The sequence below is a fragment of the Shewanella xiamenensis genome (genome assembly GCF_014647135.1).
GTDB lineage: Bacteria > Pseudomonadota > Gammaproteobacteria > Enterobacterales > Shewanellaceae > Shewanella > Shewanella xiamenensis.
In genome coordinates this window covers 57,672-115,342 of sequence record NZ_BMOP01000010.1, presented here as the reverse complement: position 1 = coordinate 115,342, position 57,671 = coordinate 57,672, and the positions used below count along the sequence as shown (strand labels likewise).

The following is a 57,671-nucleotide window of genomic DNA, read 5'->3' as shown; positions in this document are numbered from 1 at the left end:
TTTATTGCCGTAAACCACCACTTGCTCATTTAACACTAATTGCAGCGCCTTGCTGAGAACACTTTTTTCAACGTCTCGCCCCGCTTTGGCCATTTCGAGTGCGCTGTAACTATGATCAACGGGGATCACATCCTGTTTGATAATCGGCCCTTCATCGAGGCAGTTGTTCACAAAATGCGCCGTCGCACCGATAATTTTCACCCCACGTTCCCAGGCTTGGCGATAAGGAGCTGCACCAATAAAGGCTGGTAAGAAAGAGTGATGGATATTGATGATACGGTTTGGATATTCGGCAACAAAATCCGGCGTCAGCACCCGCATATACTTGGCAAGCACCAGATAGTCTGGCGCGTATTGCGACACCGCGGCCAATAACGCCTGCTCATGTTGAATTCTGTCGAGTCCTTCATGACTGACGAGATGAAAAGGAATGTCAAACTTTTCAACAAGTTCTCTAAGTACATCGTGGTTGCCCACTACGGCGGCAATCTCAACATTTAAACCGCCATAATACGCTTTCATCAAGAGGTCGCCGAGACAATGTGCTTCTTTAGTGACTAATATAACAATGCGTTTCTTACCCGCACTCACTAAGGTCATATGATTTGGAACGGGTAATACTTGACGCAGATCCTGCAATAATTGCTCGCTGTTAAAGTGCCCCTCAAGCTCAGTGCGCATAAAAAATCGTCCCTGCGCATTATCCACAAATTCACTGTTTTTGATGATGTTAAGCTGATGGTTAAAGCAAACACTGGTGATTTTGGCGATAAGCCCTTGGGCATCGGCGCAATCTGTCATCAGGATTTTACGTGCTAAGGCGGGTTGTGCGTTGGATACTACATGCTGTGACTGCAAAATCTGATCTCCTCTATGGTCCCTCACTTGAGTGTGCCATAGCCAATTCGCTGATACAGCATGAAAAGCTAACTTTTTGTGTTAAAAAGTGAATTTATTGTGAGTTAACTTTATTAAACACAATAAATCAGTGATTAATTTTAATAAGCTGCAATGCTAACGCCGTGTATCTAAATAACGCTGCAACACTTTACGCAGAGTTTCAGCCTTAGTGCCATAGACCACTTGCACACCTTTCCCCATCACAATCACTCCCTTTGCACCTAGCTGACTGAGTCGAACTTTATTAACTAACTCAGGGCTATGCACACTCAAACGTAATCGCGTTAAACAGGCATTGAGTTCAACGATGTTATCGCGACCACCTAATGCCGCAATAATTGCTCTTAAGCTCTCTTTGGAGCGATTAGCGTCATAGGATTCAAGCCGCCCTGGCGTTTTTAAATTAAATGCCAGAATACTTCCCCTAAACAAAATGTAATAAATCACCGCCGTAAGCGGCCCCAAGACTGCAAACCATCCCGTATTGCGGGACAGGGAAAATAGCAAAGTGAAGTCAACCAGTCCGTGGGAAAATACAATACTATGGTGAATATCAAGCATAATGCAGACAGAGTAAGCCAAGCCCGCCAGCATGACATGGATAAGAAACAAGATCGGCGCCACAAACATAAAGGCAAACTCAATTGGCTCAGTCACACCCGTCAACCAACTGGCTGCCGCAGCGGAAAGCATAATACCCGCAACACGATTTCGCTCCGAGGCATCAGCGCAGCGCCAAATGGCCAGCGCCGCTGCTGGTAATCCCCACATTTTAATCAGGTAGCCCCCCGCTAAATTCCCTGCTTGCGGATCACCCGCTAAATAACGCGCCACTTCACCGCGTACCACTTCGGCGTCCTGCAACTGATATTGGCCAACTTCTAAATAAAATGGTGCATTCCAAATATGATGTAGCCCTAAGGGAATGAGTAAACGCTCAAGCGCACCATAAACACCAAACGCAATTGCAGGCTTTTGGTAAACAGCCCAATCAGAGACTCGCTCAATCAATAAGGAGATTGATGGCCATACATGGGCGAGTACATAACCTAACCCCATTGCCAACGGAATGATCAATAAAGAGGCGCTACGCCGCCCTTCGAAAAAGGAAAAAATCGCTGGCAGGCGAATATATTGGCTCCAACGCACCGCAAAGCAAGTCACGCCGCCAATCAGCATGCCGCCAGCAATCCCAGTATCTAAGGTATCCATGCCAAGAACTGACTGAGTTGGCAATTGGTATAGGTCAGCTAAAGCAGCCAAGGTTGCTGTCAACACCCCATAGCCAAACACAGCGGTAAATGCAGCAATCCCTTGATCTCGACAAAAACCAATCGCCACTGCCACCGCAAACAAAATCGGCATAATCGCGAAGATCAGCTTACCCACAGCCAGCATTAATACATTAAGTACTTCAGGCATAAAGGGGATTGGGCTTACCGTCAACCCCAGCATAACCCCAGCCGCGGGTAAAATGGCAATAGGGATTAACAGCGCTTGGCTTAAGCGCTGAGCAAATTTAAACCACTGCTGAGTGACCAAATGGCCTAAGCGGCGCGCTCGGATTTGACGACTTGGTTCCAGCTTTGCAGCCATTTTATCGCTTCGACCTCAGGTTCCATGGTTTCACAGGCGTCAATATCGAGACGCTCCACAACGGCTTTTGCGCCTAATTCACTCAGCAATGCATCCACTGACTTGCCTGCACCACAAAAGGTATCGTAACTTGAATCTCCCAGCGCAATAACACTGTATTTCAGCTCTGGCAAATAGGGAGCTGTTGTTTGGAGATGATAAAACCAGGGCTGGATATCATCGGGTAAATCGCCCTGCCCGGTGGTTGAGGTGACAACCACTAACAGCTCATCTTGTGGTGGTGTAAATTGGCTAATTTCATTCGGTTGCCACAATCTGGCTTCATAACCAAGTTCTGTCAGCGCTTTTTCTAAGGTTTCGGCGGTAAATTGTGCGCTACCATACACAGTGCCAAAGATCAGATTAACTTTTTTCATGATATACTCCGTCCCACATGCGTAAACGCAACTCAGCTGAAGTTACTTTATTGTTATGCTTTAGGGCAAGCGACAAGGTAAAAATTTTATAAATCAAGTTATTGAGCATGAGGAACTAAACTGATGCGACAGAGCAATAGGCAAAAACACCTCAAGCACCAACATAAAAGCACTCAAATTAGACGTAAACATTACTTTCATGCCGCACAGCAAAACCTGCAAACGCCACTTAAGCCCACCACGGGATTTTCAAGCTTAGTCACCTTAATGCAAGAACTAAAGCTAGCGAGTAGCTAAGCTGTTAACATCAGGGCCAACAGCAAGTGAACAGACCACACTATCTTAGTCACGCAAATAAACACGTGGCGACCTAATACATTTCAGCTTAACCCGCAATCAATATGCTCGGTGTGGAAGATAATGCGCTGTCATCCCAACCAAGGCGAGCAAAAACGGTTTCCCATTCTGGCTCAAGCTCTGTTTCAATGCTTAAGCGCTCATGGGTTATCGGGTGAGTGAAGGTTAATTTTTTCGCAATCAGCCATAGTCGATTGATGTCAAAATGGGTTCTAAAAAATGCATTTTGCTTACCATCACCATGGGTGGTATCACCAATAATCGGATGACGTAAGTGCGCCATATGGCGTCTTAGTTGATGCTTGCGCCCCGTTTTAGGACTCAGTTTAACTAAAGCAAATCGACTCGTTGCATAACGTCCTGACGGATAGGGGATTTCAGCATTGAGTAGCGGTTCATATTGAGTCACCGCTTCTTGGGCTGCTTTATCTTGATTTGAGAACTTATCCGCCACTTCATCCAATTCAACCTTGAGCGCATAATCCAATACACCACTCTCGTGCATATTGCCACGCACCAACGCTAGGTACTGTTTTTCGATACTATGGTCGGCAAATTGTTCGCAAAGCGCGTTAGCCACTTCACTATTTTTGGCAAATAACAACACGCCAGAGGTCGGCCTATCTAAACGATGTACCGGAAACACATGACACCCCACCAGATCACGCGTTAATTGCATCGCAAAAAAACGTTCACGGCGTGCCAAATAACTGCGATGCACCAGCAATCCCGCAGGTTTGTGGATAGCAACGAGATGCTCATCTTGATATAAAATGTGCAGTTCAGGCGCGGCTTCTACATCATCACTATCGGTATTCAATTGCTTACTCTCTGGCATATCTAACCAGATATCATCTTGGTTCATTTAACAATATATCCAATTCATTTAAGACACCGATTAAGGGTGCTAATGTCGCCTGCTCAGACCACACATGTTCAGCCATAGGCGCAATGGCAATTTGGCTAGGCAAGGGTTGTCCAGCATCGATCAATACTTGCATTCGCGGGATAAAGATAAACTGCAGCCATTGTTCAAACGGCATATGATCGCAGGCAAACGGCGCTGTACTGGCCATCGCTTTATCACTTGGCGCATTGGCCGACCAAAGTCCAACACCTTGGAGCTCGTGAATAATTTGGGCTAATTTTATTTGAGTTTGGCTGTAAAGCATCAATGTAACGTCCTTTAGCTCGCTGTCACTAGAAGATAACGCTCAGCGACAGGGGGCGATAAAAGTGTGGCAATCATACCATCGTGAACAACTTCCCCCTATAATGTCGCCAATTTATTGAGCCTTTTTGATTGATATAGCAGCCAAATGACTGAAATTACTACGCTTAGCCAATTTTTAACGACAGCCAAAACCCAATTCCAAGTCTATGAACTGGGTCGAAGGGTACAGCACATCGATATGTTGGCCTTCCATCAAATCGAATCTCTAGCCACACCTTATCCCTACCCTATTCAAGGCCATGCACAGTTTGCCATTGTTTTTTGGAATGAAAGCCAGCAGCATTTTATTTGGTTCCTCAAGCTTCCTTTAGATGAGCAAGGCCTGCTCTCGCCTGCACCCCGTTCACAATTTATTGAAATGGTACTCACGGCACTGGGACAAGATCCAACTCAGCCATTAACCGATGAACAGCAGGATCGCCTCGCCAATAATCCATTTAGTTTTAAACCTAGCCAAGAGAAACTAGCGTTATTCAACGCCTTAGTGCGTAAGCAATTAGGGTTAAAGGCATCAATCCAATATGAATTTGCCATGCAATACTTATCAGGCCAAATTGCTCCGAGTGAATGGCAACATATTGGCCTGCAAGGTTTGAGCGATGTTTGTGTCCGTCTCAATGAATTAGATCATGAGCAACATATCCTTGCCAGTTTTGACCATGCCGCCATTGAAGTACAAATCGCTCTATGCCAGTGCCTCGAACATCTACAGTTGACTGAGGCTATTGCGGAGAAGATCTTTAGTAAGTTCATCAAGGCACCTAATGAGTACCAATCCTATTACATGCGAGCATTAGCATCACAGTCTGAATTAAGCCAACAAGCCTTAGCCCACTTACAGCATACAGACCAGCTTGATGCAAACGCCCTCATCAGTATTGCAGGTCGAAATTGGTCGATACTAAAGCAAGAGCTGAGTCGCAGTATTTACTTAGAAGCACTTGCACTTCAGCCGCAAGCCTTTTTTAATCAGGTCTTTGCTGATATTGTGGCTATTCCTAATTTACGCAATCACTTACTGCGTGAATTACGAAATCCCAATCGTAGTGTTCAACTATCACAAGCCATTGGTGGCTTGTTTAAGGCTGCAAGTAAATGATGTCAGATCTTCTGTTAATTATTGCGCTGATTGTCGTTGCCGCTTTCTTTTGGCAACTTCGTCAAATGGCAGAATTAAGCCGTATTTTTGCTGAAAAAGAATGCTGTAGACAAAAAGTACAACTATTGGCGATCGCAATGGAAACCGCTCGTCCTAGCCTTGGCGGCACTACCGGGATCTGTTGGAAGGCAAAGTATCTGTTCGAGTTCAGCACAGATGGTATAAATCAATATCGTGGCCATATATGGATGCTAGGTAAAAAAATTCAAAAGATTGAATGGCCTATATTCCCAGAACCCGAATGGCAAGAAGCACCGACGACGAAAGGTAAATTTGGTGGCTGTGGGAGCCAAAGTAGTTGTAGCTCGGGCAAGTGTCATTAAGTCACTGCCGTTGACCTTTGAGCTGAATTGATAACGCCAAGCCATATTGATAACACTCAGCCATAGCGCGGCTCAACATCTGCATCATCTGTATGAATACCAAAAAGAAAGGGCGTGATCCTAAGATCACGCCCTTCTGTTCTTTGTTAAGCTATCCCGCTATTTTCGTGCTCCCTGCACCATCCATGCGTCAACTTGCATCCTGCATCATCCCTGTTCAATCCTTGATATCTCCCTGTACTCAAGTACATCCCTATTTCTTGGCGTTCCTTTTACCAAGCTTGCTCTTTCCTGAGCGGTTCCAGCATCATCCATGAAATAGGTTAAGTTGCTTCCTTTCTGCTGCACTCCTTGTGCCATCGCAATCCTGTGCAACTAGGCTATCTATCCGTGATAGTCTATCCTTCCGTGGTTCGTAACGCTTTCATCCTGAAAGTCTTTCCTTACCATTCCGTGAGTGTTAATCCGTTAAACACTGTCCGGCCATCCTGACCGCTAACATCCTGTTGTCTCTCGCTCCCTCTGCAAATGAATCTTAGGATAGTCATGATGAAATTTGCGCTAGTTAAAATAAAAAGATAAACCGCAATAATAACGACATAATTAAAAGCAAAACCTAACACACTGATTAAACTATATTTGATGGAATATGACGGTTTTTATCAGTCAAAAAACTTACAAATTACTTACATGCTTGTGAGACATATCTCACAAAGAAACTGGCAATTTTAATCCTCTCAACTAATTTAGCTTGCTTGCCAAGAAAGACTCAGAACCAACCAAGCCGTAAATCGCCGCATAAAGGAGCAATAATCGACAATCTCTTTTATCCCACTACCGTTAAAATTATAAAAATGGACATTTTGACACAGAATTATGAACAGCCTCTAAGCGACGCCAAGTTCCATATACTTTGGTTAGTATCAACCTCTAGAACCAAGCAACTCAAAAGTATCATTGCGCATTGTTATCAATGTATAAGCGGGTTGATATTACAATCTTGATGAGCTGTGAACTGGGTGATTGGACGGATTTGCAATTCAATATTTATAAGATGCCTAGATACAAGCTGCAGCTTCAAAAGACAAAAAAGAAAAGGGCGTACTGTGTACGCCCCATTTATTCTCTGTAAGCCATCCTGCTTATTTGTGCTCCCTGCACCATCCATGCGTTTACGTGCATCCTACAGCATCCCTGTATCCCTAATCCTCCCTGTGTTATGGCTTAACCATAACACTCAATCCTTTGACCCGGAAATCCTATTCCGGCACCAGTCACATCCTATGACTCATTCCATAATGCATCCTGCTCAATGCCTTCCATAGACGAGTACAAGCTGTTCACCCTTATACTTATCCCTTAACTCGATACATCCTGCACCGAGTACATGCTTAATCCTTAAGCTTGTCCTTTATCATCCTGAAACCTGTCGTCCTAACAAGTATTATATCCTGTATCATCCTTGACAAAGCTATCCTGCTTTTCCTTAGCCTATCCTTGGTTTATGACAGTTTTCCTACCGCCAGAGGTTCAAATCCAAGAACCTAAATTAGTTGCTTCTTGCGTCCGTTTCGCCCGTATTGCAATCCGTGCTATCCATGTGTTTTGGCGACAAATAAATTCTACGTGAATTCTGTCTTTGTTGTTCCCCCATAAGAACAACAACCCGGGAAAATCTCATTCAACCAGCAAAATGGAATTTATAACAAATTGAAATTAAATAACTTTTAAAACTACAGATTATAAAGCAATCAAAAAGAAAACATATTGTCTTACAGGCTTTGTAAGCGATCTCTCACACGCTTGTCAGCTTCTTACCGGAATATCAGATTCAATACTTTACTTTTCCCAAAAGAATTTGGACAAACATCACCCAATCCCCCATCAAGCTGTACAAAGGATATTGAAAGGTCGCAGGTCGATTACGCTCAAAGACAAAATGACCAACCCAAGCAAATCCATATCCCACTAGCGGGATCAGCATCAACAACCACCATGCGGCAGTGATAAATGCAGCCCCTAATAATAACAATACCAGAATACTTCCAATAAAATGTAGCCGCCGACAACGACTGTCTTGATGCTGGGAGAGATAGAAAGGATAAAACTCAGCGAAAGAGCGATAACGTTCATTCATCTTGTTGGCCTGTATAAAAAAGTAATTGCCCAACCACACTACCAATAGTCAATTCACCCAAGAAAACAAAATCATGTTGTTTAAATAAATGCATATGAGCTTCCTGCGAGGTGAATACCCCAATACCTTCAAGATTTGGCTGCTCATCGCACCAACTCACTACCGCTTGAACAAGTTGATGGCCCAGCCCTTTACCTTGCTCGTTTGGCGCTAAGGCAATAAATTGCAAAATCCCACAACGCTGGCTGGGTAACAGTTCCAAAATAATCGATTCCTTTTTCATCATAGCTTGGGTCGATTGCCACCCCGTACCCAGCAACATTTTGAGCCGCCAGTGCCAATAGCGACCTTCTCCGAGTGGCACTTCTTGGGTGACAACGCAAGCAACCCCCACTAAATGAGCACCATCGAAGAGTCCGATTAAGGCCTGCTTTTGTTGCCATAGAGTATTGAGTTCTTCGCGAATTGCGGCGCGTAATTTTTGTTCGTAGGCAAATTTATCCGCGGTGGATAACGCATTAATGAAAAAGGGATCATCATGATACGCATTGTAGATAATTGAAGCGGCCAAGCGTAAATCTTCTGCGGTGAGATAAACGGCACGATACTCATCCAAGGTTTTATTGTCCATTGTTAGAATTCCTTGATTTAGATCACACTCTTATGAGTCTTTATCAATGTATCAAGGAAACAAAAAAGTGCAAATTTTAATCATCGATTGCATTTCCTAAAGAGATGCATAACCTAGATAAAAAGCTAACCAAGGGAGAGATCGAATGGATACTACGCCAATTGATTTAAGCCATCTATTTGAACAACTGGGATTAGAGAGCCAACCCAATGCTATTGCGCAATTTATTGCGACTCACAAGCTGGCAGCACAAATACACTTAACTGAAGCGCCTTTTTGGACACAAGCGCAAAAGAGTTTTCTCACCGAAGCGTTAGAGGCTGATGCACAATGGACCGAACTGATTGAGCAGCTTGATGCTCAGTTAAGAAAGCCCTAATTTTTTAGGGCTTTCAAGTATATTTTGGGGCAGTTGGGGTTAAATCTTTTGATACGCAGTGTCGCCCCAACCGACTAAAACATGGTTACTCAACACTACAGGCGTACATTCATCCTTAGTGGTTTTACCATCGCTATGGGAGTGCTGAGTGCGATAAAAGAGGACCAACACTTCTTTGTCTGCTTGTCCTGCGCTTTGTTGTAAATAGGACTCGCTAAAGTCTGCTGCTCCCATTAGCGTCATCACTTGGTCTTTGCTCATGCCAAGGCTGAGCTTAGTCAGATTAGTGCGGTTTTTATCCTGTGTTTTTTCCCAAGATTCGCTGCTATCCCACTTAGATTCACCATCGCCGACATTGACCACACAACCGCTAAGACCTAAGCTTGCTAACCCTAAAAACGTGACCGCGATGAGTTTGCGATTAATATTTGCGTTCATATTATGACTTCCTGTGTACTTGTTATAAAAATTGTTAAAAAGCAAAATCAATGCCAAACAGCAATACATTGATTTATAAAAACTAAAATAACCACATCACAGTAAGTTAGTGAAAAACACGATATACATTAAGGAATTTCACTTATTATGAGTCCCATTGACCAAGTGTTAGCAGCAGCCTGCGCACTCGAAGCCAGCGGTAAAACACCAAGCCTTGCCCTGATAAAAAGCCGTGTCGGTAACAAAATCCCTATGCCGATATTAATCCAAGGATTACAGCAATTTAAATCGATACCTAAAGCCGAGCGGGAACGTTTAGCGGCCCAATCACAGCCCGTGATTGAAGAAACACATACCACCGATGCTTCGCCACTCACAGTCGCCACATTGGCGCAACAGTTAGCCCAGTTGCAACAAGGCATTGAACAGGCCCTCGCGTTAAAAAACAACGAGATCATGCAACTCAGAAATGAACTTATCGAGCTGAAACAACGTGTCAGTCAACTCGAATCCCAAGGAAAATCCGCTTAATGTTTGTCACCGAATTGCGCTTTGAATGCTTTGCCGATACCACCATCAGTGCGGCAGAACGTGCCATCAATCAATTACTCGAAGCCTATCGCGCTAATGGCCAAATCCTCGGCCGCGAATTTGCCGTAGCCTTTAATGAGGGCGAATTTCGAGTACGCCTACTCACGCCGGAAAAAAACAGTTTGGCCCATCGTTACCACAGCCCTTGGGTGAAAAAAGCGCTGGCGGAATTAACCGAGGCTAAACTACTGGCGCCACGTGAAAAGTTTATCGGTCAGGATATTAATTCTGAGGTCAGTAACACTGAGCCACCCAGCTGGCAGTTGCTCTACACTAGCTATGTGCATATGTGTTCCCCCCTGCGTAGTGGTGATAACTTATTGCCTATTCCGCTGTATCAAATCCCTGCGACCTTTAATGGCGATCATAAGCGAGTTATCCGCTGGCAAACCGAGTGGCAAGCCTGTGATGAGTTACAAATGGCGGCCGCCACTAAGGCAGAGTTTGCAGCGCTAGAAGAATTATCGAGCCCAAACAGTGATTTATTTAGACGAGGTTGGGATTTACGCGGTCGAATCGAATACCTTACTAAAATTCCCACTTACTATTATTTGTATCGTGTCGGGGGGCAGGATCTGCAATCTGAGCTGGCACGCCCCTGCCCGCGTTGTGGCAGTCACACCTGGAAGCTCGATGAGCCATTATTGGATATGTTTCACTTTCGCTGCGAACCTTGCCGCATAGTGTCTAACTTGTCTTGGGACCATCAATAGCCTTGCCTTATTGAAGCGTAAACTCGACAGGCTAGATATGCATGTCGAGTTTACTATGTTTAGGCCTTGCTGCATTTCAACGCGCTTAACGCTTACCAATCAGGTTGTGCCACATACGTTTAAAGCTGGCAAAAATCCCAGGATGCTCGAGCGCTGGCATAGGCAATTCTTCATGTTTCACGGGCGGCGCGATACGTGGCGATAACGCCTCAATAAACGCCGCTAAACTCGGCGCCAATTGGGTAGAGGGAAGCTCGCCGGGGATTTCCACCCATACACTACCATCGGCATTATCCACCGTTAGCATCTTATCGCCCTCATCAAGCAAACCAATAAACCAGGTGGGCGGTTGCTTAAGTTTTTGCTTCATCATTAAGTGACCGATAATATTTTGCTGCAACGCGTCAAAATCCGCCTCGTTCCATACCTGTAGTAATTCTCCTGTGCCCCATGGTGAATCAAATAGCACGGGCGCCGCAAAATACTCACCATAGAAGTAATTGATATCAGGCCATAATTTAAGTTCAAGTGCATGCTCAACATTCGCAAAGCTGCCTACTTGTTCACGTTTAACAGGTAACCAGCTCACCGCCTCATCGGATGATTCATCAAACTCTCCTTGAATGCACAAAGATGGCTCACCTCGCGGGTAATATCGCGGTAATTCGCCTAAAGTTGATAGGTAAGACTGATGATAGTTTTGCAAAAATTTATCGAGAGCAGGCAGACAAGACACTTAAGCACAATCCAATTTCGGGTATAATGTGCGCCTATTTTGACATGGAAACAGTATTGATGACACAGAATCACGATCCCTATAGTGATGCAAAAGAACTTGCGAGCTTAACTTTAGGTAAAGCTACTGATTACCAAGCCGAGTATGATGCATCGCTGCTGCAAGGGGTTCCTCGCTCACTTAACCGTAACGCTATCAACCTGACTGCGGAGAGTTTACCTTTCCACGGAGCCGATATCTGGACGGCCTATGAGCTGTCTTGGCTAAATGCCAAGGGTAAACCTATGGTGGCTATCGCCGACATTCAGCTAAGTCATGCAAGCCAAAATCTGATCGAGTCAAAATCCTTCAAACTGTATTTAAACAGTTTTAATCAAACCAAGTTCGACAATATCGATGCGGTGCAAAAAACCTTAGTTAAAGATCTAAGTGAATGTGCCCAAGGCGATGTTAACGTTAAGATTATTGAGCCTAAAAGTTTTGGAATTCAACGTGTCGTCGAACTGCCAGGCACTTGCATTGACGATCTGGATATTGAAGTCAGTGATTATGATTTTAATCCTGATTATCTTGAAAACAGCACAGATGAAAAACAGATTGTCGCTGAGACACTCAATTCTAATCTATTGAAATCAAACTGCTTAATTACCTCTCAACCCGATTGGGGCAGTGTGATGATCCGTTATCAAGGGCCAAAAATCGATCGCGAAAAATTACTGCGCTATTTGATTTCGTTCCGCCAACATAATGAGTTTCACGAACAATGTGTCGAGCGAATTTTTGTCGACCTAAAACATTACTGTCACTGTGCTAAGTTAACTGTATACGCCCGCTACACCCGTCGTGGCGGCTTAGACATTAACCCCTACCGCAGTGACTTTGAGCATCCGGGTGAAAGCCACAGGTTAGCCAGACAGTAAATAGATTCCGTCTTAAAACAATAAGATAAACACGCAAAAAGCGCTGATTCACTCGCTACGAGCCTGAACCAGTGCTTTTTCATTTGTTGTCATGGTACTGGCACTGAGTAATAAACGTCGTAACCATTGATGGCTCGGGTTTTGGGTATATTTACTGCTCCACACCATATATAAATCAATTGGTCTTGTTTTTAGTGGCATAGGTAGTATTTGTAGGCCAAACATTTCAGCGTATTGACTGGCATAACGTAAAGGGGCAATACCTATCGCCTCACTTTTACCTACGGTTGCAAACATACTTAATAGAGAGGACTGTTCACTGTACATCCTGCGCCTTGGTAACACGCCTTCAGTAAACAAATCCCCCGCCGTCAAATTAAAACGCCGCAAATTTAAAAATACGTGTTTCTCCTCAAAATACTGTTGATGAGTAATGGCTCCATGAATACGAGGATGCTGCTTACTGGCAATACAGACTAAACGTTCAGTAAAGAGTAATTTACTTGAGAGCAAAGTTTGCTGCGCAGGTTTAATATCGATCGCCACCGCAACCCGCTCAAGCAAGATATCGCGATATAACTCAGCCTCCTGTGGCGGCGATTCACGAAAAATCACTTCGATATCCGCATCCAACAATAAAGCTTGTACACCTGCTTGCAGCGTTTCAATAACCGACTCATTGGCATATACATAAAAGCGCCGCTGGCTTGAGCGGGGATCAAAATGCTCAAACCCAAGTAATACGGTTTCGATATCGGCCATGGGTTGCTCAAACTTGCGATACATCTCTCGAGCTACTGCGGTTGGTTCAATTCCACGCCCAACCCGAGTAAACAGCGACTCTCCGACCCATACTCTCAATCGGCCAATGGCATTACTCACGGAAGACTGGGTTAAATCTAACTCCTGCGCCGCTTGGGTAAACGAACGTGTACGATAAACCACCATAAACACACGTAATAAGTTTAAATCTAACGGCTTTTGTGGCGGCATAGGGAAAACACTCATTCACAAGATAAATATTACAACCAAAGCTAACTCGAGTTATCTAAATATACAAGCTGGCTATACTCAAACCATCAACGACACAATCCCACTTATCGGTAGGTAAAATGATGCAAAAATCTTTGATGACAATCAGTATTCTCGCCAGCTTCTCCTTAAGCGCAGTCGCCGCTGAACACGAGCATGAACACATCAGCCTGCACTATCAAGGCAAGCCTGCTACCAAACAAACCATAGAGGTGAACAAGGCCACAGCAGCCACCCTTAACTTTACCGATAAAAAAGCCTTTGAAGCGTTTTCGAAGAATCTTATCGCCGAACTCGATGAACCTACGGCAGCGATTTTACGGGCCGATTTCAGCTTTATTGGCGATAAAACTCCTGACACAGTTAACCCGTCACTGTATCGTCAAGCCCAGCTGAATATGGTGTCTAACGGCTTATACAAGGTCACCGATGGCATCTATCAAGTGCGCGGCACCGACTTAGCCAACTTAACCCTTATCCGCGGTAAAACAGGCTGGATCCTGTATGACGTGCTACTCACCAAAGAATCGGCAAAGTTGTCCCTTGAATTTGCGCTTAAACATTTACCAGAGGGCAATGATTTACCTGTTGTCGCGATGATTTATTCCCACAGCCATGGAGATCATTTTGGCGGTTCCCGCGCCATTAAAGACATGTTTCCAAACGTCAAAGTCTATGGTTCCCATAACATCACCAAAGAAATTGTTGACGAAAACGTCCTCGCAGGAAATGCCATGAGCCGCCGCGCCGCCTATCAATATGGCGCCACATTAGAGCGAAACGAACAAGGCATTGTCGATGCCGCACTTGCCAAAGGCTTATCCAAAGGCGAAGTCACCTATGTAAAACCCGATATCACCCTTAACAGCAAAGATAAATGGGAAACGCTGACTATCGATGGTATCGAAATGGTGTTTATGGATGCCTCGGGCACAGAAGCTGCGTCGGAAATGGCCACCTATATTCCCTCAATGAAGGCTCTATGGACGGCTGAACTCACCTACCATGGCATGCACAACATTTACACCTTACGTGGGGCAAAAGTACGGGACGCCATCAAATGGTCTAAAGATATCAATGCGTTGCTAACACGCTTTGGTGATGATGCGCAGGTACTGTTTGAAGCACACTCCGCGCCCGTGTTTGGTAATACGGATGTCAACGCCTACTTAAGAATGCAAAGGGATAACTATGGCCTAGTCCATAATCAAACCCTGCGTTTAGCCAATAATGGTGTGGGTATTCAAGATATTGGCGATGCGATTCAAACCACAATCCCCAAAGCCGTTCGTGATACTTGGTATACCAATGGTTATCACGGCACCTATAGCCACAATGCTAAAGCCGTGTACAACATGTATTTAGGCTATTTTGATATGAATCCGGCCAACTTAAACCCACTACCCACAAAGGATGAATCCGCCAAATTTGTAGAGTATATGGGCGGCGCTAACGCCGTGCTTAAACATGCCAAAACCGACTATGCCAAAGGCGAATACCGTTTTGTAGCCACAGCACTCAATAAAGTGGTGATGGCAGAACCTAATAACACAGAAGCCAGACAATTACTTGCCGATACCTATGAGCAACTGGGTTATCAAGCCGAAGGCGCTGGCTGGCGCAATATTTATCTGACGGGTGCCCAAGAGTTACGCACAGGAGTCCAGCCCGGTGCACCTAAATCAGCCTCAGCTGATATTTTAGGTGAAATGGATATCTCAACCCTGTTTGACTTTCTCGCCGTCAAAGTCGATAGCATCAAGGCCGCTGAGCTTGGGCTGTTAAGGCTTAATGTGATTAATCCTGACACTAAAGAAACGCTCTATGTAGAGCTAAGCAATGGTAATTTAAGCAATATTCAAGTTGATAAGCCGATGGAGGCTGATACCAATCTTTATATTGATAAGCGTTATATTACCGGTATTTTACTCGGTAAAACGACCCTTAAAGACTTGCTGGCTAACGGCAGTGCCAAACTGGAAGGCGATAAAACCGCTTTCGGTAAAATTATGTCAACCTTAGTCCAGTTCGATGCCAACTTTGAAATTGTCCCACTACCACCGATTACCAAGTAGATAATTCAACGCCCTGAATATTCAGGGCGTTTTTATAGGATGAGGATGTGAAATTCACACAAGATTAGTTTGTAGAAGTCGTTGCAGCAGGAGTGGCTTTACACTCCAGTAATAACTGCTGAAAATGCGCGCCTAAATCCTGCTGAGCAAATTGCTCACTCGCCAGTGCCATTTGTTTAAGGCTTTGCATTGCTTGATCTAATCCTTGCTGCTCAATAAGGTTTTTCGCATAGGCCGCGGCATCGGCGCCCTTTTGCAGCAAGCTTGCCACTTGATCAAAACTCACCTCTTGTTCCATTAGCTTCTGTAGGTCGCCGAGTAATTCTGTCACCTTGGCCGACTCCACTAAGGCGCCTTCGACATTCACTAACTTACCTAAGGGATCTTGCGTCAGTTTCTCTGTCACACAGGCCGACACAGTGCCCGCAGCCGCACTTTGGGCGACCACATCGAGTCCGCGGCTGCGGATTTGCTCAACCACTTGTTGTAGTTGGGGATCTTGAGCAAGCCATGCCTGCTCTAATTGCTGTTTTTCATCGCCACCAAAGTAGCCACAGCCACCGAGCAGTAGCAAAGTGGTGGTCGATAAAAGGCATTTGAATTTCATGATTAACAACCTTGTCAGTGAGTTCTCTGGCGTGACTATAGCGAGCTAGGTTTAATCCAAAATGAAATATGAACGGAGGAATAACAAAGTCAGTGAAGGGACAAGAAACTGAATTAAAAGCAGTAATTCAAGAACGAAGGCTATCTAAGCCTTAGTGCGAAGGCCGCACTAGATGGCGGAGCATACCGCCAGTAATGCAGTGATACTGGTCAGCTGCATCGAAATAGTCACCTTCGCCAACCTGTTATCCTGCACTAAGCTGTCACCATCAACCAAGCTGAGCCCAAAACGATATTCCTCATCAAGTCGGCCAAAATAACTCCGCCAATGCTGGGCATGGGAGCTTGTGGCATTGAGTGCAGTTTCAGGTTCAATCAGCAGCTTAATATTGGAATAAAGTGGAATACGCGATGGGAGTTGAAGATAAGAACAGGGCATAGCTTGGCTCGGTAAAGCAAAGTTCTCATGTAGCTTGAGTTCAACCCAGTTCGGGGAGTCGACAGTTTGCAGCGCGCCACCATCAACCGCCAGCAAACTGTTTGGTGCTAAGTCAAAGGCAAAGGATTTCAGCGACTGCGCTAGGCCCAAACCCGTTGCCTTGATGTAGGATTCCTTGAGTGCCCAAAGATCAAAAAAGCGCTGCCGCTGCGCATCCTCGCCCTCAAGGGCTAATAAGCCTTCGGCTTCAATCGGGGAGAAATAATGATTAAGGATCGGGTAAATATGAGTACTGGCGCGGGAGCGCTCGATATCCACTCCCAAGCCTAGACGGGGCTTCGCTGTTATAACGGCTGCGTCCGTATCATCATCTTGCGCTAAGGCAATCAATAACCAGTCGCCACTGTGGCTTAAGTTAAACTCCATGCCAGTACACAGAAACTGCTCATGGCTGAGGCCGGGTTTGCCCTTTTCACCGTATTCAAAACACCAGTCCTGCGGCGCAATCAGTCGTTGGGAGGAGTAAGGTGAGGCTCCATCGCGAGATTGCAGTCCTTGGGATAAGACGCAGCGCAGCGCCGCTCGCACCAATAAGCCATTCATTTGTGCCTTGGGTGCCCGGTAACGCGCCACTTTAGCGCGCTCGTCCTCACTCAAGAGCGCCATACAGGCACTCGTGCTAGCCGCATCCATTTCGGTTAATGGTATAAAAAAAAGCTCAATATTCATTAATTTATCCCAACAACACCTGAGTTTAACGGCAGCCCTATTCTACTCAGTTCTGCTCGGCTGACGAACAATATCTGAACCTTACCAATAACCAACTGAATTTTAAAAACTATTTTTGATGAAATTGCATTTAGCTGCTTTGTTCGAAAACAATTTGATCATTAAAAAACCATTTCAAGTCCCATATGATTGTATCGAGCAAAAACCTAGGGTAATCTGCATCACCACTGTGTACTGTAAAACACCCAAAAACACGGGTTTTAAGCCTCTTTTAAGCATGAGTGTTGACTCAGTTTAAATAGCAATATCATGCAGTCCCGATAGATTATGTGGGGTGAAAATAATAATGATGGGACCGCACTAACAAGTATGAGTTTTCCAAAAGTCGACACTCAAGTTTCTGATAATGCTCGTATAAAGAAATTGAGCACAGATAAAAAGTCTCGCCATAACGCGGCAAGGCACCGTAATGCCACCACCACGCCGGAAATGCGCCACTTTATTCAGCAATCTGAATTGAGTGTCAGTCAGCTTGCCAAAATTTTAAATATTACCGAAGCCACAGTGCGTAAATGGCGTAAGCGCGAATCGATTAACGATAGCCCGAATACCCCGCATCACCTCAATACCACCCTCACCCCAATTGAAGAATATGTGGTAGTGGGACTGAGGTATCAGCTAAAACTGCCGCTCGATAGGCTACTTAAAGCGACGCAAACCTTTATTAATCCCAATGTGTCCCGCTCGGGGTTAGCCCGCTGCCTTAAGCGTTACGGGGTATCGCGCCTCGATGAGTTTGATCAAGAACTCGTTCCTAAACAGTATTTTAATCAATTACCGATTACCCAAGGCAGCGACGTACAAACCTATACGGTTAACTCCGAAACCTTAGCAAAAGCACTCGCTCTGCCAAGCACAGATGGCGACACCGTAGTGCAAGTGGTGTCATTAACGCTGCCACCGCAATTAACCGAAGCCGAGCCTAAATCAGTGCTCCTTGGTATAGATAGCAAGACAGATTGGATTTATATCGATATTTATCAAGACAGTAACACCCAAGCGGCCAATCGCTACATCGCCTATGTGCTGAAGGATGGGCCGTTTCATCTGCGTAAATTGCTGGTGCGCAACTACCACACATTTTTAGCCCGCTTTCCTGGCGTGCAAACCCCAAAAGCCCTCGCTAAATCCCTTAATAAGGCAACAGCCACCCGCTTTGCCAGTGGAGACTCTTTATGAGCCATACCCCATCACAGCCTCAATTATCAACCGATGAAAAAGCCGATAAGAGACTGAATAAACGCTTAAAAGATATGCCAATCGCCATCGTTGGCATGGCGAGTATCTTTGCGAACTCCCGCTATTTGAATAAATTTTGGGATTTAATTTGCGACAAGATTGATGCTATCACCGACGTGCCCAAATCCCACTGGTCGATTGATGACTATTACGATGCGGATAAGTCCAAGGCCGATAAGAGCTACTGCAAACGCGGTGGATTTATGCCTGAGGTCGACTTCAATCCGATGGAGTTTGGTCTGCCGCCCAATATTTTGGAACTCACCGACAGCTCACAATTACTCTCACTGGTCGTAGCCAAGGAAGTCCTACAGGATGCCAATCTGCCAGACGATTACGACCGTGACCGCATCGGCATCACACTCGGGATTGGCGGCGGTCAAAAACTAAGCCATAGCCTCAATGCGCGCCTGCAATACCCAGTGCTGAAAAAAGTATTTAAAAGCAGTGGCCTGAGCGATGAAGATAGCGAGCTGCTGATCAAAAAATTCCAAGATCAATATGTCCACTGGGAAGAAAACTCTTTTCCCGGCTCCCTTGGTAACGTGATTGCCGGACGCATCGCCAACCGTTTCGATTTAGGTGGAATGAACTGCGTCGTCGATGCCGCCTGCGCTGGTTCGCTTGCCGCCATGCGTATGGCGCTGACCGAACTGACCGAAGGTCGCAGCGACATGATGATTACCGGCGGTGTCTGTACCGACAACTCGCCCTACATGTATATGAGTTTCTCAAAGACGCCAGCCTTTACCACCAACGAACAGATTCAACCCTTCGATATCGACTCCAAGGGCATGATGATTGGCGAAGGGATCGGCATGGTCGCCTTAAAACGCCTCGACGATGCCGAGCGCGATGGCGACCGTATCTATGCGGTAATCAAAGGCGTAGGCGCATCATCGGACGGTAAATTTAAGAGCATTTATGCGCCGCGTCCCGAAGGCCAAGCCAAGGCATTAGAACGCGCCTATGATGACGCAGGCTTTGCGCCGCACACTGTAGGCTTGATTGAGGCCCACGGCACAGGCACAGCCGCAGGCGATGTGGCCGAATTCAATGGCTTAACCTCAGTATTCTCTAAGGATAATGAGCAGTTACAGCATATCGCTTTAGGCTCAGTTAAATCTCAGGTGGGTCATACTAAGTCCACCGCGGGCACGGCGGGTGTGATTAAAGCCGCATTGGCGCTGCACCATAAAGTCTTGCCGCCAACGATTAACGTTAGTCAGCCTAACCCAAAATTAAACATTACCCACTCGCCCTTTTATCTTAATACCGAGGCGCGCCCTTGGATCCAACGCAGTGACGATACGCCGCGCCGCGCAGGGATCAGCTCCTTCGGTTTTGGGGGCACTAACTTCCATTTAGTGCTCGAAGAATATCACCCGGAACACGCGCGCGATGAGGCCTATCGCCAACGCAGCGTGGCACAAAGCTGGCTATTTGCCGCTGCCGACAAAACCGCGCTGCTGAGCGAGTTAAAGTCCGCGCTGCAACAAGCAACCGCGGCTAAGGCAGAGCTTTCTGATGCGCACTTTGTTGCCTTTGCAAAAGCCTACGCCCTGCGTGAACTCCCCCCGCAATCGGCCCGTCTTGGCTTTATCGCCAAGGACTATGCCCAGTTACAGACTCTGTTAACCCAAGCGATAGCGCAGCTAGAATCCAATAGCGCCGAGAGCTGGCTGTTACCCTCAGGGATAAGTTTCCGCGCCCAAGCGCTGGTCAAGGATAACCACAAGGTTGCGGCCTTATTTGCCGGCCAAGGCTCGCAGTACCTGAATATGGGACTGGAAATTGCCAACAACTTCCCCGAGCTTCGTCGCCATATCCACGCCAGCGATAAAGTGTTTAGCGACCGTGGTGAGGCTTCGCTTTCAAGCGTGCTGTACCCGATCCCCGCCTTCGATGACGAATCCAGAAAAGCGCAGGAAAGTGCATTAACCAATACCCTTTATGCCCAAAGCGCCATCGGCGCGATCTCTATGGCGCAGTACACCCTGTTGACTCAGGCGGGTTTCGCCCCAGATATGCTCGCAGGTCATAGCTTTGGTGAGCTTTCGGCCCTCTGCGCCGCAGGAGTGATTTCCATGGATGACTACATCAAGCTTGCCTTTGAACGTGGACAGGCAATGGCGCAGTCACCTCAGGATGCCGACTCCAGTCGTGATGCTGGCATCATGTATGCCGTTATTCTTAAGCAAAAACAGGATATTGAAACTATCAACGATTGCCTTGCGCAGTTTGACGACGTCAAGATTGCCAACTACAACTCCCCCACTCAGTTGGTAATTGCAGGAGCTACCACAGCGACACAACAGGCCGCTAAGGCCATTGGCAAGTTAGGCTTTAAGGCGATAGCCCTGCCCGTTTCTGGCGCCTTCCACACGCCATTGGTTGCCCATGCGCAAAAGCCCTTTAGCGAAGCCATTGATAAGGCTCAGTTCAACACGCCAAAGATTGCCCTGTATGCCAATGGCACTGGTCAACTACACCCTACCGATGCCAACGCCATCAAAGCGGCCTTTAAAGATCATATGCTGCAATCGGTGCACTTTAGCGAGCAGCTAGAAGCCATGTATGCCGCTGGCGCACGGGTGTTTGTCGAGTTCGGCCCAAAAAACATTCTGCAGAAGTTGACAGAAAATACTCTCGCCGCGCAGTTAAACGAGCTTTGTCTTATCAGCATTAACCCGAATCCTAAAGCCGACTCCGATAGCCAACTGCGCAGCGCTGCGGTGCAACTGGCGGTTGCGGGGGTAAAACTGGGTGAGATTGACCCTTATCAAGCCGAATTGATTGCGCCAGCAACGCCTTCAGCCGTGAATATCAAGCTCAACGCGACCAACTACATCAGCCCAGCGACCCGCAACAAAATGGTCGACTCGCTGCAATCGGGCAAAATTACCAGCCAAGTGCAGTATGTGGATCGCCTCGTTGAGAAAGTGGTTGAAAAAGTCGTTGAAAAACCAGTGATTGTCGAAAAAATTCTAGAAAAGGTTGTCGAAGTGGAAAAACCAGTGGCACAAAATAGCAATACTATTCAACAGCAAACGCCTGCACAGCCAACCAGCTTTACCTCTGGACAGGCGAATCAAGATGCCTTGAGCGCCTTTTTTGCCGCCCAAACCCAGGCCGCGCAATTACATCAACAATTTTTAGCGATACCGCAGCAGTACGGCGATACCGTCAGTGCCCTGATGGCAGAGCAAGCCAAAATGGCAAGCCTTGGCATCGCTATTCCGGAGAGCCTGCAACGCTCGATGGAGCTTTTCCACCAGCATCAGGCACAAACCCTAAAGAGCCATGCTGAATTTATGCAATTGCAGACCAGCAGCAGCCAAGCGGCATTAGCCCTACTCGGCCAAATGCCTGCGCCTCAGGTTCAAGCCCCCATTCAAGCGGCACCAGTAGCGGTTGCACCAGTGGCAGTTACAGCGGCAAAACCTGTCGTTCCAGCACTGTCGCCCGTGGTTCAAGCGTTAGCCGCAGAGCCAAAAGCGACTGTTGCGCCTGTGAGTGAGCCCAAAGTTCAGCAACCACAAGTGCAAACTGTGGCGACAGCAACTCGCGCGCTTCCCTATAAGTCAGTCGTGCAGCAAATCGAGCACGCTATGCTCTCTGTGGTCGCCGATAAAACAGGCTATCCGGTTGAAATGCTGGAACTTAGCATGGATATGGAAGCCGACCTTGGTATCGATTCTATCAAGCGCGTGGAAATTTTAGGCACGGTACAAGACGAGTTACCCAACCTGCCAGAATTGAGTCCAGAAGATCTCGCCGAGTGCCGCACCCTAGGGGAAATTGTGGCGCTATTTAGCCAAGCGACTCCTGTACCCGCTGCGGCCACAGTCAGCCATGCGACACAAAGTGCAGTAGCAGCAAGTGCGGCGGTTTCTAGCGATGAAATTGAGCGCACTATGATGGCGGTGGTGGCCGACAAGACTGGCTATCCCGTGGAAATGCTGGAACTGAGCATGGATATGGAAGCCGATCTTGGTATCGACTCTATTAAGCGCGTGGAAATTTTAGGCACAGTGCAGGACGAATTGCCCAACCTGCCAGAACTGAGCCCAGAAGATCTCGCCGAGTGTCGCACCCTAGGGGAAATCGTTGCGCTATTTAGCCAAGCGGCTCCTGTACCCGCTTCTGCCACAGTTAGCCATGCGACACCAAATGCAGTACTCGCAAGTGCAGTAGCCACCAGCGCGGCGGTTTCTAATGATGAAATTGAACGCACTATGATGGCGGTCGTGGCCGACAAGACTGGCTATCCCGTTGAAATGCTGGAACTTGGCATGGATATGGAAGCCGACCTTGGGATCGATTCTATTAAGCGGGTGGAAATTCTAGGCACAGTACAAGACCAACTGCCAAACCTGCCAGAACTCAGCCCAGAAGATCTCGCTGAATGCCGCACCCTAGGGGAAATCGTGGCGCTCTTTAGCCAAGCAATTCCTGTAGTATCAACAGCCGTAACAGCTGCGGCCGCAGTTAGCCATGCGACACAAAGTGCAGTCGCTGCAAGTGCGGCGGTTTCAAATGATAAAATTGAGCGCACTATGATGGCGGTGGTAGCTGACAAGACGGGCTATCCCGTGGAAATGCTGGAACTTGGCATGGATATGGAAGCCGACCTTGGGATCGATTCTATCAAGCGCGTAGAAATTCTAGGCACAGTACAAGATGAATTACCGAACCTGCCAGAACTCTGCCCTGAAGATCTCGCCGAGTGTCGCACCCTTGGGGAAATTGTGACGCTCTTTAGCCAAGCAATTCCTCTAGTATCAACAGCCGTAACAGCTGCGGCCACTGTTAGCCATGCGACACAAAGTGTAGTAGCCGCAAGCGCGGCGGTTTCTAATGACGCGATTGAACGCACTATGATGGCGGTCGTTGCCGACAAGACGGGCTATCCCGTTGAAATGCTGGAACTCAGCATGGATATGGAAGCCGACCTAGGGATCGATTCTATTAAGCGTGTGGAAATTCTAGGCACAGTACAAGACCAACTGCCAAACCTGCCAGAACTGAGCCCTGAAGATTTAGCCGAATGTCGCACCTTGGGTGAGATTGTCGCCCTCTATGCTGGTTCGCAAGCATCAAGTGATGCGCTACAACAAAACCATGCTGCGCCAATTCAAGAGATTCAAGAGGCAACTGCAGAAACCGTCGAGGAAACCATCGACCTGCCGCCCCATAGTGAGGTGATGCTAAAAAAGTTGCCAGCGGCGGCTGAGTTAGCGCGCATCATAGCAACTAGCGATGTTCAACTGACGGCAAACAGTTACGTCGTTATCGGCGACGATGGCCACAACGCGGGGGTGATTGCCGAAAAGCTTCACGCCCAAGGCGTTAAAGTCGCGGTTGTACGCTCACCGAAAACGGTTGTGACCAGCGCATCGCCACTCGATAGCCATATTGCCAACTTCACGCTGAAGGCGATTGATGATGAAAGCATTTGTGAGGTCATCAATCAGATTGAAGAGCTTGGCCAAATCGCCGGTTTTATTCATCTGCAGCCACAGCATAAGTCCGTTGCCGATAAAGGTGCAGGCTTAGTGCTGGCAGACGAAGCCAAAGCCTCGGTCGAGCAAGCCTTCTTGTTCGCCAAGCACCTGCAACCGCTGTTAACTGAACGTGACTATTGCCGCTTTGTCACCGTTAGCCGTATCGACGGTGGCTTTGGCTATATTGGCATGGACGAGTCGGCAGGCGCCCTCATCAGTCAGAGTGAACTCAACCAAGCGGCGCTCTTTGGACTCACTAAAACCTTAAATCACGAGTGGCCAGGAGTGGTCTGCCGCGCACTGGATATCGCGCCAAACTTGGACGCTAAAACGGTCGCCAATGCGGTAGTGCAGGAATACTACCTCCAAGATGCGCCAGTCGAAGTCGGTATTGATAGCGAGCTTGAGCGCACCACCTTAGTTGCGGGCAATGCCGTGTTTCGCCGCAGAGGCCCGTCTCTCTCGTCTGCAGACAAAATCCTCGTCACAGGCGGCGCTAAGGGCGTCACCTTCGAGTGCGCCTTAAGTTTAGCGAAACGCTGCAAGGCACATTTTATCCTCGCGGGTCGCAGCGCCCATCAAGGGATCCCCGCTTGGGCTCAGGGTAAAAATAGCAACGAACTCAAAGCCGCAGCCATTGCGCACCTGCAAAGCCTGGGTGATAAACCCACACCCAAACAAGTGGATGCCTTAGTTTGGCCAGTACAAAGCAGCCTTGAAATCAGCCATGCCTTGCAGGCCTTTGAAGCCGTGGGCGCCAGCGCCGAATACTTAAGCCTAGATGTTAACAATCCTGCCGCCATTGCCAGCACTATTGCGCCTATCAGCGCTCTATCGCCCATCACAGGGATTATCCACGGCGCGGGCGTACTTGCCGATAAACATATTCAAGACAAAACCTTAAGCGAACTTGAACGCGTTTATGGCACTAAGGTGACCGGACTTAACAATCTGCTGTCGGCACTGGATCTTAGCCAGTTAACACTCGTCGCCCTATTCTCTTCTGCGGCGGGTTTTTACGGCAATACCGGTCAGAGCGACTACGCCATGTCTAACGACATTCTCAATAAGGCCGCGCTGCAACTTGCGCAGCAATTACCACAAGCCAAGGTGATGAGCTTTGACTGGGGCCCTTGGGATGGCGGCATGGTCAATCCTGCGCTGAAGAAGATGTTTATCGACCGCGGAGTTTATGTCATTCCACTCAAAGCAGGGGCCGAGTTATTTGCCAGCCAATTATTGAGTGATACTGGGGCGCAGCTGTTGGTCGGAACCGATATGCAGGGCAATACCGCAAATGCCGTTGAAGCTGCATCAGCAAAAAAGCCTGAAGCGGATCTAACCACGGCGTTAGATCCGCAGCCTATGGCCCAAAAGGTGCCGCAAAGCATTCGCGTCATGCGCAGCCTCGACCCTAAACGCATGAGCTTTATTGAGGATCATTGCATCAATGGTCATGCGGTGTTGCCAACGGTATGCGCCATCGATTGGATGCGTGAGGCCGCCAAGGCCCATTTAGGTAAGGCGGTGAGTGTCAGCGATTATCGACTGCTCAAGGGAATAATCTTCGATGAAGCGCTGCTTGCACGCAATGCACCTATTGAGCTCGAATTGATGCTGACGCCGCTTGCTGACGCTACACAACAATCGACTGAGGCGTTAGCCGCGCTGATAAGCTTTGAAGGTCGCCCGCAGTATCAGGCAGTGTTAGTAGCGCAGACGGATGATATGCCAGATGCGCAGCGTTTCGAGGTTGGCGAGTTGCATTCTCTGATGCAGGAGATGGCACAGCAACCCGCTATCGCGAGCCGCGAGTCGCTCTACAGTGATGGCACCCTGTTCCATGGCCCAAGACTGCAAGGCATAAGCGAAGTGCTCGCCTTTGATGATCAGCAGCTTATCGCTAAGGTAGCACTGCCAGCAGTGGCCTTAGACGACTGCGGCGAGTTTGCGCCAAAGCTTGAGGATAAAGGCACACAACCCTTTGCCGAAGATCTGTTATTGCAGGCCATGCTCGTGTGGGCGCGCCTTAAATATCAAGCGGCAAGCTTACCCAGTGCCATTGGCGAGTTCGTGTCCTATTCGCCCTTAGGTTTTGGCGAGAAGGCAGTATTAGTGCTGGATGTACTCAAGCATTCGTCCCGAACACTTGAAGCCAATATTGCGCTTTATCATCAAGATGGCCGATTAAGCTGCGAAATGAAACGGGCTAAGGTCACTGTCAGTAAGACGCTCAACCAAGCGTTTTTGGCCAATAAACCTCAGCAACAAACGCATGTGCTGGCAGCCGCCCAAAGCACGGCCGAGGTAAGTGTTAAGTGACACTCGACCCAAGCGCACATGCCGCATTAAGCAATGCGGCATTAAACAGTCCGCATCCCGATGCCAAGCCACTGCGAATAGCCGTATGGCTTGGTGATGGCTGGATGCAGAGTGTGCTTAGCCATGCACAAACCGATGTCAGCAAGCTGCAGCAGTTGATGGCTTGTCGAATTCAGCTCAATGTTGAAGATAAGCCACTGATTGATGAGCCATCTGATGAGCCAACACTGGTCGCCTTGATCACTGAGCTGCTCGCCCATATCGCGCAGAAACGGCTTGTTGAAATCCGCTTTGAATATCAACAGCAAGTCCGTAGTCTGTATCTGCTCGATGGACTTGTTGCGGCGCAGTTACACCTGCATGCCGAGGCTTATATTTCAGCATTAGCGCAAATCCAAGCTGAAACAGCCGAAGAAACAAATACAATCAATACAAATACCGTCGAGCGCTGCTTAAACAGCGCTTTTAGCTTGGCGAAACGCGATTGTGCTCAGGCGGTTAATTGCTACGCGCAGGCAGGCAATCTTGCCCGTCAGTTGAATGTATTATCTCAAGCGGTTAAGGCGTTAAGTCATCGAACGCTAGCAGGTATTACACCAATGCTTGATGCGACTGATGCAGCGCAACTTGCTGAACAATACGCTGAACAGCGCGCTGAAAAGCCCGTAAAAAACGCACAGAACGGCTATTGGTTTACCAAGCCCCATCAGGCAAGGGTGTTAAGCCTAAATCTCTTGAGTAATCCCTTGGATAATTTCTTGGGTAATCTCTTGGATAAGCCCCCTCAAGCGAGCATAACCCAAAGCCTTATCTTGACCCAAGGCACTCGGCTTATTGCTCAGCCATTACTCAATGCCAACAGACTGTTTATTCCCATCAGCGGCAATACACTTGGGTCTTTAACGGTTAAGTTATCGCAACTGATTGATTCATTGAACTTATCGTTAAACCAACCTGATACGGATTGGCTTAGCAGCCAAGGCCGTGATTGGTTTAAGCGCTATCAAGCAAAGGATGAATTGGCTTTAGTACTGATGGCGGACTCCCTTGAAGATCTAATGCAAGAAGCCAAGGCGATGCGCGCTTATATTGAAAAGATGCAACAGACTCCTTCGCCAACGCCATCGGCCAATCTAGCCTTTAAAACCCCTGCGGGCAGCTATTTTACGCCCTCGCCCTTCGGCGATACGGGCTTAACCTTTGTCTACCCCGGCGTCGGCACGGTTTACCCGAATATGTTCAGCGACTTGCATGGCTATTTCCCTGAGCTTTATCGCGAGCTTGAACGCGAAGGGGATTTAGCCGCCATGCTGCAGGCCGAGGCGATTTACCAAGGCACAAATAATACGAAAAGCGCAGAAAAAGATTCGGCAGAGATGAGCTTAAGCCAGCTTGCGATTAGCGGTGTTGGCGCGAGTTACCTATTTACTCAGCTGCTAACTCGAGTCTTTACTATCCAACCGCAACTCGCTCTGGGCTATTCCATGGGTGAAGCGGCCATGTGGGCAAGTTTGGATATCTGGCAAACGCCACATGCCCTGATTAACGCCACCCAAAACAGCGCCATCTTTAATCAGGAGATTTCAGGCTCACTGCTTGCGGTGCGCCGCGCTTGGCAGTTGAATGAAGATGCACCGCTAGTATGGAATAGCTTTTTAGTGCGAGCCTCTCGCGCCGAAATTAATGCCCTGCTAGCTGATTTTCCACGGGTTTATCTAGCCATCGAACAGGGCGATACCTGTATTCTCGCGGGCTGCGAAGCAAGCTGCTTACAACTCCTTAAAAGGCTGAATAAGCGTGGTATTGCCAGCAATAAAGTCACCGCCATGCATACTCCGCCCTCGCAGTCACAGCACAACGCTATCCAAGAGTTTTATACCTTGGGCTTAAAGGCGAATGCCTGCGAGCCTCAGGTGCGTTTTATTAGCGCGGCGCAGCAAAGCGCCGTCAGTATCGACAGCCAAAGCATTGCCAAAAGTATTGCCGACACCTTTTGTGCGCCGCTTAATTTTACCGCGCTGATTAACACTGCGTATCACCAAGGTGCGCGCTTATTTGTTGAGGTGGGCGCCGATCGGCAAACCAGCACACTTATCGATAAAATCGGCCGCCAACTAGAGTTGGGCGCCGATGGAGCTCAAGAACAAGTATTAGCCATGGCATGTAATGCCAAGGGCAGCGATACGATCACCAGTTTACTCAAATGCTTAGCTCAACTTATCAGCCATAGAGTGCCACTTTCCCTTGCGCCGCTTATGCCTCAATTGGCAGCTCAATCAGCAATGCACTCAGCAACTATCCATGCGGATAAGACTACAGCAAAAACGATAGCGCCACATTCTGCCAGCGCATTAGGCCATTATTCAAACGTATTCCAAGAAGGAGAACCCCTTTGAGTTCTCAAATGTATGTTCACCCGACTCTGCAACACAGCACCGCTGTGCCAAACGACCAGCGCCAAAGCTCAAAGGCGATGCCAAAGATTGCCATCGTCGGCCTTGCCGTCCAGTATCCCGATGCCGACACACCTGAGCAGTTTTGGCAAAATCTGCTGGATAAAAAAGATTCCCGCAGCCAAATCGACGCGGCCAAACTCAATGCCAATCCTCCTGATTACCAAGGGATTCAAGGCCAAGCCGACCGTTTTTATTGCGACAAGGGCGGCTATATCCGCAATTTTCGTTTTGACCCACAGGGTTATCAGTTGCCGCCGACGGCCTTTGACGGACTCGATGAAAGCTTTTTATGGGCATTAGATTGCAGTAAAAAAGCCCTGCTGGATGCGGGCGTGGATTTAACGGCGCCATTACTTGAACGCACAGGGATTGTAATGGGCACGTTGTCCTTCCCGACCGCAAGCTCCAATGAGCTGTTTTTACCGATTTATCATCAAGCGGTTGAAAAGGCATTAAAAACCAAGCTTAATCAACCCGAATTTGCCTTAGCGCCCTTCGTTAATGGTTCGATCGCGGCCACACAACAGGCAGCCAATGGTGCCATTGCCCATACGGCGTCTAAATTGTTAAGCGATGCCCTCGGCCTTGGCGGCGCACAGCTCAGTCTAGACGCCGCCTGCGCCAGCTCAGTCTATGCCCTCAAATTAGCCTGCGATTATTTAACCACGGGTAAGGCCGATATGATGCTCGCAGGCGCGGTATCGGGCGCCGATCCCTTCTTTATCAATATGGGATTCTCGATTTTCCATGCCTATCCAGATCATGGGATTTCGGCGCCTTTCGATAGCAATAGCAAAGGCTTATTCGCGGGCGAAGGCGCTGGCGTATTAGTGCTTAAGCGTTTAGAGGATGCCGAGCGCGATGGCGATAATATCTATGCTGTGGTCAGTGGTATTGGCTTATCGAACGATGGCAAGGGCCAATTTGTCTTAAGCCCCAACAGTAAGGGCCAAGTGCAAGCCTTCGAGCGTGCCTATGCCGCCGCCAACACCCACCCGAGCAATATCGAAGTGATTGAATGCCATGCCACCGGCACGCCGCTGGGGGATAAGGTTGAGCTCACCTCGATGGAGCGTTTTTTCGAAGATAAACTCGGCGGCACTAAGGCGCCGCTGATAGGTTCGGCCAAATCTAACCTTGGGCATTTGCTCACCGCCGCCGGCATGCCTGGGATCATGAAAATGATCTTCGCCATGCGCTCAGGCCATCTACCGCCAAGTATCAATTTAACGGCGCCGATTTCATCACCTAAGGGGCTGTTTAGCGGTAATAATCTTCCCACACAGCGTCAGGCTTGGCCCGATAAAGCGGGCAACGATCGTCGCCATGCGGGGGTGTCTGTATTTGGCTTTGGTGGCTGTAATGCCCATCTGTTGTTGGAGTCCTATCAACCGACAGCGCACAGCGCCGAGAAGCAAGCCAACAAACCTGTTTATCAGCAGCAAGCATTAACCGTTATCGGTATGGCGTCGCACTTTGGGCCTTTGGCCTCGATCAATGCACTAGATAAAGCGCTATTAAACCAAAAAGATGCCTTTATCACGCTGCCACCTAACCGCTGGAAAGGCTTAGATAAACACCCCGATATCCTTAAGCATTTTGGCCTAAATCGCGCGCCTAAAGGCGCCTATATTGAGCAGTTTGATTTTGACTTTTTACGCTTTAAAGTGCCGCCTAATGAGGATGACAGGCTCATCTCCCAGCAATTGTTGCTGATCAAAGTCGCCGACGAAGCGATTCGCGATGCCAAGTTAACCGCGGGCAGCAAGGTCGCGGTGTTAGTGGCGATGGAAACCGAGCTAGAGCTGCACCAATTCCGTGGCAGGGTGAATTTGCACACCCAACTTGCAGATAGCTTAAAGAAACAAGGCGTTCACCTCTCCAATGATGAATACCTTGCCCTCGAAGCCATCGCCATGGACAGCGTGCTCGATGCCGCCAAGCTCAATCAATACACCAGCTTTATTGGCAATATTATGGCGTCGCGCATCGCCTCGCTGTGGGACTTTAACGGCCCGGCCTTTACCATTTCAGCCGCCGAACAATCGGTCGCTCGCTGTATCGATGTGGCGCAAAACTTACTGTCCCAAGAGGCCCTCGATGGCGTTGTGATTGCCGCCGTGGATTTAAGCGGCAGTGTTGAACAGGTCATATTGAAAAACGCTCAAATCGCCGTTGATCTCGATGCCGACAGCGCGAATCCACAGTGGAAGGTGGGTGAAGGCGCGGGCGCTATCGTGCTGACAAACCAGCAAACGAGTCACAGTCAACAAACGAGTAACAGTTCTCAAAAGGGCTACGGCCAAATTCGTGCTCAAGCATTTGGCACACATCATCAGCTGCCCAAGCTGCTTGATTCGCTGATAACCGAAACGGCTATCGCCAATCCTTCAGTGCCCGCTGCCATTCATATGGTTGAGCAATGTATTGCCCCAGAAGAGCAACAGCCAGCGGAGCAGCTATTAGCGCAGCTTAATCTTATGGGCACGCCATGCAATCGAGTCGCCAATACCCTTGGGCATAACTTTGCCGCTGCGGGTATGGCCAGTCTTTTGAGTGCCCTGTTAAGCCTAAAGAACGGGTCTGCGGCTTCGGATAAAAACACCGAAAAACAGGCATTAGTATCTACCCAAAGCCAAGGGGTGAGTTCGCTGCTGCTGTTAAGCCAAACGGCAACGCAGGCGGCGCAACTAGAACTGCGCCTTGAGCAAGATTTAACCTTGAGTGAGCAAAAGCATTTAATCAAACCCGTGACGCTAGGTGGCCGCGATATCTATCAACATATTGTGGATACGCCGCTGCCCGCACTTGCCGCCATCCAAGGCAAAATGCACCAGTTGCAGCCTGTCGCACCGCAGGCGACACAAACGGTGCCCAGACTACAAGCTGCACTTGATACCACGGCTGAAAACGCCACCCCATTTGCCACACCAATAGCAGTAGAGAGCGGTATGTCATCTAATGCACCACACCAATATTTGGCGGCTCCCTTGGCGCAGGATAGCGCGGCACTGTTGCAAAACCAGCAACTGTTGCAAAACCAGCAATTGGCCCGCGAGGCGCACTTAGCCTTTTTACAGAGCCGTGAGCAAGGGCTCAAACTGGCCGATGCGCTGTTAAAAGCGCAATTGTCGCAGACGACACAAATGGGGTCTGTTGCACCTCATGTTGCCACCAGCGCGAATGTTGCTCCCATTGCAGCTCAGCAAGCTGTATCAGTCCCAGAACTAAAACCAGATCACGCAAATGTCGCTCCCTATACGCCACCCATTCCTGCGGCTAAGCCCTGCATTTGGAACTATCAGGATCTGGTGGAATACGCCGAGGGTGACATTGCCAAGGTCTTTGGCGCCGATTACGCCATTATCGATAGCTACGCACGCCGCGTGCGCCTGCCGACCTCGGATTATCTGCTGGTCTCGCGGGTAACTAAGCTCAACGCGCAAATGAACCGCTATCAACCGAGCACTATGACCACAGAGTACGATATTCCCGTGGATGCGCCCTTCTTGGTCGATGGCCAAATTCCTTGGGCGGTGGCGGTCGAATCGGGTCAGTGCGACTTAATGCTGATCAGCTACTTAGGTATCGATTTTGAAAACAAAGGCGAGCGCGTCTATCGCTTGCTCGACTGCACCCTCACCTTCCTTGGGGATCTGCCCCGCGGTGGCGACACCCTGCGCTACGATATCTCCATCAACCACTTTGCCCGCAATGGCGATACCCTGCTGTTTTTCTTCTCCTACGAATGTTTCGTGGGCGATAAGCTGATCCTAAAAATGGACGGCGGCTGCGCGGGATTCTTTACCGATAAAGAACTGGCCGATGGCAAAGGGGTGATCCGCACCGAGGCCGAAATTAAGCTGCGCGAGCAGGCACAAATTGCACTGGCCAATGAATATGCCCGAAACGGCAATCAGCCACGCTTCACACCGCTACTTAGCTGCGCGCAAACGGCCTTTAGCTACGGCCAAATCCATCGCCTGCTGAGCGCCGACATTGGCGGCTGTTTCGGCGGTGAGCATGCAGCCCATCAAGCAAAGTTTGGTCTCCAGCCTTCACTGTGCTTCGCCTCGGAAAAATTCCTGATGATAGAACAAGTCAGCAAGCTCGACGTGCATGGCGGCGCATGGGGCTTAGGCTTGATTGAAGGTCACAAGCAATTAGCCCCCGACCATTGGTATTTCCCCTGCCATTTCAAGGGCGACCAAGTGATGGCAGGCTCCCTCATGGCCGAAGGTTGTGGTCAGTTACTGCAATTCTTTATGTTGCATATTGGTATGCATGCTAATACACAAGCAGGTAGCGTCACGAACGGCCGTTTCCAACCCCTTGAAAACGCATCGCAAAAAGTACGCTGCCGCGGTCAGGTATTGCCACAATCTGGCACGCTCACCTATCGCATGGAAGTCACCGAAATTGGCATGAGCCCTCGGCCCTATGCCAAGGCGAATATCGATATTCTGCTCAATGGTAAAGTGGTGGTGGATTTCCAAAACCTCGGGGTGATGATTAAAGAAGAAGCGGATTGCACCCGCTATTCGCAAAGCCATTCTTCACTGGGCAGATCTTCGCAAAGCAGTTCTTCACAGAGTAATGATGCCCAAGCAGCAAATATCGCAATCCTCGCGGAACAAGCGCCGCTGATGGCGCAAATCCCAGATATGGCCGCTCCCGTAAATAAAGGCGTTGTGCCACTAAAACATGTGAGTGCGCCGATTGCGCCAGCAGGCTCTAAGTACGCCAACCGCGTGCCCGACACCCTGCCGTTTACGCCTTACCATTTGTTTGAGTTTGCCACCGGCGATATTGAAAACTGCTTCGGCCCCGATTTTAGTATTTACCGTGGCTTAATCCCGCCGCGCACGCCCTGCGGCGATCTGCAACTCACCACCCGCGTGGTGGCCATTGAGGGCAAACGTGGCGAGCTGAAAAAGCCATCCTCCTGTATTGCCGAGTATGAAGTGCCCAGCAACGCGTGGTATTACGCTAAAAACAGCCACCCGAGTGTGATGCCCTATTCTGTGCTGATGGAAATATCATTGCAGCCAAATGGCTTTATCTCGGGTTATATGGGTACGACCTTAGGCTTCCCGGGACAGGAATTATTCTTCCGCAACCTCGACGGCAGTGGCAAGTTACTGCGCGAAGTGGATTTACGCGGTAAGACCATAGTCAACGATTCGCGCCTACTGTCCACCGTGATTGCTGGCAGCAATATCATTCAAAACTTTAGTTTCGAACTGAGCTGCGATGGCGAGCCCTTCTACCGTGGTAATGCGGTTTTCGGTTACTTTAAGGCCGATGCGCTTAAAAACCAGTTGGGGATCGACAATGGTAAAATTACCCAAGCCTGGCACATTGAGCGCGGTATCAAAGCCGACAGCCAAATCAATCTGTTAGATAAAAATGGCCGCTGTTTTGTGGCGCCGCAGGGCAAGCCACACTACCGCCTCGCGGGTGGTCAGCTGAACTTTATCGACAAGGCTGAGATTGTAAAAACTGGCGGTAAGAAGGGACTGGGATACTTATACGCCGAGCGCACTATTGACCCGAGCGATTGGTTCTTCCAATTCCATTTCCATCAGGACCCGGTAATGCCAGGCTCCCTAGGCGTCGAGGCGATTATCGAATTACTGCAAACCTATGCCATAGACCAAGACCTAGGCGCAGGCTTCAATAATCCGAAATTTGGCCAAATTCTGTCAGAAATTAAATGGAAGTATCGCGGTCAAATTAATCCATTAAACAAACAGATGTCGCTAGATGTGCATATCACCAGCATTGAAGATAAAGACGGCAAACGCATCATCAAGGGCGATGCCAACCTGAGTAAGGATGGCCTGCGCATTTATGAGGTAACCGATATCGCAATCTGTATCGAAGAGGCATAGCGCTAGCGACTACATTGCAGCATTAACGATAGTTAGCTTAAGAACAATTAGCTTAAAAACAATTGGTTTCAGAACAATAGACTGCCGCAGTGCAAGGGAATAACCCCACTGCGGCAAACAAATTCAGGCCCCAAACACCTAAAAGTGAAAAGCCCAAATGACGAATACCACACTCGATAATAACGCTCTCGATAATAACGCTCTCGATAATAATAAGCTCAGTCCTTGGCCATGGCAGGTTGATGAAGCCGCCATCAGCTTCGATATCGATTCCCTTGGCAAAAAGCTTAAAGATCTCAATCAAGCCTGTTACTTAGTCAATCATGCCGAGAAAGGCCTAGGCATTGCCCAAAGCGCCGAGGTGGTCGGTCTTGCTGAACCACAATCCAGCAATGGGTTGCATCTGGTGAGTGCCTTCGCCCCCGCCCTTGGCACCCAAAGCTTGGGCGATAGTAATTTTCGCCGCATGCATGGGGTAAAATACGCCTACTACGCGGGCGCCATGGCTAACGGTATCGCCTCGGAAGAGTTAGTTATCGCCTTAGGTCAGGCGGGCATTTTGTGCTCCTTTGGCGCGGCAGGGTTAATTCCGTCGCGCGTTGAAGCCGCGATTAAACGCATTCAAGCGGCATTGCCCAATGGCCCCTACGCCTTTAACCTCATTCACAGCCCGAGTGAGCCAGCGCTTGAGCGTGGCAGTGTCGAACTCTTCCTTAAACATCAAGTACGTACGGTTGAAGCCTCGGCCTTCTTGGGCTTAACGCCGCAAATCGTTTATTACCGCGCCGCAGGCCTGAGCCGCGATGCCAACGGCGAGATTGTGATTGGCAACAAAGTGATTGCGAAAATCAGCCGTACCGAGGTGGCGACCAAGTTTATGGAGCCCGCCCCCGTTAAGATGCTGCAACAATTAGTGAACGATGGGCTTATCAGCGAAGAGCAAATGTTGATGGCGCAATCTGTCCCTATGGCCGATGACATTACCGCCGAAGCCGACTCTGGCGGCCACACCGACAATCGCCCTCTGGTCACGCTATTGCCGACCATTTTGGCGCTCAAAGATACCATTCAAGCCAAGTATCAGTACAAAACGCCGATCCGTGTGGGCGCAGGTGGTGGGATCGGCACACCCGATGCGGCGCTGGCGACCTTCAATATGGGCGCGGCCTATATTGTCACTGGCTCAATCAACCAAGCTTGCATTGAGGCGGGAGCCAGCGAACACACCCGTAAATTACTCGCCACCACTGAAATGGCGGATGTGACTATGGCGCCCGCCGCCGATATGTTCGAAATGGGCGTTAAGTTACAAGTGGTTAAGCGCGGCACTCTATTCCCAATGCGCGCTAATAAGCTCTACGAGATTTACACCCGCTACGACTCAATTGAGGCGATTCCGGCAGAGGAAAGACAAAAGCTGGAAGAGCAAGTGTTTCGCGCCTCATTAGATGAGATTTGGGCAGGTACTGTGGCACACTTTAATGAACGCGATCCTAAGCAAATTGAACGCGCGCTGGATAACCCAAAACGCAAAATGGCACTGATTTTCCGTTGGTATTTGGGTCTTTCGAGCCGCTGGTCGAATACGGGTGAAGTTGGCCGCGAAATGGATTACCAAATCTGGGCTGGTCCCGCCCTCGGCGCCTTTAATGCCTGGGCTAAAGGCAGTTATTTAGATGATTACCGCGAGCGTAATGCGGTCGATTTGGCGAAACATTTAATGCAAGGCGCAGCCTACCAAGCACGAATTAACCTGCTGTTATCCCAAGGGGTAAGTATTCCAGTCAGCCTGCAACGCTGGAAACCACTGCAACGCTGCTAATTCGCTTTGCTAAATCGTATTGAGCGGGTTAAGTGAAAACTTAACCCGCTTTTTTTGGGGTTAAATTGGGGGGTTAAATTTGGGGTTTCATTTTTGGTTCGATTACGGGTTCAGTTCCGCTTAGCATTGTTGCTGCCAATCAATTGAATAAATAATGCAAAAAGCTGGTTGGAATTCAGTTTCCGCTCGGCATTGTCACTTCAGTGGCACGCCGTAAACCCATCCCTGGGGGCTCAACGGAAAAATCCCTTTTTTCGATGGCCACTGCCGTGACAATGCTCGCCTGCCAACTTACGGCATAAAATGATGCCCTATATAAGAACGAGCTGAAATCATGCATATGCGCGCTATCTACCTAGAATAATTTTTGCTATCGTACAAACCAAACTTAAATCAGTGGGTTGTAAATTATTTCCACTACTGATTTAAGATAAATTTATGAGCATGCACTCTGTACAAATGTTAGATGCATTTTATGGCTAGGTGGATATTGAAAATATTATGATAGAAGAGTTTCTAGAACGAATTGAACAAATTGGCTATAGCGTTTCAAGGCATAATAAAAATCAAGTATTCATCGGTTTATCTTGTTGTCCTCAATGGAGAATATTTCTAGAGGATATTGATGATAAACTGTTTCCAATTTTCTACTATCGAAAGCAGAGAATAGAGGAAGTTACTGACTTACACGCAATTATACCGTCCATCCTTACAGCTATTACAAAATCTAAGGGTACGAGCTCATTTCGATTTCTAGGTGAAAAAAATGATTTTAGTGGCGTTGAAGATGAATTATACGGGATGTATTGGTTTCCAGCACAACCTCTAAATGAACGCATTAGGAAAAATAGCGAACAGGACTTTGAATGTTTTTTTCGTATTTTAATGGATCTCTATAACTTCCATATGTACCAAGGATATATTTTGGGCGCGGTCAGTTATTGCGCTGAAGATGTTTATTCTAACTCACCTGAGCTCGATGATTGGGTAAATAAAATACGAGAATTTATAGGTGGTGATGAATCATACGTAGCTAATATCCGAGTGAATCCTAAATGGCTTTTCTTTCGCAGTTTCTCGGCTGGATTTTCGATATTAAAAAGTGCTCATATATCTAATTTACTTAAAGAGCTTACGACTAAAGATGAAACTATAGATGTTATAAATGGAGTTACATCAACAATAGAAATAATTAATGACATACGTACAACTATTCCATTTAAGGATGAGCAGTTTGCTAAAAATCTTGCAGTTATTCTGGGAGACACAACTGATTTAAAAGTAATATCACAAGAAAACCAGCTCATTTTTATTAGTGAGCATCATCTTATAATTAAGTATAGTAACTGTGGCTTAGAGTCTATTGCTGAAGAAAAAGAATTAATTAGATTACGCCAACAAAAAGAGATCTCTTTACTTTTTGGTGACAAAAAATTCGAATGGAACATTATCGATCGTCAAGCCAGCGGAGAGTTTGAGGATCTAATTCTTGAACTTTTAAATCGTGAACCGTGGTTTTTTTCTGTCAAAAAAGTTGCACCTACAAATCAAGGGGATAATGGGAGAGATTTGATTTGTGAATACAACATGCTTCATCATGAAAATCAAGTTTCAAAAGACATTAAGTCTTTTAAACTGGGAAAAATGATTATTCAGTGTAAAACAAATTTAAAAAACTCTAACAAATTGTCAATTGGAAAATCAGATGTAGACATGCCAAATACGATTTTTGACTATCGACCTGACGGTTATATGTTAGTTGTTAATACCCAAACTACACGCGATTTGACAGAAATGTTAGAGCGTCAAAGAGATAGAAAAGAACAGAATGCAATACTCTGGTGGAACTCTTTCGACATTGAGGATAGGTTACGTAAATATCCAGATATTCTAGCTCGCTACCGTCACATAATAGATTACGTATAATTCTAAATAGAATCCAGACCGTCAATTATAAATCAACAACATAATGCTTTCCGATTTGCCATGCAAAAATTCGGCCTGTATCAGTTAGCGAAACGCAATGCCATTGAACTGGCAATTTCCCATAACTCAGACACAAATATAAGCTGCGGTTTTAAAGATCCATAGATGACAACATCACGATATTGATCAGGATAAATATCGTGAGCACAATTAACACCCGCATAAAATTAAATTCACGGCTTTTAGGGAGGGATTTTTGAGTGGTGTTGCTAAAGTCCTGAAATTTACAGCCTATATCCTGGGCACATTGCTGCAACGCTTGTTGTAATTCCTTTCTATCAGTGCTGTTAGCCAATTTTAGTTGCGCGCCCTTAGGCTGCTGCAATTGTAGATAGGCGAGATAATGCTCAACGATATCTTCTGCTTGGCGATTACGCTCGAACTGGTGCCAATGGGTTGTTTGCAGCAGATAGAGTTGCACGGCGTGAATATCCGAAAAGGCATAGGACCGCCAGCGCCATAAGCCAAGCGATTTGCCATTAATAACGCCTTTGCCAAGCCAAAATTGTTGTCGCTCGACATCTAACCAACACTGTTGCTGAATAAAGGCTATCGGTAACGCGGGTAGAAACAAGAAAAATGCCGCCCAGCCTAACACAAGTCGCAAAACCGGATCGGGTTGTAACCATGCCGCACGAGCACTGAGTAACGCGAGCACTAACAATACAACGGCAAAAAACCATAAAATAGGTCGGTATTGGGTACTTAGCACCTTGATATAACGTGCATTTTTTGAAGGTCGATTCTGAGCCACTTAACCCATTCCTCAAATAGATGTTGACCTTGCACCCCAATAGCCAACCATGCCCTAAAACCTCAATACGCTCTAAGCTTCAACTTCCGATGCTGGCTCAAAACAAAAGCTAAATTCATAAAAATGTTGACCGTTTTCAATGCTGATCGCCATAGTGCCATATAGCCCAGTGAGTTCACCCGCGCCAGAATGGGGAACGACCTCAAGGTGTAAGCGGTTTTGTCCATCGGTCATAATGCCAAAATGTTGCAGCACAAAACTGCCCTGTCTGCCGCACAGTTTACCCACGACTTGCTCTATCGCCACGTATCCCGCTGAGCCTTTTACGGCGGTCATGGCACTAAGCATTTCGCCTTGGCTGCGGGCCTCTAGCTCACCATAAAAGGTTTTATCTAAGGCCATTCTGCCAAGATTCACACCGCCCACACCTGTGGCATAGGCATTCTCGGGATTGAGCTTAACATCAAATTTGCCTGTGACTTTGGTCATTTCCATAACACGCTCCTTGTTTTAATTTTATGCTTTATGCCAAAACCTTCGCTTTCCGGCCGCTAGGTGAAACAAATACCTCAGCCGCAGCTGAGGTAAAATTAACTTAGCATAAGCCCCGCTCTAAACCTAATGTAGCGCTTTGATTTCTGATTCACTGACACCGATTTCAAGGGTTTTAATTACAGTTGGCGGTGTTGTCATGGGTTGATCAGCCGCCCTCTCACGGTAAGTAACAGCAACTTTAAATGGGGCTTCAAAGGGATAAACAGGTTCAATATTATCGACCTCAATACGATCGCCAATAAATACACTGCCTAAGTGCTGCACACGATTTTGGCCATAATCTAGGCTAAACAAGCCAAGATACCAGAACACACCTGAACCTTGGTTAGTCACAATAAAAGGCGCCACAAAGGGCATGGTTTGCTGCTGTGGATCATCCTGTAATGGCGCATCACTTTGGGTATCAGGCTCTAAAGCGGGGTCAAAATTAAGCGGAGTAACTCGTAAATAATCTAATAACACTCGGCCTTTAGCCTCGCCATCCTGATAATCCCCAATAGCAAACTCCGTTTGTTTAACGTTAATAAAGTGGGTTAACACTACGGCTTTGTGGCTGTCCGGTAAGCTCACTTCAAATTTATTAGCGGTATTTAAACTAAACAGCTTAAGCATCACTTCGGAGGCATTAGCAACGGGCTTGACTTCACTGGGTACCACAGATTCAAGCACATCTTCACTGCTTAATAATTTGGCTTCTTGGGCTTTTGCCTTAGCATCAGCCTGCGCCATGGCCTCATCGTATTGCAACACTTGGCCATCTTCCATGACCATGTAAATATCATCATTGGTCATGTTAAAGCGATAAACTCCCACGGCAAGAATACTCAGCACTAGGACTGTCGCCGCGATGGTGACTTTAACAAACATACTCATTTTTCTCCCCCAATAGCCTAAGTGCTGTATCATTTGCGCTGATGGCAAAACCAGCCTTGCTGATAGCATCAAAAAATCGCTCTTTCTACAAGGCCAAAATCGCATATTTTTGCTTTAGTCAGCACAAGTTCAGCAAGTTAACCCATGCTGGCATATATATGATTCAGCCTTTTCATTAATGTTCGCAATCGGGCTATAATTCCTTGGCTTAAACGACACCAGCAGTCTTAAAAAACGATCGAGTATTAAGGATTTAATTGCCAATGACCAATGCCTCTACTAGCCCATTTGCCGTGTTAAACCAAACTACGGCACACTCGTTTAATGAACAAAAAAACTTAATTAAGCGCGTCTTTAAGGGCAAACCAGTGCAATGTCCAAGCTGCAATCAAACCCTCAAAGTCATCTTGCCCGAGACCGCCAAAGCCGAGCAAGCCGCAGGCATTTTCTGCCCTAAGGGGTGTACTGATATCGAACTCGATATGGAAGCCGTGACGGGGATTTAATCGACAGCTTTCGCATTACCATGGGGTTAATTTCTCGCGAAAATAATGGCGATAATATCCCACTAAATTGCTGCCAATAAACAACATTTCCATTAAGACCGCCACTGGCGAGCCTACTAAGATATTGTGGACTAACCAAAAACTGGTGCCGACTATCATCAGTAGCCGCAAGTCTTTATCACGCTGACAAAATGCCGCACGGGTTTGAAATAGTGTACCGATACAACTGATCACACTCACAAGCCCGCTGAAGGTCAAGCCGCTCATCAACACCGCCGCCCCACTAAAACCCCACATGGCCTTTTTAGACGTGGTAAAAATACTGGTGAGGTAACGCACTGTGGCAATCCCCATCAATCCCGCCGCAGTCCATTGCGCTAACAAGCAAAAGTGGATTGAAATCAAGATCCCCGACATAAATAAGCAAGCGACAATGCGTTCGCGCGCTTTAAATTGAAACGATATCACGTCAAATACGATGGCAATGGCCACCAACAATTGCGACAGAGTAAAAGCATCCACAATAGGCTCCTTAAAAGTTCGGTATAGGCTTAAACGTCGCCCAACATCAAACGGATTTGCTTGAATTAGCAATCGCTAAGGAGCATGAAGGGAATCACTTTTAGGCGCATTAACTTAAGTTAATTGGCAGGAAATTTTACGACGAATCTTGTAAACGTTTACGGATACGCGACAAGCTAATGGCGGTAATACCAATATAATTAGCCAGTTGGGCATGGGTTAAGCGCTCAACCCAGAGGGGAAAATATTCGAGTAAATGTAAGTAACGCTGCTCTGGCGTATTGAGGAGTAAAAAGGCTTCTTTTTGTTCTTTATACAATAACTGCTGTTTAAGTAGCGCAAGTTGTACCTGTTGCATAAATGGCTCATTTAGCACAGCAAGTGGTATTTGCACTAACCTGCAAGCACCGACGGTTTCTAACTGATAGGGCGCAACATCCTGCTTTAGCCAGCTGCTATATAAGAAACAAAGCTCTCCTTCGAAGTAAAACTCCTTGCAACGCTCACTCCCCTCTTGGGTATAGTGGCAAGCGCGCACTATGCCATCCACCACAAAATAGGCAAATGTTTGGTACTCGCCTTGGGATAATAAGCACTCCTCGGGCTGATATGAAAACGCCCTTGCTTGGGTGAGTAGCGGCGCTAAATGCTCAGGCTCGGCCCCTAAAGCGAGCAAATATTGCCAAAGGGGTTTGATTGCCTGCTCAGTTGCCGCCTGATGAGCCGATGCAGAGTGCGCCGTCATTGCATCACCGACTTTGCCATTCACATTCGACCAAGGGCGCTTGGTGTGACGCATCCTTTAATCCTAAGGTCACCTTAAAGATGCGATTCGGTGGAATGATGCCGACGCCTTTTGGGGTGCCCGTCATCACAATGTCGCCATCTTCTAAACGAGTAAAGCGTTGCAACTCCGACAAAATGGTTTGCGGCGAATAGATCATTAAATCAATATCGCCTTCTTGGGTTAACACCCCATCAATACTTAAGCTAAATTGAAATTGCGCGCTCGGATCATCAATCGCAACAAAAGGGCTAAAAAGCGCTGCACCATCAAAGGCTTTGGCTTTTTCCCACGGTAATCCCTTGGCCTTAAGTTTGCTTTGTAGTTCCCGCTTAGTCAGATCCAGCCCCACGCCCACATGGCTAAAGCGCCCCTGCTGATACAAAAAACACAGCTCGGTTTCATAGTGCAGCGTCTCACCAAGATGCTGGGAATTTAATTGAGTACTGATGGCCGAATTAGGCTTAAAAAACACCACCATATCATCGGGGATTTCATTGCCAAGCTCATGGATATGGTCAACATAGTTACGCCCAATACAAAGGATTTTGCTGGGAGCAATAGCCTTATTTTCTAACATCACCGTTTTCATTAATGCTCCTTTAAACATCAGCGGGACAACATAATTATCCAAGCCTTCTTCGTTAAGACTTTACTCTGACAACTCTCTGCTACACTTATTTTTATACCCCAATAAAAACAAGCAACTAAGTACTTGTACTACGGCGTATTCTTCCCTTGTCCACGCGATGTTATCGCCTTATTTGGCTGACATCATAGACGAAAAGGTCGATGACTCAATGTTAACACTCAGTATCAAGCAAAAAATGCTCTTAAGCTTCAGCGCAATTGGTATCCTGCTCTTAGCTGGCAATAGCTTCTTCTACTATTCGCTCTATCAAGTTCAAATCAGTTATAGCAATATCGAGACACTCGCCATACCGGTTCAGAAGCAAAGCAATAACTTACAACTTGTGCTCGTTAAAATGTCGCGCCTTGCAACTTTAGCCCATAGCCAAAATGACACCGCAGAGCTCATGCAAAGCCAAAAAGGATTCAATGCGCTAGAGCATAAATATCAAAGTATTGAAAACGAGCTGAAACAGATGGTTAGCGACCAACCCCAGATGCAAGCATCACTGAATGAAGCTCAAAAACGCTACCAAGCCTACCAGCAACAAAGCCAAGATATGTTTAGCGCTAAGCTCGCGAACGAACAAGCAAAACAACATTATCAAACACTTTTTAATCAGTTTATTGAGGCAAAAACGCAAGCAAGTAATGCAATGATCGATTTAGAAACGATCTCATTGCCCGATAATCCGGCACTTTTGGAGGAGATAATCGGAACAGGAACCCGCATTGACGATATGCTTTACACATTAACCAACACAATGTCAGAGCTAACGCATGCTCAGGATTCTCATTCTATAAACTCGCATAAACAGGATATAGCCCTATTGCTAGGGAATCTAAGTACTAACTTTACCTTTTTAAAACAACAAGCTTCGGGGATAAATACCCTAGGATTGCTGGAGATTTTTGAGCAACAAGCCACCATATTCAATCGGTTACTTTCAACCCCAGGCGAGCTATATCTGGCACAACAGCAAGTGGTTGATAATCACACTCAAGCAGAACAGCATTTTAAAAATACGGAACAAGAATTTAATGCCAATACCCTTGCGTTAGATAAATTATTAGCCCTAGCTGACAGACGTTTTAGTCTGTTGCAAAACATTGCAAATGACGATATTCAACGCGGTCAAACATTGGCCATTGTACTAGCGGCCATGTTTGTGTTTATGGTCAGTTCAATATCCTTCTTTACCCTAAGGGCCATGTTAGTACCACTCACCTTGGCAAATAGTGCGCTAGCAAACATTGCAAGGGGAGACTTATCCAAGAGAATACCTAAACGTCACAATGATGAATTTGGGGTACTTATTGATAATATGAATACTCTTTGTGATGATCTGGCTAAATTATTAACCCATATCAGCAATGACGCCCACTCTTTAGATAATTCAGCCACACAAACACATCAGCAAGGTCAAGACATCGCTAATGCAGCTACCGCACAAATTGAGCGCATCAATGGCACGAAAGCCTTAACAGAACAAATGTTTACCAGCTCTAACCTTGTTGCAGAACAAGCCAGTAGTTCGGCAACACAAATCACCCAAGCATCGAAACATAGCCAACAAGCCCAGCTTATTGCCGCCGATAATCAAGCCAAAATAGCGGAGTTAAGCACAAAGCTAAGTGATTCTGTCGCTATCATGTCGCGCCTTAGTGCACACAGCCACAATATTGGTGGGATTCTCACCACCATTAGTAGCATTGCAGAACAAACTAACCTACTCGCCCTCAATGCCGCCATCGAAGCCGCAAGGGCTGGCGAACATGGTCGAGGTTTTGCGGTCGTTGCCGATGAAGTACGCTCATTAGCCTCAAGGACACAAGCCTCAACCGCCGAAATCCAACAGATGATCTTAGCGTTACAGCAGGAAACTACCACGGCCTCAACGGCCATAAGCTCAGGGCAAACACAAGCCAACGACTGTGTGGAGCAAAGTAAAACACTCCACCATGCCATAGCACAGATTGAAGTCACACTCAGTGCCATTAATGAGATGAGTTTACAAATTACCCAAGCTGCCCACCAACAACTCGATTACAGCCGACATATTGAGTCCAGTATGGGAGAAGTCGCCTTCGCGGCAGATCAAAATGCCCATGAGGCAATGGATATGGCAAAACGCAGTGACCAAGTGACTCAATTAGCCCACTCGCTCACCCGCTCTGTCGAACGCTTTACACTGTAGCAATAAGTGCATTGATACTTATATGGCTAAATGTATCAGAGCCGAGATAACCACATAAAAACAACAGCCATCAGTAAACTGATGGCTGCTTTTTTAGCAAATACTGGCAGAATAACAGCCTAAGCATATTCCATTAAAAACTCATCGAGTTGCTCGTTAGCAATTTCGATCTCATCGCCTTCGAACTGCGCAATATGAAACATGCCCTCGCCTTCATTCGTCACAGGAATATTACTGATCCCGATGATAATGCCATCCGTTGGCGCGCGGATCGCCACACTATCACCGCCATGCGGACTGACAATATGGGCAATAATATAGCCCTTATTAACCCGTTGACCGAGTTTGAGCTTCATATTGACTAAGCCATCGGACTCACTGCGGATCCAATAGCTGCGTATCGCACTGACACTCGCAATCTTGTTACTGACTCGCCCCTTGAGCATACCAAGGCTACGCATCACATTGAGCACGCCCTTAAGACCCGACTTAATTGCAAGCTCACTAAAGCGCAGCGCCTCGCCCGCCTCATACAAAATACAGGGAATGCCCTGCTGATTCGCATAGCCGCGCATCGACACGCTACGCGCCTTAGAGTGCATAATAAGCGGTGCGCCAAAGGCATTCGCCATGGCTAACATAGTTTCATCACCGGTATCGCAACGGATTTGCGGTAAGTTATCTCTATGGATAGCCCCCGTATGCAAATCAATCACATGGGTTGCATGGACTAATAACTGAGTAGCAAACAGGTTGGCTAACCGGCTTGCCAACGCCCCTTTACTGGAGCCTGGGAAGCAACGGTTGAGATCGCGCCTATCGGGTAAATAACGGGATTGTTGAATAAAACCAAACACATTGACTATGGGCACCACAATCAGAGTACCGGCTAAATTTTTAGGGTTAACCCGTCCAAGTAACCGCCGACAGATCTCAATACCATTGAGCTCATCGCCATGGATAGCAGCACAGACTAAGAGTGTCGGCCCAGGTTTGAGGCCGTGAAAGACTTCGACATGAATATCGAGTTGGGTATCGGTATAAAGCTTGGCAGCGGGTAATTTAATCCCCATTTGCGTACCCGCAATGACTCGTTTGCCTTCAATCTCAAACGCTTCGCGTTTTTTAACCATGGTCACTCCCTGATATGCATTGCGCTGTATGTGATAACTCTAGTATTAAGCCTTAACACGCCCAAGCTATTATTCGCCTTCAAACTGGGTTAACCAGTGTTTTAAAATTTGCTGCAATGCCACACGCTCAGCAGTCTGGACCCCCGATAATAGCGCGCTCTGACATTGGATATGTTTGGGGAGCGCAGCCTCAATCAGTGCTTTACCTGCCGAAGTGAGGGAAACATGCACGGCACGGCGATCTTCCTTACAGTGCTCACGGGCAATCAAGCCTTTATTTTCCAGTCGGTCTAAACGACTGGTCATGGCGCCTGAACTTAACATCATGCTTTGATACAGCTGCGAAGGCGATAAAGTATAAGGCTTACCTGAGCGTCTGAGTGTCGCGAGCACATCAAACTCCCCCTGACCTAAGCCAAATTCGCCGTGGCATAAGGCGATAGCGTTTTCCATATATTTGGTCAGCCTTGCGATGCGCCCTAACACCGCCATTGGGACTAAATCCTCTGTCACCCCTTCAGCCCGCCACTGGCCGAGGATTTTATCTAATCCATCTTCAACTGAAGCCGACATTTGCTTTGCGTCGAGTAGTTGCGAGTCGTTTGCCATAGGTTTATCTCTATATAAAGATTCTTCACATGCTAACCATTTTATCGCCTAATTTAATGATTTGTATATGTGGCTACTTTTAGTGGGTAGATAAGAGTAAATTCTGCATAAAAAAACCGCCCAATTGATACAAATTGGGCGGTTTTACGTTTAAGCAAGTTTAAGCGAAATGACTTAAGACTTTTTCACAAAACAGGTCAGGATCACAATGCGAGTACCATTCACACGACCTTCGATATGCTCTGGATTGTTGGTCAACGAAATATTGCGTACTGCGGTGCCACGTTTTGCCACAAAGCTGGTACCTTTGACGTTAAGATCTTTAATGATGACCACGGTATCGCCGGCGTTAAGCACGGCACCGTTGCTGTCTAAAGTCGGTGGCGTATCATCACTGGAGGCAGCGGCTTCGGCATCACCCCAAGCGCGTAAATCATCTTCAAGATACAACATATCGAGCAGATCCTGCGCCCAGCTTTCACCGCTTAAGCGTTTCAGCATGCGATATGACATCACTTGAACCGCAGGGACTTGGCTCCACATGCTGTCGTTCAGACAACGCCAGTGGTTCATGTCCATAGTATCCGGCGCTGCAATTTGGCTGCTGCAATTTTCACAAATCATAATCTCGTTTTCATGACCATCGGAAGCCGGTAAGTCATAAATAGAGAGTTCGACGTCACTTGCGCAGAGTTCACATTTGCCGCCACAGCGAGTTAGCAATTCATTTTCAGTCATTTTTTCTGTCTATATGCGTAATAAAACGCGGATTATGCCATAAATTGGCTTTTCACGGCAGGGGGGAAGGCAAGATAACCCTATTTTTTATATGAGTTATCTATTTCTTCACCCTTAGAATTGCCATTTAATCCTTAAAATTCATAAGCTAAACTGAGTCTGACATCTCGCCCCGGCGCGGGGATACCATCCGACAGAAACGGCGTCACCTGCTGATTTGTGAGATTTTTTGCCATTAAACGCACGCTGAGCCCTTTCAGTGTTTCTTGAGGCTCGTAGGCTAAATATATATTTTGTAAGAAGTAATTCTCACTTGGGGACTCTGCATTAAAAATATCACCTTCAGGCACATTATCCTGTGCATCATACCAAGTCCCCTGCCAAGCAACTGAAATGTCATCGGTAATATACATACCCACACGCAGGCGAATATCCAGCGGCGCGATATTCGCAAGGTATTCATCCTCGCCTTGGCTGTCTCTGAGCGATCCCTGATGCTCGCCCTGTAACCAAGAAACGGCTAAGTCACTGAAGAAATCCTGATAACGGTATTGGGACTCGAGATCGGCGCCGTAGATCTCATAGCCGTCAAGATTGGTATAACCACTTTGAATCGCTTGATTTGGGTCGGACTTTGCACCGCGGCGCTGAGCAATATCGTCCCGTCCCAAGTTGGCAAAGAGGGTCACTTGGGTTGAAAGCGTATCTTGGGCGGCAAAAAGACTCGTTTGCTGCGTCATTAAGCCCAGTTTAAAGGCGTGCAGACGCTCCACATCGATATCTCGACTCGTGCCAGTAATGCTCGCCTTGGCGTATTGCACTGCATAGATTTCATCGACCACTGGCGCCTGTAAGCTGTAGGCGTAATCGAAATTCACTCGAGTATTCGCTGTTAACTGGTAGTCGATACCCAATCGCGGTGAAAAGCCCGAATGGTGAGTCGAACTGTAGTCGTGCCCTGCCTCGATATCGTTGTAATCGGGGGCAATGTTGGGGCGACCAATGCTGTAGATAAAGTCATATCGTAGCGAAGGAGTGATGGTCAGCTCATCCGTCACACTAATCGCATCGCGCAAATAGACTGCATAGGTATCCTGACGCCCTTCGGGCTGATAGTAAGGAGTGTACCAACCGTAGTTTTTCTCGGGATTTTTCTCATAACTTTTGTTAAAGACCATTGAATCCCTATCGAGACTGCGGAACTGCAATCCAGTGGTGATTTCATGATTACCAACAATACTTAAGTTGTTGATGTCAATGTAGTCACGCTTGTAATCCAACCAAGATTCATGGCCGAAGTTGCCGACGGAGACTGTCATCTTTTCCCACGCGATTGGCGGCCTGATCCAATGGCGTGCATTGGCAGAATGGGAAACCACAATTTGGGTATCAATTAAAGGATTACTTGGGGAATAGCGATAATTCGCCGACCAGGTATTGTCTTCATAGGTGTTGTAGGCCGTGGTGGCATAGAGCGCCAGTTCATAGGAGCCATATTTACGGATGTTATAATCAGAAATCGCGGGCATAGGACCGCGGCGATTGGCCCAAGGCTTTCGGCCTTCGTCGAGATAATGGGTCAGGCTCAACATGAGTTGATGGTCACCTTGCTCATAATCCAGTTTGCCAAGGTAATTATTTTGCTCATAACCTGAGTATTCAAATGCTTCACCATTGGCGAGCGTCACATCCCCCGCATCGCGGCGGGTGACATGCAATAAACCTGAAAGTTGTTGATTCGCTCGTCCATAAACCGTTCCCGTGTAGCTTTTGGCGTCGTTATTACTGGCGTAACTGGCTTTGACTCGGGCGCCAAGGTTTTGATTGTAATTTAAAAAATCATCAGCAGATTTAGTCACAACATACATGGAGCCGCCAAAGCCGCCGTTACCTGAGCGGACATCGTGGGCCCCTTTAATCACTTCGACTCGCTTGATTAAATCGGGATCTAAGAAGAACGACCCATAGCGATACTGCTCAAATCCCACGGGGGCGTTATCGACATAAATGTTGAAATCTTCGGTTTCGCCAAATCCCCATACGTTAATGCGCTCGCCGCCACTGCGAGTACCACCATCAACATGGGCACCGGCCATATCATCGATAACTTCAGCAAATGTGGTCGCTTGCATCTCTTCAATTTGCTCCATCGAGATGATCGCCTCGCCCGGCTTAGTCATAGTGGTCGCTCGGCGGTATTGCTGGCCATGTACTTGTAATATCTCAATTGGCTCGACCTTAGGCGCTCCTAATACTTCCTTGGCATTGAGTGGCAACGCGGGCAATACGCTTAAGCCCAAACAGCCCATGATTGCTTTTGATATCGTGCTCTTAGGTTGATATCCCATCTCCCCATCCCCTGTTACATAGTGTAAAAAATAGGGCGGCATTATAGGCATCAACGTCAAAGATGAGAATAATTCTCACCTGGCTTTACATGTAAATCACAACCTGATGGTAACTGCAGGGAAATACTCGAAGAATTTGCAATATCCACACACATTTGTTCAACTCGCACTAACCTGTTTTGACTAACAGTCGGAATCTCAGTCTCAAGCACCTCAAAGGTTTTATGGATATGACTAAGCTCACCGCACAACCTCGAACCGAGTTGGCATTTACCGCTGCCAGCTTAGATTTTCTCAAACGGCTTTCGCTCAATAATTCCCGCGACTGGTTTAAAGCTCATCAGGATGAATATGAAGATAACGTCAGAACGCCCGCACTGCGTTTTATCGAACAAATTCAGCCTCATATAATTGCGATTTCACCAAGATTGACCGCGGTAGCCAAAAAAGTCGGTGGCAGCTTAATGCGCCCGCAGCGCGATAGCCGTTTTAGCAACGATAAGACACCCTACAAGACCAATGTGGGGATCCAGTTTCGGCATTTTCAGGGTAAAGATGTGCATGCACCAGGGCTGTATTTACACATTGCCGAGGATGGATGTTTTATTGCCGCGGGTATTTGGCACCCCGAGTCGAAGGCGCTCAATGCGATTCGGACTTGTATTGATGAAAATCCCAATGGCTACAAAAAAGCGCTGCAAACCTTAATAGACCATGGATTTGTGATGGATGGTGATAGTTTGACGCGCCCGCCAAAGGGATTCGATAAGCATCACTCCATGCTAACCGAGCTCAAACGTAAGGACTTTATCGCGCTAAAACCCATTCCCTTTGAACGGCTCTGCCAAGCCGATGCCACCCGCTACTGCGCCGAACAATTCGCCCACTGTAGCCAATTAATGGCCTACTTGTGCTTTGCCCTCGAGTTGGACTTTTAGTTTTTGCATAAGTTTTGCGGTTCACGAGGCCAAGCATTGACTTGGTCTCATACTTATCGGTTTAATCTACGCCCTATTTCACATCGACGGGCTTAAGTGGCGTCAACGCGAGACTCTTAAGGTATTCGCTTAATACCGTAAATGCGTTATCCAACAGGGCGTATTCCTTCGCCTTGCCTAACACTCTAATCCCTTGTAATTGAAGCACTAAAAAAGCCGCTAGCGACTCAGGCTGAACCGATTGAGATAACTCACCCTGTCGCTGACTGTAGCGTAATACACCGGTGAAGTGAGTCTGCAACTGGGCAAATAAGCGCTGGCACTCTTGCTGCACGCAGTCATCATCGAGACATTTTTCTAATACTGCATTCTGCATAAAGCAGCCATACTCTTGCTCGCGCTGCAAGGCCACAAATCGCGCTAAATAGGTCAAGATCTCATTTAATCCCGCCTGTGCATGCAGGATTTTCTCCTTCGCCCCAAAGGAATAATGGTCGAGATAAAAACGTAAACATTCACGATATAAACTCTGTTTATCACCAAAACTGTTATACAAGCTGAAGCGATTAATCCCTAAGTGTTCGACCAGATCGGCAATCGATGTCTCGGCAAATCCCTTACGCCAAAACAGCTCCATCGCCTGAATGAGCTTTTCTTGTCTATCAAAATTACAACTGCGTGCCATGGTTCAAACCTACATTGATGCCTGCATTAAACGGAGTGCTATATGGCAAAAACATTCTTGACTGACCGTTTAGATATGGCGTAAATTTTATCCTAACCGATCGTTCCGTTAAAGCTCTATTTAGCCAAACTTAAAGATTAACAGAAGGAAAGAGCATGAAGCTTTATGAATTAGCCCCTACGCCAAGCGCAAGACGCGTGAGTATTTTCCTCGCCGAAAAAGGCATCGATATCCCACGTGTGAATGTTGATATTCGCGGCGGTGAAAACCTCAGCCCTGAATTTAAAGCCAAAAGCTTAAACGGCCGTATTCCCCTGCTTGAACTCGATGATGGTAGCTATCTGTGTGAATCCGTGGCTATTTGCCGCTACTTAGAAGAAATCCATCCCAGTGAAACGTCACTATCACTATTTGGTAACAGCCCGCTAGAGCGTGCCAAAGTAGAAATGTGGCAACGTATCATTGAATTACAAGGTCTGATGGTCGGCTTTCAAGCCTTTAGAAACCTAACGGGTATCTATAAAGATAGAGAAAATTGCGTCGAAGCCTGGGGCGCAGAATCACGCCAACGGGTCATTGACTTCCTGCCGACCTTAGACCAACAATTAGCCAAATCAAGCTATGTTGCGGGCGATAACTTTACGATTGCCGACATTTCTGCATACGTTTTTATTAGCTTTATTAAAAACTTAGATATTCTGGTGGATGACACCCTGCCCCATATTCAGGCATGGTTTGCGACAGTGGCCCAGCGCCCCGCGATAGTGTCGCTTACCCCAAAAAACTAGCAGCGATGCCCGTTGGGCACCCAAGTTAAGCATTAACCAGTTAAGACTTAAGGGATGACTATGATTGATTTATATACCGCCGCGACCCCGAACGGCTTTAAAATTTCCATCGCGCTTGAAGAAATGAGTCTCGACTATCGAGTGCATAAATTAGATTTCAATACCAACGAACAGAAGCAGCCTGAGTTTCTCGCCATTAACCCTAATGGCCGTATTCCAGCCATTATCGACCGAGATAACGAGGACTTTGTGGTGTTCGAGTCCGGCGCAATTCTTCTGTATCTGGCGGAAAAAACCGGTAAGTTTTTGCCTGCCGATCCTAAAAAACGCTCGCAGGTCATTCAGTGGCTCATGTTCCAAATGAGCGGTGTTGGCCCGATGATGGGTCAAGCTAACGTGTTTTACCGTTACTTCCCCGAAAAAATCCCCGCGGCCATTGAACGTTATCAAAAAGAAGGCCGACGTTTGTTTGAAGTAATGAACACCCAGTTAGCCAAGCATCAGTATCTGGCCGGTGATGAGTACACCATTGCCGATATCGCGACTTGGCCATGGGTGCGCATCCATGAATGGAGCGGCATCAACATGGAAGGACTCACTCACTTACAACGTTGGTTAGATGAGTTAGCCCTGCGCCCCGCCTGTCAAAAAGGCATAGTGACACCTCCGCCCTCAGTATTGAGTGATGAAGAGCGTGCTAAGCAAATCCAGAAGATGGTGACTAAGTAAGTCATCCTTTCCTCACGCGCGCATTCGTTTTTCCCATCAAGCCCCAACTCAGCATTGGGGCTTTTTTACTGCTAGCGATACGTAAAACTGCTACACTCTGCGCCACTTATTGATTTGCTTGGCCATATTCATCCCATCGGATGGATGTCACTCGGCCGAGCCACTTTTCAGGCTAACTTTATGGGCAATCCAAACGGCTTATCATCTACCACTATTCACTCTGCATTTAATATCGAACCGCAAACGCCCGCACAAAAACGCGCGATGAGCTATGCCAATACCATTAAGTTATTGTTCGATGAGATTTTAAATACCAAGCAACCCGCCGACCGAGTGCTCGCGAACTACTTTAGGGAACATAAAAAGCACGGCTCGAAGGATCGCAAAGTCATCCGCGAATCCTTATTTAGCCTGTTCCGTTGGTGGGGCTGGTTTAAAGCCACGGCCGATCATCAACAGGCGCCACAATTTTTTGCCATGCTCAGCGCGAGCGCCCTAATCGAAGCCCATCCATGGCAAGATATCGCCCAAGCCTGGCATGAGCTCGCCCAATCGCCAGCTGATTATCAACAGCTTCAATCCCTTAGCGTTAATAGCTTAACGGATAAATTGGCACTGGTACGGCGCCAATTTCCCGAAGTGTCCTTCGAATTCGCGGATTTATTGCCTGAATGGTTTTGGCAGGTCTGCCCAATTGCTCCAGAGCTGCGCCCAAATCTCATCGAAGCCATGTCTAGCCGGCCACCGATTTGGGGACGTGCACAGGGAATCAACAGCCAAACAGCTGTTAAGCAACTACAAGCGCTTGAGATTGATGCGAGTCTCAGCCCCTATTTTGAAGATGCCATAAACCTTGGCACTAAGAGCATGAATCTCAATGAAATATCACTCTATAAAGAGGGCAAAATTGAGATCCAGGATTTAGCCTCGCAAGTGATAGGTCAAATTTGTGCACCAGAGCCTTGGCAACACTGGTGGGATGCCTGCAGCGGCGCAGGCGGAAAAACCCTGCAATTGCGTTCACTGATGCAAACTGCCGCAGCTAAGCAGCACAGTCCGTTTGTAGGCTCAATTGTGTCGTCGGATATTCGCGCCCACGCCTTAGAAGAACTCAGTAAACGCGCCCAACGGGCAAAGTTTGACGGCATCAGCATTGCTCGCTGGCGCAGTGATGCACTGCCGGTCGACGCCAACCATTTTGACGGGGTATTAGTCGACGCACCCTGTAGCTGCACGGGCACGTGGCGCCGTAACCCAGATATGCGCTGGCTCGACAGCCTCGATGCCGTCACAGATAAAGCAGCACTGCAACTGGATATCTTAAGCCGCAGCAGTAAGGCGGTAAAACGGGGCGGAAGCTTAGTCTACGCCACTTGCTCACTGTCACCGGTTGAAAATGAGCAAGTAGTTTCCGCCTTTTTACAACAACATCCCGAGTTCAGCCTAGTGCCGATCCGCCACCCCTTTACAGGCGAACAAACAGAAATGTTGACCGTGTGGCCCTTCGAAGCCAACACAGATGGAATGTTTGTGGCGCGTATGCAGCGCAATCTCTAGGGCGTGTTGACGTTTCAGGGTTGTTTTTGCAGCAATTTGGCTGGATTTTATGCAAGGCAAAGTCCGTGCAGTGTAGTTATTCTACATAAACGGACGATAACGCAGCAGAAACGCCAGCCAAATGCTGCCCGAAGGGTTCGTCTGGCAAACCCTTGCTCTTACTTTCAGTCATAAGAGCCGCTCATCATTTGAGTAGAATGACTACACATCATTCCTCGTTTCGCGAGCACGTGCTTGCCAGAACGAACAAAATCTAATCTCGAAACGTCAACACGCCCTAGCACTAACTCCTTATTTTTTATAAGAACTTGGCACTCTTTCTCTGAGTGCCATTCTTTTTGCCTCCGCACAATATCAATGCGCTTTTTATCTATTCATTTAATAATCATCAAGATAAACCCTAGAGTGCGGGCTAAAATCGCCAATGCAATTCCATCGAGACGTATCCCCCCTTCTTGGACAAAACTTTTCACCATCAGTGATTAAATATTTCGCTTTAGCTTAATCTCGCCTTTGGGTAAAAAGATCGAGTGCTGAGAATGGCACAGGTATTTTTGGAATTTTGACCATGTCACACTCCTATGAATTTGACGACGATGATGCGCCATGGGGCGAAAACGTCAAAGGTAAGCAAAAAAACAAACGCGTAAAACAACGTCGCAGGGATACTAAGCGCCGTTATTCTGATGATGCAGAGGTGGATTTCTATCAGCATAAATCGAAGTAACTGAACTACGACCCGTTTGCCTTAGCAAATTCGAGCTTTATAAGCAGTCAAATCCCAGCAAGTTGGAGTTAATCCAACTTGCTAGTTAATCTAAGTTTTTCCCTCTATTCATCTTTTAATTCAATTGTAAAATCAATAGGCTAATTGACCTATTTACCCTATGCTCTTTAGGGTTTACTCATGCTTTTTTGTCGACAAAAACTACCTTACACATCTTTACGGGTTTAAAGGATGATCCCATGGAAAAACAACGCCCCGATTTTATCTATCCCCCAGGCAGTATGTTAATGCACTCCCCCTTAGTATTGAATAAAGCCGATATGTACGGTTTTTTTCTCAAGGGAAAACTTGCCAACCTACAGCGCTCTATCGATAAAACGCTCAACCAAGTGGCCGGAAGTGCCATGTACTTTAAAGTGCTATCGCCCTACGTACTGACAACTTTTACTCAAATCGAGAAAGCCTATTCAGAAGACCCAACCGACAGGGCTAAAGGTTGGATCCAAGAAACCGACATCATCACTTGGGTCATGGTCGGTCGCCAAGACAATAGCAACAGCACAGCCATCAGTCATGTGTATTTTCAGCCACTGCATATTTGGGTGAATGATGCGATGGCCCTGATCAATGGCCGTGAGTTATTCGGTTATCCCAAGTATTTGTGTGAATACACTATGCCCGCGGTCGGAGAGCCATTAACCCGTCTATCCTTGGCCACAAAGAGCTTCTTACACTTTAGCCCTGACACTGAGCTTGCCATGCACCCGCTGATTGAGGTGAATTGCAATGCCAAGCCTGAGGCGCAGCTCACCACGCTAGAAGCCATAGCCCAAACCTGGCAACTCTTTAAAGAACAAACGGATTTTATTCCAGAGCTGGATAAGCTAGGTGAGGAGCAACTGTTTCATTTGCTGTTTAAGCCCGCTATCGACCAAGTGTTTTTAAAGCAGTTTCCGGACGCTTCAGGCCAAAAAGCGGTTTATCAGGCGATTACTGCATCGCCCGCTAAGGTCAACAAAGTGCACAGTGTTGCCCTGTTAGAAAATGACTTTGTCGCCACCATTTTTGATAACGCCAGCTTCCCACTCAAAGAAACCCTAGGCGTCGAGGTTGGCGAGCAGCATGTATTACTGCCCTACCATGTGAACTTTGACTTTGAAGTACCGCCGGGCGAAGTGCTGGTCGATAACTCTGAAATCAAAAAACAAAAAATTGCCATTCTCGGCGGAGGTGTCGCCGCCATGACCGCCGCCTGTTATCTCACCGACAGACCCGGTTGGCAGAACCAATATGAAATTGATGTCTATCAATTAGGCTGGCGAATCGGCGGCAAGGGCGCAAGTGGCCGCAATGCCGCGATGGGGCAGCGGATTGAAGAGCATGGCCTCCATATCTGGTTTGGTTTTTATCAAAATGCCTGCGCCTTGATGCGTAAAGCCTATGAAGAATTAAACCGCCCGCCCGAAGCACCGCTGGCCACCTTCTTCGATGCCTTTAAACCCCATAATTTTATTGTGCTACAGGAAGAAATTAATGGTCGCTCCGTTTGCTGGCCGATTACCTTTCCGACACTGCCAGGGATCCCTGGGGATGGCACCGAAACTTTAACCTTCTGGAAGGTAGTTAAGGCCGCCTTTGCTTGGATAAAAGAATGGCTAAAGGACATGGACTCCCTGCTGGAGGCCGATGAAAAAGCCATGGCGACACCGAAAAACTGGCTCGATACCAGCTGGTTTGAACGACTTAAGGATAAGTTAGAGGATTCGGTAGAAGATGCGATGGAATCCCTCGACGCCCTGGGTGACAAGCTAGAATGCCATTTTAATCAAATGATTGGCCGCGAATGCGATGAGCATGTCCACAGCGAGAGTGACGATGGTTTGGTCGAGTCCGCCGTCGA

General features: G+C 47.4%; 45 protein-coding genes (2 of these 45 cut by a window edge). 22 read left to right on the top strand and 23 right to left on the bottom strand.

Features of this window, described 5'->3' with window-relative positions:
* From purU to IEY09_RS11015, 3 genes are all read right to left on the bottom strand, one after another.
* Positions 1–801, bottom strand: partial view of a formyltetrahydrofolate deformylase gene (purU, locus tag IEY09_RS11025; RefSeq protein ID WP_037430067.1) — the 5' portion only. The gene continues 15 nt to the left of window position 1, outside the view; the window shows 801 of its 816 coding nt (coding positions 1–801); the start codon lies at positions 799–801; the stop codon falls past the left edge of the window.
* 213 nt (positions 802–1,014) lie between these two features.
* A complete protein-coding gene (locus tag IEY09_RS11020; protein WP_037416720.1) occupies positions 1,015–2,496 on the bottom strand; it encodes a PTS transporter subunit EIIC in 1,482 nt (493 codons plus the stop codon).
* Entirely contained in the window at positions 2,448–2,912 is a 465-nt protein-coding gene (locus IEY09_RS11015; RefSeq protein WP_037416717.1) for a flavodoxin, read from the bottom strand. Before IEY09_RS11015 ends, IEY09_RS11020 begins: the two co-directional genes overlap by 49 nt.
* A 123-nt stretch (positions 2,913–3,035) precedes the next feature.
* Here IEY09_RS11015 and IEY09_RS11010 point away from each other — a divergent pair, with 123 nt between their 5' ends.
* Positions 3,036–3,209, top strand: coding sequence for a hypothetical protein (locus IEY09_RS11010; protein WP_037416714.1), 174 nt, complete (start codon positions 3,036–3,038; stop codon positions 3,207–3,209).
* An 88-nt stretch (positions 3,210–3,297) separates the two neighbouring features.
* On the opposite strand, the gene truC is transcribed toward IEY09_RS11010, so the two are convergent.
* Both truC and IEY09_RS11000 read right to left on the bottom strand, forming a co-directional pair.
* On the bottom strand, positions 3,298–4,134 hold the full coding sequence (truC, locus tag IEY09_RS11005; RefSeq protein ID WP_069454608.1) for a tRNA pseudouridine(65) synthase TruC: 837 nt from the start codon (positions 4,132–4,134) through the stop codon (positions 3,298–3,300).
* Positions 4,121–4,441: a YqcC family protein gene (locus IEY09_RS11000; protein ID WP_144375574.1), complete on the bottom strand. Its 321-nt coding sequence runs from the start codon at positions 4,439–4,441 to the stop codon at positions 4,121–4,123. Before IEY09_RS11000 ends, truC begins: the two co-directional genes overlap by 14 nt.
* A 147-nt stretch (positions 4,442–4,588) precedes the next feature.
* Here IEY09_RS11000 and IEY09_RS10995 point away from each other — a divergent pair, with 147 nt between their 5' ends.
* Entirely contained in the window at positions 4,589–5,602 is a 1,014-nt protein-coding gene (locus IEY09_RS10995) for a DUF3549 family protein (protein WP_037416706.1), read from the top strand.
* Positions 5,599–5,985, top strand: a complete 387-nt coding sequence (locus IEY09_RS10990; protein ID WP_047534621.1) for a DUF3301 domain-containing protein — start codon at positions 5,599–5,601, stop codon at positions 5,983–5,985. The genes IEY09_RS10995 and IEY09_RS10990 overlap by 4 nt, the downstream gene beginning before the upstream one ends.
* A 1,831-nt stretch (positions 5,986–7,816) precedes the next feature.
* Here the strand turns inward: IEY09_RS10990 and IEY09_RS10985 are convergent.
* Both IEY09_RS10985 and IEY09_RS10980 read right to left on the bottom strand, forming a co-directional pair.
* Positions 7,817–8,122 carry an Mpo1-like protein gene (locus IEY09_RS10985; RefSeq protein ID WP_037430048.1) on the bottom strand — a complete coding sequence of 102 codons (306 nt, stop codon included), beginning with the start codon at positions 8,120–8,122 and terminating at the stop codon, positions 7,817–7,819.
* Entirely contained in the window at positions 8,115–8,753 is a 639-nt protein-coding gene (locus IEY09_RS10980; protein ID WP_188871053.1) for a GNAT family N-acetyltransferase, read from the bottom strand. The genes IEY09_RS10985 and IEY09_RS10980 overlap by 8 nt, the downstream gene beginning before the upstream one ends.
* Before the next feature lie 145 nt (positions 8,754–8,898).
* Between IEY09_RS10980 and IEY09_RS10975 the strand changes: the two genes are divergently transcribed.
* On the top strand, positions 8,899–9,132 hold the full coding sequence (locus IEY09_RS10975; protein WP_037416690.1) for a DUF2789 domain-containing protein: 234 nt from the start codon (positions 8,899–8,901) through the stop codon (positions 9,130–9,132).
* Between the two features lie 39 nt (positions 9,133–9,171).
* Here the strand turns inward: IEY09_RS10975 and IEY09_RS10970 are convergent, their stop codons facing one another.
* Positions 9,172–9,570 carry a DUF3192 domain-containing protein gene (locus IEY09_RS10970; RefSeq protein ID WP_047534614.1) on the bottom strand — a complete coding sequence of 133 codons (399 nt, stop codon included), beginning with the start codon at positions 9,568–9,570 and terminating at the stop codon, positions 9,172–9,174.
* 147 nt (positions 9,571–9,717) lie between these two features.
* Between IEY09_RS10970 and IEY09_RS10965 the strand changes: the two genes are divergently transcribed.
* Both IEY09_RS10965 and IEY09_RS10960 read left to right on the top strand, forming a co-directional pair.
* Positions 9,718–10,101: a hypothetical protein gene (locus IEY09_RS10965; protein WP_188871051.1), complete on the top strand. Its 384-nt coding sequence runs from the start codon at positions 9,718–9,720 to the stop codon at positions 10,099–10,101.
* Positions 10,101–10,874 carry a Zn-ribbon-containing protein gene (locus IEY09_RS10960; RefSeq protein WP_069454603.1) on the top strand — a complete coding sequence of 258 codons (774 nt, stop codon included), beginning with the start codon at positions 10,101–10,103 and terminating at the stop codon, positions 10,872–10,874. The genes IEY09_RS10965 and IEY09_RS10960 overlap by 1 nt, the downstream gene beginning before the upstream one ends.
* Before the next feature lie 85 nt (positions 10,875–10,959).
* Here IEY09_RS10960 and syd read toward each other — a convergent pair whose 3' ends face one another.
* Entirely contained in the window at positions 10,960–11,610 is a 651-nt protein-coding gene (gene syd, locus IEY09_RS10955; protein WP_037430032.1) for a SecY-interacting protein, read from the bottom strand.
* A 59-nt stretch (positions 11,611–11,669) separates the two neighbouring features.
* On the opposite strand from syd, the gene queF reads away from it, so the two are divergent.
* Entirely contained in the window at positions 11,670–12,530 is an 861-nt protein-coding gene (gene queF / locus IEY09_RS10950; RefSeq protein WP_188871049.1) for an NADPH-dependent 7-cyano-7-deazaguanine reductase QueF, read from the top strand.
* Between the two features lie 48 nt (positions 12,531–12,578).
* Here queF and IEY09_RS10945 read toward each other — a convergent pair whose 3' ends face one another.
* Entirely contained in the window at positions 12,579–13,523 is a 945-nt protein-coding gene (locus IEY09_RS10945) for a LysR family transcriptional regulator (RefSeq protein ID WP_188871047.1), read from the bottom strand.
* A gap of 122 nt (positions 13,524–13,645) precedes the next feature.
* Between IEY09_RS10945 and IEY09_RS10940 the strand changes: the two genes are divergently transcribed.
* Entirely contained in the window at positions 13,646–15,637 is a 1,992-nt protein-coding gene (locus IEY09_RS10940) for an alkyl/aryl-sulfatase (RefSeq protein ID WP_188871075.1), read from the top strand.
* Between the two features lie 64 nt (positions 15,638–15,701).
* On the opposite strand, the gene IEY09_RS10935 is transcribed toward IEY09_RS10940, so the two are convergent.
* Both IEY09_RS10935 and IEY09_RS10930 read right to left on the bottom strand, forming a co-directional pair.
* A complete protein-coding gene (locus IEY09_RS10935; RefSeq protein WP_188871045.1) occupies positions 15,702–16,244 on the bottom strand; it encodes a hypothetical protein in 543 nt (180 codons plus the stop codon).
* Positions 16,245–16,412: 168 nt separating this feature from the next.
* Positions 16,413–17,411, bottom strand: coding sequence for a 4'-phosphopantetheinyl transferase family protein (locus IEY09_RS10930; RefSeq protein ID WP_188871044.1), 999 nt, complete (start codon positions 17,409–17,411; stop codon positions 16,413–16,415).
* 369 nt (positions 17,412–17,780) lie between these two features.
* Here IEY09_RS10930 and IEY09_RS10925 point away from each other — a divergent pair, with 369 nt between their 5' ends.
* From IEY09_RS10925 to IEY09_RS10900, 6 genes are all read left to right on the top strand, one after another.
* Positions 17,781–18,650 carry a helix-turn-helix domain-containing protein gene (locus tag IEY09_RS10925; protein WP_188871042.1) on the top strand — a complete coding sequence of 290 codons (870 nt, stop codon included), beginning with the start codon at positions 17,781–17,783 and terminating at the stop codon, positions 18,648–18,650.
* Positions 18,647–26,539: a type I polyketide synthase gene (locus IEY09_RS10920; RefSeq protein WP_188871040.1), complete on the top strand. Its 7,893-nt coding sequence runs from the start codon at positions 18,647–18,649 to the stop codon at positions 26,537–26,539. Before IEY09_RS10925 ends, IEY09_RS10920 begins: the two co-directional genes overlap by 4 nt.
* A gap of 104 nt (positions 26,540–26,643) precedes the next feature.
* On the top strand, positions 26,644–28,935 hold the full coding sequence (locus IEY09_RS10915) for a PfaB family protein (RefSeq protein ID WP_188871073.1): 2,292 nt from the start codon (positions 26,644–26,646) through the stop codon (positions 28,933–28,935).
* 8 nt (positions 28,936–28,943) lie between these two features.
* Positions 28,944–34,889, top strand: coding sequence for a hotdog fold thioesterase (locus IEY09_RS10910; RefSeq protein ID WP_188871071.1), 5,946 nt, complete (start codon positions 28,944–28,946; stop codon positions 34,887–34,889).
* Positions 34,890–35,046: 157 nt separating this feature from the next.
* Complete coding sequence (gene pfaD / locus IEY09_RS10905) at positions 35,047–36,711, top strand: eicosapentaenoate synthase subunit PfaD (RefSeq protein WP_188871038.1); 1,665 nt, start codon at positions 35,047–35,049, stop codon at positions 36,709–36,711.
* Positions 36,712–37,212: 501 nt separating this feature from the next.
* Complete coding sequence (locus IEY09_RS10900; protein ID WP_188871036.1) at positions 37,213–38,637, top strand: hypothetical protein; 1,425 nt, start codon at positions 37,213–37,215, stop codon at positions 38,635–38,637.
* 151 nt (positions 38,638–38,788) lie between these two features.
* On the opposite strand, the gene IEY09_RS10895 is transcribed toward IEY09_RS10900, so the two are convergent.
* The 3 genes from IEY09_RS10895 to IEY09_RS10885 form a co-directional block, all read right to left on the bottom strand.
* Positions 38,789–39,451 carry a hypothetical protein gene (locus IEY09_RS10895; RefSeq protein WP_188871034.1) on the bottom strand — a complete coding sequence of 221 codons (663 nt, stop codon included), beginning with the start codon at positions 39,449–39,451 and terminating at the stop codon, positions 38,789–38,791.
* Positions 39,452–39,523: 72 nt separating this feature from the next.
* A complete protein-coding gene (locus IEY09_RS10890) occupies positions 39,524–39,946 on the bottom strand; it encodes a DUF3224 domain-containing protein (RefSeq protein ID WP_099457797.1) in 423 nt (140 codons plus the stop codon).
* A 123-nt stretch (positions 39,947–40,069) separates the two neighbouring features.
* A complete protein-coding gene (locus IEY09_RS10885) occupies positions 40,070–40,879 on the bottom strand; it encodes a hypothetical protein (protein WP_069454588.1) in 810 nt (269 codons plus the stop codon).
* A gap of 263 nt (positions 40,880–41,142) precedes the next feature.
* On the opposite strand from IEY09_RS10885, the gene IEY09_RS10880 reads away from it, so the two are divergent.
* Positions 41,143–41,385, top strand: a complete 243-nt coding sequence (locus tag IEY09_RS10880; RefSeq protein WP_037416640.1) for a hypothetical protein — start codon at positions 41,143–41,145, stop codon at positions 41,383–41,385.
* 15 nt (positions 41,386–41,400) lie between these two features.
* On the opposite strand, the gene IEY09_RS10875 is transcribed toward IEY09_RS10880, so the two are convergent.
* From IEY09_RS10875 to IEY09_RS10865, 3 genes are all read right to left on the bottom strand, one after another.
* The gene (locus IEY09_RS10875; protein WP_188871032.1) at positions 41,401–41,907 is read right to left on the bottom strand and encodes a YgjV family protein; all 507 of its coding nucleotides are present in this window, start codon (positions 41,905–41,907) and stop codon (positions 41,401–41,403) included.
* A 136-nt stretch (positions 41,908–42,043) separates the two neighbouring features.
* Positions 42,044–42,652 (bottom strand): Crp/Fnr family transcriptional regulator, encoded by a 609-nt coding sequence (locus IEY09_RS10870; protein ID WP_188871069.1) that lies wholly within the window; start codon positions 42,650–42,652, stop codon positions 42,044–42,046.
* A gap of 4 nt (positions 42,653–42,656) precedes the next feature.
* Complete coding sequence (locus IEY09_RS10865; protein ID WP_144344911.1) at positions 42,657–43,283, bottom strand: fumarylacetoacetate hydrolase family protein; 627 nt, start codon at positions 43,281–43,283, stop codon at positions 42,657–42,659.
* Between the two features lie 208 nt (positions 43,284–43,491).
* On the opposite strand from IEY09_RS10865, the gene IEY09_RS10860 reads away from it, so the two are divergent.
* The gene (locus IEY09_RS10860) at positions 43,492–45,519 is read left to right on the top strand and encodes a methyl-accepting chemotaxis protein (protein ID WP_069455418.1); all 2,028 of its coding nucleotides are present in this window, start codon (positions 43,492–43,494) and stop codon (positions 45,517–45,519) included.
* Between the two features lie 119 nt (positions 45,520–45,638).
* Here IEY09_RS10860 and IEY09_RS10855 read toward each other — a convergent pair whose 3' ends face one another.
* From IEY09_RS10855 to IEY09_RS10840, 4 genes are all read right to left on the bottom strand, one after another.
* A complete protein-coding gene (locus tag IEY09_RS10855; protein ID WP_037416636.1) occupies positions 45,639–46,652 on the bottom strand; it encodes a succinylglutamate desuccinylase/aspartoacylase family protein in 1,014 nt (337 codons plus the stop codon).
* 69 nt (positions 46,653–46,721) lie between these two features.
* Entirely contained in the window at positions 46,722–47,261 is a 540-nt protein-coding gene (locus IEY09_RS10850) for a MarR family winged helix-turn-helix transcriptional regulator (protein ID WP_099457792.1), read from the bottom strand.
* A gap of 174 nt (positions 47,262–47,435) precedes the next feature.
* Complete coding sequence (locus IEY09_RS10845; protein WP_144375554.1) at positions 47,436–47,999, bottom strand: PhnA domain-containing protein; 564 nt, start codon at positions 47,997–47,999, stop codon at positions 47,436–47,438.
* Positions 48,000–48,133: 134 nt separating this feature from the next.
* Complete coding sequence (locus IEY09_RS10840; protein ID WP_188871030.1) at positions 48,134–50,347, bottom strand: TonB-dependent receptor domain-containing protein; 2,214 nt, start codon at positions 50,345–50,347, stop codon at positions 48,134–48,136.
* A gap of 230 nt (positions 50,348–50,577) precedes the next feature.
* Between IEY09_RS10840 and IEY09_RS10835 the strand changes: the two genes are divergently transcribed.
* Complete coding sequence (locus tag IEY09_RS10835) at positions 50,578–51,285, top strand: DUF2461 domain-containing protein (RefSeq protein WP_139122638.1); 708 nt, start codon at positions 50,578–50,580, stop codon at positions 51,283–51,285.
* 73 nt (positions 51,286–51,358) lie between these two features.
* On the opposite strand, the gene IEY09_RS10830 is transcribed toward IEY09_RS10835, so the two are convergent.
* On the bottom strand, positions 51,359–51,970 hold the full coding sequence (locus IEY09_RS10830; RefSeq protein ID WP_188871028.1) for a TetR/AcrR family transcriptional regulator: 612 nt from the start codon (positions 51,968–51,970) through the stop codon (positions 51,359–51,361).
* 155 nt (positions 51,971–52,125) lie between these two features.
* Between IEY09_RS10830 and IEY09_RS10825 the strand changes: the two genes are divergently transcribed.
* The 5 genes from IEY09_RS10825 to IEY09_RS10805 all read left to right on the top strand — a co-directional run.
* Entirely contained in the window at positions 52,126–52,758 is a 633-nt protein-coding gene (locus IEY09_RS10825; protein ID WP_144375550.1) for a glutathione S-transferase, read from the top strand.
* A 60-nt stretch (positions 52,759–52,818) separates the two neighbouring features.
* On the top strand, positions 52,819–53,487 hold the full coding sequence (locus IEY09_RS10820; protein WP_144375549.1) for a glutathione S-transferase family protein: 669 nt from the start codon (positions 52,819–52,821) through the stop codon (positions 53,485–53,487).
* 180 nt (positions 53,488–53,667) lie between these two features.
* The gene (locus IEY09_RS10815) at positions 53,668–55,044 is read left to right on the top strand and encodes an RsmB/NOP family class I SAM-dependent RNA methyltransferase (protein WP_188871026.1); all 1,377 of its coding nucleotides are present in this window, start codon (positions 53,668–53,670) and stop codon (positions 55,042–55,044) included.
* A 568-nt stretch (positions 55,045–55,612) separates the two neighbouring features.
* Positions 55,613–55,771 carry a small highly charged protein gene (locus tag IEY09_RS10810; RefSeq protein WP_037416614.1) on the top strand — a complete coding sequence of 53 codons (159 nt, stop codon included), beginning with the start codon at positions 55,613–55,615 and terminating at the stop codon, positions 55,769–55,771.
* Positions 55,772–56,010: 239 nt separating this feature from the next.
* On the top strand, positions 56,011–57,671 hold the 5' portion of the coding sequence (locus IEY09_RS10805) for an NAD(P)-binding protein (RefSeq protein WP_188871024.1). 1,465 nt of this gene lie beyond the right edge of the window; the window shows 1,661 of its 3,126 coding nt (coding positions 1–1,661); the start codon lies at positions 56,011–56,013; its stop codon lies beyond the right edge, outside the window.

Excerpts from the sequence above, each read along its gene's own strand:
- IEY09_RS11020 (WP_037416720.1), bottom strand. The coding sequence starts at position 2,496 with ATGGCTGCAAAGCTGGAACCAAGTCGTCAAATCCGAGCGCGCCGCTTA.
- IEY09_RS11015 (WP_037416717.1), bottom strand. The coding sequence starts at position 2,912 with ATGAAAAAAGTTAATCTGATCTTTGGCACTGTGTATGGTAGCGCACAA.
- IEY09_RS11010 (WP_037416714.1), top strand. The coding sequence starts at position 3,036 with ATGCGACAGAGCAATAGGCAAAAACACCTCAAGCACCAACATAAAAGC.
- truC (WP_069454608.1), bottom strand. The coding sequence starts at position 4,134 with ATGAACCAAGATGATATCTGGTTAGATATGCCAGAGAGTAAGCAATTG.
- IEY09_RS11000 (WP_144375574.1), bottom strand. The coding sequence starts at position 4,441 with ATGCTTTACAGCCAAACTCAAATAAAATTAGCCCAAATTATTCACGAG.
- IEY09_RS10995 (WP_037416706.1), top strand. The coding sequence starts at position 4,589 with ATGACTGAAATTACTACGCTTAGCCAATTTTTAACGACAGCCAAAACC.
- IEY09_RS10990 (WP_047534621.1), top strand. The coding sequence starts at position 5,599 with ATGATGTCAGATCTTCTGTTAATTATTGCGCTGATTGTCGTTGCCGCT.
- IEY09_RS10985 (WP_037430048.1), bottom strand. The coding sequence starts at position 8,122 with ATGAATGAACGTTATCGCTCTTTCGCTGAGTTTTATCCTTTCTATCTC.
- IEY09_RS10980 (WP_188871053.1), bottom strand. The coding sequence starts at position 8,753 with ATGGACAATAAAACCTTGGATGAGTATCGTGCCGTTTATCTCACCGCA.
- IEY09_RS10975 (WP_037416690.1), top strand. The coding sequence starts at position 8,899 with ATGGATACTACGCCAATTGATTTAAGCCATCTATTTGAACAACTGGGA.
- IEY09_RS10970 (WP_047534614.1), bottom strand. The coding sequence starts at position 9,570 with ATGAACGCAAATATTAATCGCAAACTCATCGCGGTCACGTTTTTAGGG.
- IEY09_RS10965 (WP_188871051.1), top strand. The coding sequence starts at position 9,718 with ATGAGTCCCATTGACCAAGTGTTAGCAGCAGCCTGCGCACTCGAAGCC.
- IEY09_RS10960 (WP_069454603.1), top strand. The coding sequence starts at position 10,101 with ATGTTTGTCACCGAATTGCGCTTTGAATGCTTTGCCGATACCACCATC.
- queF (WP_188871049.1), top strand. The coding sequence starts at position 11,670 with ATGACACAGAATCACGATCCCTATAGTGATGCAAAAGAACTTGCGAGC.
- IEY09_RS10945 (WP_188871047.1), bottom strand. The coding sequence starts at position 13,523 with ATGCCGCCACAAAAGCCGTTAGATTTAAACTTATTACGTGTGTTTATG.
- IEY09_RS10940 (WP_188871075.1), top strand. The coding sequence starts at position 13,646 with ATGCAAAAATCTTTGATGACAATCAGTATTCTCGCCAGCTTCTCCTTA.
- IEY09_RS10935 (WP_188871045.1), bottom strand. The coding sequence starts at position 16,244 with ATGAAATTCAAATGCCTTTTATCGACCACCACTTTGCTACTGCTCGGT.
- IEY09_RS10930 (WP_188871044.1), bottom strand. The coding sequence starts at position 17,411 with ATGAATATTGAGCTTTTTTTTATACCATTAACCGAAATGGATGCGGCT.
- IEY09_RS10925 (WP_188871042.1), top strand. The coding sequence starts at position 17,781 with ATGAGTTTTCCAAAAGTCGACACTCAAGTTTCTGATAATGCTCGTATA.
- IEY09_RS10920 (WP_188871040.1), top strand. The coding sequence starts at position 18,647 with ATGAGCCATACCCCATCACAGCCTCAATTATCAACCGATGAAAAAGCC.
- IEY09_RS10915 (WP_188871073.1), top strand. The coding sequence starts at position 26,644 with ATGCAGAGTGTGCTTAGCCATGCACAAACCGATGTCAGCAAGCTGCAG.
- IEY09_RS10910 (WP_188871071.1), top strand. The coding sequence starts at position 28,944 with ATGTATGTTCACCCGACTCTGCAACACAGCACCGCTGTGCCAAACGAC.
- pfaD (WP_188871038.1), top strand. The coding sequence starts at position 35,047 with ATGACGAATACCACACTCGATAATAACGCTCTCGATAATAACGCTCTC.
- IEY09_RS10900 (WP_188871036.1), top strand. The coding sequence starts at position 37,213 with ATGATAGAAGAGTTTCTAGAACGAATTGAACAAATTGGCTATAGCGTT.
- IEY09_RS10890 (WP_099457797.1), bottom strand. The coding sequence starts at position 39,946 with ATGGAAATGACCAAAGTCACAGGCAAATTTGATGTTAAGCTCAATCCC.
- IEY09_RS10885 (WP_069454588.1), bottom strand. The coding sequence starts at position 40,879 with ATGAGTATGTTTGTTAAAGTCACCATCGCGGCGACAGTCCTAGTGCTG.
- IEY09_RS10880 (WP_037416640.1), top strand. The coding sequence starts at position 41,143 with ATGACCAATGCCTCTACTAGCCCATTTGCCGTGTTAAACCAAACTACG.
- IEY09_RS10870 (WP_188871069.1), bottom strand. The coding sequence starts at position 42,652 with ATGACGGCGCACTCTGCATCGGCTCATCAGGCGGCAACTGAGCAGGCA.
- IEY09_RS10865 (WP_144344911.1), bottom strand. The coding sequence starts at position 43,283 with ATGAAAACGGTGATGTTAGAAAATAAGGCTATTGCTCCCAGCAAAATC.
- IEY09_RS10860 (WP_069455418.1), top strand. The coding sequence starts at position 43,492 with ATGTTAACACTCAGTATCAAGCAAAAAATGCTCTTAAGCTTCAGCGCA.
- IEY09_RS10855 (WP_037416636.1), bottom strand. The coding sequence starts at position 46,652 with ATGGTTAAAAAACGCGAAGCGTTTGAGATTGAAGGCAAACGAGTCATT.
- IEY09_RS10850 (WP_099457792.1), bottom strand. The coding sequence starts at position 47,261 with ATGGCAAACGACTCGCAACTACTCGACGCAAAGCAAATGTCGGCTTCA.
- IEY09_RS10845 (WP_144375554.1), bottom strand. The coding sequence starts at position 47,999 with ATGACTGAAAATGAATTGCTAACTCGCTGTGGCGGCAAATGTGAACTC.
- IEY09_RS10840 (WP_188871030.1), bottom strand. The coding sequence starts at position 50,347 with ATGGGATATCAACCTAAGAGCACGATATCAAAAGCAATCATGGGCTGT.
- IEY09_RS10835 (WP_139122638.1), top strand. The coding sequence starts at position 50,578 with ATGACTAAGCTCACCGCACAACCTCGAACCGAGTTGGCATTTACCGCT.
- IEY09_RS10830 (WP_188871028.1), bottom strand. The coding sequence starts at position 51,970 with ATGGCACGCAGTTGTAATTTTGATAGACAAGAAAAGCTCATTCAGGCG.
- IEY09_RS10825 (WP_144375550.1), top strand. The coding sequence starts at position 52,126 with ATGAAGCTTTATGAATTAGCCCCTACGCCAAGCGCAAGACGCGTGAGT.
- IEY09_RS10820 (WP_144375549.1), top strand. The coding sequence starts at position 52,819 with ATGATTGATTTATATACCGCCGCGACCCCGAACGGCTTTAAAATTTCC.
- IEY09_RS10815 (WP_188871026.1), top strand. The coding sequence starts at position 53,668 with ATGGGCAATCCAAACGGCTTATCATCTACCACTATTCACTCTGCATTT.
- IEY09_RS10810 (WP_037416614.1), top strand. The coding sequence starts at position 55,613 with ATGTCACACTCCTATGAATTTGACGACGATGATGCGCCATGGGGCGAA.